Origin of the sequence: Acetobacter lovaniensis (assembly GCF_014207635.1) — a bacterium.
In the GTDB taxonomy this organism is placed as follows: Bacteria; Pseudomonadota; Alphaproteobacteria; order Acetobacterales; family Acetobacteraceae; genus Acetobacter; species Acetobacter lovaniensis.
In genome coordinates this window covers 1-41,139 of the sequence record NZ_JACHIE010000021.1, presented here as the reverse complement: position 1 = coordinate 41,139, position 41,139 = coordinate 1, and the positions used below count along the sequence as shown (strand labels likewise).

Sequence of the window (41,139 nt, the reverse complement as noted above, 5' to 3'; positions counted from 1 at the left end):
CAGACCGGATGCCATCGCAAAAACCGTCAATCAAATCGCCAAAAGCCAGAAATTACCCGCCAAGCACATCAATCAACGGTTCTTCGATCCCTCCACCTTCCGCTTCCCCCTCCAGAGCCGACATGGAGTGAGTCCTCGGCGTGAAATAAGCCCGACTAAGAACGGGCTTATTTTAACCTAATTAGAGGACTCGTTTTAACCCGAATAAGGACATTTTCGCGGGGTTGAACGGCGCGAAAACGGGGATTCTCCTAATTGAGGAATTTCGACAAACAGGTTGAAAAACTGGCGCGCAAGTTATGTCCGACAAGGGAACTTATCGGACATAATAACGGGGGAGGGGGCAGAAAACGGAAAAACAGTTATTTTTGAAGTTAGTGGCCAGTTAAGGTAAATCATAATGCCGTTTCCAAACGGCCCTTGCATCTATTTATAGTAAAATGGTATTTATCGCGATACATACCATTCTGCGAGGTCCACCATGTCAGAGACTGCCAAAATTTTCATGACCGGTCGCAGCCAGGCGGTTCGCCTTCCCGCCGCCTATCGGTTCAATACGGCCGAAGTCAGCATCCGGCGTGATCCACAAACGGGAGATGTCATCCTCTCAGCCCGGCCCACAGATTGGAACGAGGCATTCTCGGCTATCCGGCATAGCCGGGGCGCAGAGTTGTTTCCGGCTGGCCGGGACCAGAATGAGCAGACACGCGATCCTTTTCCCGGGTTTTGAGCGGTGACTCTGTGGATGTTCGATACCAACACGGTCAGCGACATAGTGCGGGGAGACGAGATCGTTCTGCAACATGTTGAGCGCCTTGATCCCCGCCAGTGTTGTGTGTCAGCGGTGACCGCTGGGGAAGTTGCTTACGGGCTGGCCCGGCGCCCTGACGCTACGCGCCTACACCGTTTGACCCAGATCGTTATGGACCGTCTGGAAGTGTTACCTTGGGACTCAGAAACTGCACACCGTTATGGCCGGTTACGCGCCAGTCAGGAACGGCAGGGCCTGTCTCTGGGCCCACTTGATATGATGATCGCAGCTCACGCCCTGACCTGTAGCCTGACACTGATTACCAGTGATCAGGCTTTTACAGCCGTCAGGGGATTGGATGTGCGGAATTTCCGTGGCTCGTAACGAGCCGCAGCGTTCTACGGTCATGGCAGACGAGCAAAGGGTCGGTTTTGACACAAGGCGAGCGACTGCATATCCGTCTTCAGGTGCTCGGAAAGAAGCCGCCCCGGCTCTGGGCGATATAGCCGCTGTATTGACGCGGACAGTTCTGCGATGTGGTCAGCTCGACCAGCAGATATACAGGCATCCCTTGCGTGACGTGATCCTGTTCCGATCGCGTCTGGAGGCTGCCCGTAATTGTGCAGCCGTCGATGGTTATCTGGTCGATCCGTGGCATCTGGCTGCCGTTCTTGAAGGATTGCGTCCCCGGATCCGTGGGCAGAATGTGTTTGAACGGGGTACCGAAATTGATGCCGCCCGTGCGGCATTCACGCAATATCAGTGGCTTGCAAGACCCACAGGACTGCAAAAAGAGGCAATCGCGCAAGCGCGGGCAGTGGCCCAGTCTTTGACGCAAAGCCTAGGACCGTTTGTGGGGAGTGCCATGGCGTTCCGGCAATGGGTAGAGGCTGGAGAGAGCCGCGCTCCGTTTCGGGGCGCCCTGATGGAGGTCTGGCGTGAAGATGGCGTGTTACGCACACCCCTTCCGCTCACGGGAGCCGCGGCCTTTCGGTCAGGAACATCCTGGGGTGTCCGGACCTGGGTTCCGTGCTGGTTGCGGGCCTTAGAAGACGAAGCTGACGCCATTCGTATCATGACCCGAACGCTTGAGGCCTCGTGGCGTAATGCCCGTCTTCAGGCGGGTGGTCAGAGGCGCACCTCCCGTGCGCTCGCCGCGATCGATGTCATAGCGGCCCATCCGGTGATTTCGGCGTCAACACTCGCGGCCCGGCTTTCAATGTCGATCAAGGCGGCCTGCCAGTTACTTGAACGCTTTTTGAAGAAGGGGTTGATTGTGGAAGTCACCCATCGGTCCGCACGGCGGTTGTTTGCGCTGCAGGATATGGCGCCTCTACGGGAAACTGTGCAGCCACGAGCACAAGTGGTGCCAGGACGAAAGCGTGGCAGGCCTCCTGCGAGTGCTGCTGAAGACGATATGAATGTCGCGGATACAGAGTCGGTGCAGGATTTCAGTCCCCTTGAACGGTGGGTACCCGATTACTCCGAACTTGAGGCCGCAATGGCTATGATTGACCGTCTGATGGAGAAAACCTGTCTGTGAATGGCACGGCACAAGTCGATGACGGTAACTGATGCCGTAATCTGTGACGGCACCCGCCTTTGCTTCCGTCGGAATACGCCAGTGCCTTGCGGAACACTTCAAAATTCACAGTCCGGGGAAACGCTTCGAGCTGATCACTGAGCCCGCTCAGCCGGGCAAGCCGCTCTTCAACGTCAAAAAATCCCGCCTGCTTCATATCGCCATTCCCTCAATCAACACAGAAGAAATAGAATCATATAGAAGACCCCAAAACCAGGGGGTTTTTCGAACCCTCCACTTCTATGGCAGAAGCTCAAATCGACCCTATTAAAAAGGAATCATGGAAATAAAAGTGGAATAAACTAATTAATTCTTTTTCATAAGGCGTGAGTAATAAGTTGGCAATCTTCCTATAAAAGGAATATTGCCCGACTTTTAGTTAAACAAAATCATTATGTACTGGTAAAACATTTCGAACCTCCTCTAGTTTCAACGAATTTTATATATTAACTACAATCGTGGATTGCAAATAAAAAACCAACTAATGAAAATTATGCCCAAAAAAGCTACTAAATGAAGAAAATTTCCAGTTGGTTTTTTGTCCTGTCAGTTAGGTGATTCAGGTTTGTCAGTTAGGTCTGCCAGCTCACAATCACTGCTAGTAGTGGTGATGTCACGTTAAGTTTTTTAGTTTGAGTGTGGTTGGTTTTGAGTGGATTTCAGGCTGCGAGAATGGTCGCGGGCTTCCACTGAGCGAAAGCTTGGAGACGATGAATGTGTCGTGTGAGGGCGTTGGCGTCAGTGGCGGGTGGAACGAAGAGATTACGGACGGCAGGCTGGCACCTGATACCGCGATGGTGCCATTGGCCCCGATACGACCATTCGTATTATCAATCTGCTCCCCACTCTTCAGGTTTATGCCCTGCGTGCCGTAAATCAGCCCCGTGTTCACGGCAGAACCAGTCAGAGTTGCATTGGCCTGTTCGGCCGCTACCAATCTGCCTGTATTGAGAAGAGACGCGGCGGTCATCCGGAAATGGAAGACAACAGATGCCGCCGCCCAGTGATGGCGCGCGATTGAGAGAGGGGCTTCTGGATAAAGCCAATACGGCCTCAAGCGTCTGGGCTGATACAGTGTATCGCTCAAAAGCCAATGGTAATCCCCCCATAAAAAGAGTGACTTTTGAATGAGAATTTTCTCAGCGTAAGAATTGAGGAGATTCTGATGAAGAGTGATCGCTTTACTGACGCCCAGATCATGGGTGTGATCCGCCAGGCTGAGGGCGGTGTCCCGGTTTCTGACCTGTGCCGGGAGCATGGGATCAGCAACGCCACGTTTTACCGGTGGCGCGCGAAATATGGCGGTATGGATGCTTCGATGATCAGTCAGATGAAAGCTCTGGAAGAGGAGAACCGTCGGCTGAAGCGCATGTATGCGGATCTGAGCATGCAGACGGATATCCTGAAGGAAGCCCTTGAAAAAAAATGAAGCGGCCAGCCCAGCGCCGGGAACTAGCCGCACAGGCTGTGGCGCATCGTGGGGTCAGCATTGCGCTGGCCTGTCGGATTTTTGGGATATCCGAGACCTGCTTTCGCTATCGTCCGCGACTGGCAGCGGAGAACGACAGGATTGCCGCTCTTCTGGTGGGACTGACCCAGGCTCACAGGAGATGGGGATTTGGTCTGTGTTTCCTGTATCTGCGCAATGTGCAGGGACATATCTGGAATCATAAGCGGGTTTATCGGATCTATCGGGAACTGGAACTCAACCTGCGGATTAAACCCCGCAAGCGTCTGGTTCGCGAAAAGCCTGAAAAGCTGTCGGTTCCGGCCCTTCCCAACAGGGTCTGGTCCATGGATTTTATGGCGGACAGGCTGCTGGATGGACGTGCTTTTCGGCTCCTGAACATTCTCGATGACTTCAATCGTGAAGGACTGGCGATTGAGGTTGATTTTTCCCTGCCGGCCTGTCGGGTTGTCCGCTGTCTGGAACAGATTATGGAGTGGCGTGGCAGGCCAGAAGCCATCAGAATGGATAATGGCCCTGAATATGTCAGTCATACGTTGGTTTCATGGGCCGGAAAACAGAGGATTACCCTGATCTATACGCAACCGGGCAATCCGCAGCAGAACGCCTATATTGAACGCTACAACAGAACTGTCCGGCAGGAATGGCTGGAGCAGTATTTGTTTGAAAGCATTCAGGACGTGCAGGAGGTCGCAACACAATGGCTCTGGACATATAACCATGACAGACCCAACATGGGGAACAGCGGGCTAACCCCCGCCCAGAAACTAAAAACAGCTGCCTGAATTCTCATTCAACGCCCGACTAAAAATGGGGGGATTACCCTATGAGCCAACTCATCGACAGACTTCTCTTTTTCAAAAAATATCAAGGTAAGTTTGCGGGTGGCCATGGCGTCAATACAGATGAAAGCCGGGCATGGGAGGATACCTACCGGTCCCGGTGGGAGAGTGAGAAAATTGTCCGGTCAACGCATGGCGTGAACTGCACCGGCAGTTGCAGTTGGAAGATCTATGTTAAAAGTGGTCTGGTCACGTGGGAAACACAACAGACCGATTACCCGCGCACGCGACCAGATATGCCCAACCACGAACCACGTGGCTGCCCGCGTGGCGCAAGCTACTCATGGTATCTGTATAGCAGTAACCGTATTCGCTACCCGCTGGTGCGCAAACGGCTGGTTGAGTTGTGGCGCGAAAAACGTAAGACGCTGGATGCGGTCTCAGCTTGGGCAGCCATCCAAAACGACCCGGTCGCCCGTCAGAGTTATCAGGCACAGCGTGGGCTGGGGGGCTTTGTTCGGGTGTCTTGGGATGAGGCAAACGAACTGATTGCCGCAGCAAATATCCATACCATCAAAACATGGGGGCCTGACAGGCTTGTGGGCTTTTCGCCCATTCCAGCCATGTCTATGCTGAGTTACGCTGCCGGAACACGCTATTTAAGCCTTCTTGGCGGAACATGCCTGTCTTTTTATGACTGGTATTGTGACCTGCCTCCCGCGTCCCCTCAGACATTTGGTGACCAGACAGACGTGCCAGAAAGTCTTGACTGGTATAATTCGGGCTATCTGCTGGTCTGGGGCTCCAATGTGTCCATGACCCGCACACCCGATGCTCATTTTTATACAGAAGCACGGTATCGGGGCGCAAAAAGTGTAGTCATTGCTCCGGACTATGTTGAAGTCGCTAAATTTGCAGATTTATGGCTGCACCCTCGCCAAGGAACGGACTCTGCACTGGCATTGGCCATGGTGCATGTCATTCTTCGTGAGTTCTATCTTGAACGTCAGGTCCCTTATTTTCAGGACTATGCAACCCGGTACACAGACCTTCCATTTCTGGTGATCCTGGACCCCAGCGATGCAGGTCAGAAACCCGGCAGGCTGCTCCGCGCGGCTGATCTGGCGGATGACCGGTACCACACCACAGAAGCTGACTGGAAGCCTCTGGTTTGGGACCGGGAACAGGCCTGCCCTGCTATGCCGCGCGGGTCTGCCGGTTTTCGGTGGGAAAACGAGGGGAAATGGAACCTTGAACCATTTGATGCCGTAACAGGTGCGCCCTTAACACCGTCTCTTTCTCTGGGTGAGAGTGGAGAGATGGCCACAGTACTGTTTCCATATTTTGGTGGAGACGGGCGCTTTGGTTTGAATGAGGCCGAGCCAGTTCATGCCCGTAAGGTTCCGGTACGAAGCATAGCCTTGAAAACAGGCGAGCATGTCCAGTGCGCCACTGTTTTTGATTTAATGACCGCACATTATGGGCTTTCTGCGGACGCTACCGCGTGGCCGGATTATGAGAGTAATGTGCCCGGTACGCCCGCTTGGCAGGAGGCCATTACCGGTGTGCCGCGTGAAAGATGTATTGCTGTAGCACGCGGCTTTGCCCGAAATGCGGAAGCTACGCAGGGGCGCTCCATGGTTATTCTGGGGGCAGGCCTCAACCATTGGTACAATATGGACATGACGTACCGTGCTATTCTGAACATGCTCATGCTGTGTGGGTGCATAGGGCAGAACGGCGGCGGCTGGGCGCACTATGTGGGGCAGGAAAAGCTACGCCCATCCGCAGGGTGGGGGCCAGTCGCGTTTGCGGGGGACTGGGGCGGCCCGCCACGCCGAATGAACGGCACAAGCTTCTTCTATGCACATACAGACCAGTGGCGTTATGAGCAGTTAACACCAAGGGAGCAGCTTTCACCTCTGGCCTCGCCTGAAAAATGGCCTCAAACCGTGCTTGATTGTAACATTCAGGCTGAACGACGCGGCTGGCTGCCAAGTGCGCCACAACTTGCGGTCAATCCGTTACAGCTCGGTCAAAAAGCCGCTCAAAGTGGGCAGGATCCTGCAACATATGTGAAGGACGCTCTTGTATCCGGTTCCATCAAGCTGGCTTGTGAAGACCCCGATGCACCGGAGAACTGGCCGCGTAACATGTTTGTCTGGCGGTCAAACTTGCTAGGTGCCAGCGGCAAAGGACATGAATATTTCATGAAGCACCTGTTGGGCGCGCCTAACAATGTCATGAACGAGGATAGTGACCAGAGGCCGGATTTTGCAAAATGGCATGATAAGGCTCCAGAAGGAAAACTGGACCTTCTGACAACTATTGATTTCCGCATGAGCACAACAGCAATGTTCAGCGATGTCGTTTTGCCAACCGCAACATGGTATGAAAAATCAGACCTGAATACGTCTGACATGCACACGTTTATTCATCCGCTGCAGGCTGCTGTTGACCCGGCATGGGAAGCCCGCACGGACTGGAGCATTTTCCGTGGTTTGGCTGAGACGTTCCAACGGTTGGCAAAAGGCCAGTTGGAGAGTGAAACAGATGTTGTTCTGTCACCCTTGCAAAAAGACACACCAGCCGAGCTGGCGCAGCCTTATGGTGACGAGATCTGGCGGTCAGAGCACCCGATAGCTGGTGTACCGGGCAAGACAATGCCCCAGATTGCTATTGTGCCAAGACGTTATGATGAGGTCTATGATCGCTACATTACGTTAGGTCCGGGTTTGGAAAAGAAGGGGAACGCAGACCACGGGTTACAGTGGGATACAACAGCAGAGATACAGGAACTTAAGCAGACACATCCGTCAGTCTCAGTGAAATATCCCGAGAGGTCTTCTCTTTTTCAGGATACCGATGCGGTTGAGACGGTACTTATGCTGGCACCGGAAACAAATGGTGCAGTTTCAGCCAGAAGCTGGAAGTCTCTTTCAGACAAAACCGGGCGTGACCTTTCTCACCGTCTGGGCGGAAGAGACGGTGACCGGATTACATTTGCAGATATCATTACACAGCCTCGGCAGGTCATAAACTCGCCGGTATGGAGCGGTGTCTCGTCAACGCAGGAAGCCTACACCGCTAACTGGCTGAATGTGCACGAATATGTACCATGGCGTACATTAACAGGTCGGCTTCAGTTTTATCAGGATCACCCTTGGCTCCGTGACTTTGGGGAAACCTTTGCCACATACAAGCCACCTATTGAAACACACTCAACGCCAGAGGCCTTAGGGGCTGCGCATGATAACGGAAACCCGGTTATCCCGCTGAATTTCCTGACCCCTCATCAAAAGTGGGGCATCCATAGCACCTATGCTGAAAACCTGATTATGTTGACACTTGGTCGTGGTGGCCCGGTTGTCTGGATTAGTGAGGATGACGCAACACGGCTCAAGATTGTCGATAATGACTGGGTAGAAGCTTTTAACTGTAACGGGACATTGGTGGCGCGTGCTGTTGTCAGCCAGCGTATTCCGTCTGGTGCAGCGTTTATGTACCATGCGGCCGAGCGCACCGCCAATGTGCCGGGTAGTGAAATTACTGGCAAGCGTGCCGGTATTCATAATTCAGTGACGCGTGTTGTCATGAAACCCACCCATATGGTGGGTGGGTATGCACATCTTTCATGGTCATTCAATTATTACGGGCCGGTTGGGTCTAATCGTGATGAATTTATTTTCTTACGTAAAATGAACGATGTGAACTGGTTTGACACCACCGAAAAAGGGAAGGGATGAAGATGATTTTGAGTAATTTTCCTGCTTCTCCCTGCATTATAGGTAAGTAACCGTGAAGATACGTGCGCAGATAGGTAAGGTTCTTAATCTCGATAAATGCATCGGGTGTCATACATGCAGTGTGACGTGCAAACAGGTCTGGACCAACCGTGACGGTGTTGAATACGCATGGTTTAACAATGTCGAAAGTAAACCCGGTGTCGGTTTTCCGCAGCAGTGGGAAAATCAGGAACTGTGGCATGGCGGCTGGCAGTTGGGAAAGGGAGAGTCACTCCGCCCTAAAATTGGTGGAAAATGGCGTATTCTTTCGAAAATTTTTGCAAACCCAAACCTGCCCCAACTTGACGATTATTATGAACCATTTGATTTTGATTACGCTGCATTGCAGAACGAAAAAAGCGAGCAGGTTGTTACGTCTGTCCGGCCGTATTCCCGTATTACCGGGCAGGTCATGGATAAAATTGAACGAGGCCCGAACTGGGAAGAGTCTCTGGGCACAGAATTTAAACATCGTTCCAAAGACTATAATTTCCGTGATGTAGAAAAAGAAATATATGGAAAGTTCGAAAATAGCTTTCTGATGTTTCTCCCGCGACTGTGTGAACACTGCCTTAACCCGACTTGTGTTGCATCATGCCCATCAGGTGCTATTTATAAAAGGGAAGAAGACGGCATTGTTCTGGTTGATCAGGAAAAATGTCGTGGGTGGCGCATGTGTGTCAGCGGTTGCCCTTACAAGAAAATTTATTACAATTGGCACACAGGAAAATCAGAAAAATGTGTGTTCTGCTACCCCCGTATAGAAAGTGGCCAGCCTACCGTCTGCTCTGAAACCTGTGTGGGGCGTATCCGCTATCTTGGCGTCATGCTGTATGATGCCGACAAAATTGAAACCGCTGCGGCTACAACAAACCCTGAAGATGCGTATGAGCAGCAGCTCGACCTTTTTCTGGACCCACACGACCCGGCAGTGGTTGAGCAGGCACGTCGGGACGGCATACCTGACGCATGGATTGACGCGGCCCAACGCTCGCCAGTGTACCGTATGATCAAGGAATGGAAAATCGCCTTTCCGCTCCATCCTGAATACCGCACCCTGCCTATGGTTTGGTACATCCCGCCCTTGTCGCCCATTCAGGAAGCAGCTTCTGCTGGTAGTCTGGAAACCCTGAATGGTATTCCAGATATCAACAGCCTACGTATACCGGTCCAATATCTGGCTAATATGCTCACTGCGGGGGATGAAGCGCCCGTCAAAGCGGCTCTTAACCGGCTGCTGGCGCTCCGGGCCTATATGCGCCGTTTCCAGATTGAGAATGTACGTGACGCCTCTCTCTTGCAGGGGGCAGGGCTGTCAGAGCAGCAAATTCAGGACATGTACCGTCTTCTGGCTATTGCGAATTATGAAGATCGCTTCGTTGTGCCAACCGCGCATAAAGAAGATGCAGAAGACCCTTACCATCAGCGCGGCATCGCGGGTTTTCATTTTAATCAGAGCACAACCTCCGGGAAAAGCCGCTTCAGCCTATGGGGGCAGCAGGGTGTAAGACCGGAAATTCGTCGTCATACGGTGAAAGGGGGATAACAATGTCTCAGTCTCTGTCATTCCTCTGTCAGTTAAGCGCTATTTTTCTTCGGTACCCTGATGAACTTATAAAGCAGGAAAGTGTAGAATTAGGCACGCTGATTTCGCTTTCCAGTCTCTCTATAGAACAGAAAAAAGCTTTCGAAGAAATCAGGATTTTTCTTGAAAAAACACCACTTCTGGATGCGCAAAGCCAGTATGTGCAGCTTTTCGATATGTCCCCCTCCTTATCACTCTACCTTTTCCAGCATGTGCATGGGGATTCCCGTATGCGCGGGCAGGCAATGGTGGATCTGTTAGAGGAATATCGTTCTGCCGGTCTGGATTTGCAGGGGAACGAGTTACCAGACTTTCTTCCCGCCTATCTAGAGTATGCGTCTGTGTGTGACCCTCAGAAAACACAGGAGCTTCTGACAGAAATAGTGGATATTCTTGCAGTTCTGAACAGAAGACTTCAAGAAAGGCGGTCTATATATTCTGGTATTTTCCAAATTTTACAGGAAGAATCCAAACGCCTTCCTGACAAAGAAGTCGTGCACGCGCATTTAAGAGACACAGCCGTGATGGATGATCCCGCAACCCTTGATATGCGGTATGAAGAAAAACCTGTCACGTTCGATCATGCCTCCTCACCTGCGGCATGTAGCGCAGCGTGTGCTGGCTATTCAGGCAAGGATCATGGGAAGGCAAGAGCATGAACTGGGTCGAGTACTTTCTGTTCCAAATCTATCCGTATCTATGTTTGTCGGTCTTTGTCATCGGGTGTTGGGCGCGGTTCGATAGAAGCCAGTTTTCATGGCGCGCTGAGTCGAGTGAGTTCCTTGAAAGAAAAACCCTGAAGTGGGCCAGTAATAGCTTCCACGTTGGTGTGCTGGGGTTGATGATGGGCCATGCTGCGGGGCTTCTGACCCCGCCCCAACTGACTGAGATGCTGGGCCTGAGTGCTCACGCCCACCAGTTGCTGGCTGTCGGTGCCGGAAGTGTGTTTGCAGTGTTCGCTGCTGTTGGTGGCGCAGGGCTTATTTACCGCCGTGTCTTTAACAAGCGCGTCAAGGCCACCAGCCGCCCAACTGACCTATTCATTCTTCTGTTTGTCTATGCGCAACTCTGGCTCGGAATTCTTGGGTTGCCACACTCCATGATGCATTCAGATGGGCACACAATGGAAATATTAGGGGAATGGTGCCGGGGTGTTCTGACATTCCGGTCAGGCCTGCCAAATCTGCTCACCACTATCCCGTGGGTTTACAAGCTACATCTGGTAACCGGTATGACGTTGTTTCTGCTAACGCCGTTTACCCGGTTGGTGCATGTTATCTCTGCTCCTATCTGGTACGTTTTTCGGCCGGGGTGGCAGATTGTCCGCCAGAATCACCATGTCGCTAATGATGAGACGTGAGCCCCGAACATGATGAGTTCTCCCAATCAAACCGGTCACACAATTTTTGTAAATGACACCGCTATTTCATTGGAGGATGTTCAGGCAGAAATGCCGCACCACAAAACAGCGTCTCTTCAGGCACAGTGGAATGATGCCGCAAGAGCGCTGGTGGTAAAAACACTCCTGCTTGATGAAGCCCGGAAAAAGCTCGACACTAAGAGCGGAGACAGTTTGACCGATGAAGCGCTCATTCAGGCTTTGCTAGAGCGGGAGGTCGAGGTGCCAACGCCAACGGATGATGAGCTTGAGCGCTGGAGTGCTTCCAATATTGCCCATATGCAGGCTGGTCCCGCCATGCATGTGCGGCATATTTTGGTATATGCAGATAAATCTATGCCGGGTTCAGTGGAAACAGCGCAAAAAAGAGCGCAAGAGTTTCTGGATCACCTGAAAAATAACGCCACAGATTTTGAACAAGTAGCAGCACGTTATTCAGAGTGTCCTTCCTCCAGTAGAGGGGGGGATTTAGGCATAATGCAAGAGCAAGATCTTTTGCCAGAGTTCAGAAAAGCCCTTCAAACTGTCCAAGAAGGTGAATTCTATGATGGTCTGATAGAAACACGATATGGCGTGCATATTGTGCAGCTTTTAAAAAAGTTTCCTGCTGAGCTAAAAGTCGAAGCTTTAAATAAAGAAGAAAAACAGCGCATTCGGATTTTCCTTGAAGATAATAGTTGGAAGCAGGGCGTGCAGAACTACATTGCTATGCTTGCCTCTAAAGCGCGAATTAAAGGGTTTGACTTGTTTTCTGGCACAACAGCGCAGGCATCCAGCACCGGTTGGCCCGATGGAGGAAACTGCACAGGGAAAAAACCTTCCTGACAGTATAACAATACTTTCTATCTTGCGGGCTAAACAATCTGAGGGCTTTTATGATTTTGGAAATAATTTTTAAAACATTTGCCGTTCTGGTCTCTACAGGCGTCATGGGGGCATTAGCGTATTTTACGCATTACCCATTGCTTTTTCCTAGTTTGGGGCCAACTATTTTTATGCATATTGTTACGCCACAACAGGACGCTTCAAGAGTTTGGAACACACTGGCAGGGCATGCAATCGGGATCATTGCTGCGGTGTTCTCTTTGTGGATATTTGACGCTTTGGCAGCCCCCGCTGCTATGAGTATTGACCACATTACTTGGAACCGTATGGCTGCGAGTGTCCTGGCGATATCCCTGACAGTCTTGGGGCAGGGCCTTTGTAAAGCAAATCATCCTCCCGCAGCAGCAACAACATTATTGCTGAGCTTGGGCGGATTTCATTCAGATATAAAAACTATTAGCGTAATATGTATAGGTGTTATTATTTCGACTACCGTTTCTGAAGTTTTTCAAAAATTTATGGCATATAAAAAATAAGAAAAATTTTTACAGCTTAATAGGATTACTTAATTACAGTCAGGGCACCCGGCACAAAAAGCGCCGGGTGTTTTTTGTTTAATTCGCAATTTTGTTTGCGATGACAGGCACGAATGTTTTGTCAGGAACAACAACATGTTGATTTTCACTGAGAACTGACCCGGGTAGGGCGGAAATTTTCATCGAGATTTGACCCATGCCTTCACACTCCCCGGCATCATTTTCTGGGGGGTTTTTGGAGTGATTGACATGGAGCTTCTGAGTGTGATCCGCCGGTGGCATCGCCGGGATCATCTTCCGATCCGCGAGATCGAACGCCGGACGGGACTGTCACGCAATACGATCCGGAAATATCTCCGGGCAGAGAGCATTGAACCGCGGTTCCAGGTTCCCGAACGTCCCAGCCGACTGGACCCGTTTGCTGACAAATTGAGGGGATGGCTGGTTCTGGAAGCCGCCCGATCCCGCAAGAACCGGCGCACGGCGCGACGGTTGTATGAAGACCTTGTGGCACTGGGTTATGATGGATCCTACGGACGGGTGGCTGCTTTCATCCGGCAGTGGAAACACGAACAGCACCAGGCACGCCAGACAACGGGCCGGGGTGTTTTCGTGCCCCTGTGCTTCCAGCCCGGGGAAGCCTTCCAGTTTGACTGGGGCGAGGACTGGGCGGTGATTGCCGACCGTCGCGTCAAGCTGCAGGTTGCCCACACCAAACTGTCCTTCAGCCGGGCCTTCATACTCAGGGCCTATCCCCTACAGACCCACGAGATGCTTTTTGATGCGCTTACCGAGGCCTTCCGCGTGCTCGGTGGCGTGCCGCGGCGGGGTATTTTTGATAACATGAAGACGGCCGTGGACCGGATTGGGTCGGGCAAGGCGCGTCAGGTCAACCTGCGCTTCATGGCCCTGGCCAGCCATTACCTGTTCGAGCCGACCTTCTGCAATCCGGCAGCCGGATGGGAGAAAGGGCAGATCGAGAAGACCGTGCAGGATGCCCGGCGCCAGATCTGGCAGGATTTGCCCGCCTTTCCCGATCTGGGGGCGCTGAATGCCTGGCTGGAAGCCCGCTGCCTGGACCGTTGGGAACGGCTGCGGCATGCTGGATTGCCGTGTAGCGTCTCCGAGGTCCATGCAAGCGAACGTCCCCACCTCATGGTGCCGGGGCGTCCCTTTGACGGGTTTGTCGAACAGACCAAGCGCGTCTCACCAACCTGCCTGATCCAGTTCGAAGGCAACCGCTACAGCGTGCCGGCCTCCTTTGCCAATCGTCCGGTCAGCCTGCGGGTTTATCCTGACAAGCTGCGCATTATCGCCGAAGGGCAGGTTCTGTGCGTGCATGACCGGATCATCACGCGTTCGCATGGTGTGCCAGGCCGCACGGTTTATGACTGGCGGCATTATCTGGCGGTCATCCAGCGCAAACCGGGCGCCCTGCGCAATGGCGCACCGTTTACCGAATTGCCAGCCGCCTTCCGGACCCTGCAGGATCAACTGCTCAGGCGGCCTGGAGGCGACCGGGAAATGGCTGAAATCCTGGCCCTGGTGCTGCAGCATGATGAGCAGGCCGTCCTCTGCGCGGTTGAACTGGCTCTTGAAGATGGCGTGGCGACCAAGACCCATGTTCTCAATACGCTGCATCGCCTGATTGATGCCAAAAGAACCGTGGTTCTCCGGCTTGATGCTCCACAGGCCCTGGTGCTCGAACACGAACCGTGCGCCGATACAGGGCGCTATGATATCCTGCGTGGGGACAGTCGCCATGCGTCATGATCCTGCCGCCGCCTCACTTGTCGTCATGCTCCGTGGACTGCGGATGTATGGCATGGCCCAGGCCACGGCTGACCTCATTGAGCAGGGCGCGCCCGCCTTCGGGGCGGCCATCCCCATTCTCTCGCAGCTTCTGAAGGCGGAACTGGCCGAACGCGAAGTGCGCTCCATCGCCTACCAGACAAAGATAGCCCGGTTCCCCGCCTACAAGGACCTGTCTGGGTTCTCCTTTGCCGACACCCAGGTCAACGAGCCCATGGTCCGCCAGCTTCATGGCGGGGACTTCATCGAGCGTGCCGAAAATGTCGTGCTGATCGGCGGCCCGGGAACCGGGAAAACCCACCTGGCGACCGCCCTGGCCATCCAGGCGATTACCCATCACCGCAAGAAGGCGCGCTTCTGGTCAACGGTCGACCTGGTCAATGCTCTTGAACAGGAGAAGACTGCCAATCGGGCCGGGCAGATTGCCGACAGGCTGCTCCGCCTGGATCTCGTGATCCTTGATGAACTCGGTTATCTCCCCTTCAGCGCGTCTGGGGGCGCCCTGCTGTTCCATCTGCTCAGCCGCCTCTATGAGCGCACCAGTGTCATCATCACAACCAATCTGAGCTTCAGTGAATGGGGAGACGTCTTTGGTGACCCGAAGATGACGACGGCGCTCCTCGATCGGCTGACCCATCACTGTCATATCCTCGAGACAGGAAATGACAGCTACAGGTTCCGCGCCAGCACCGCCGCGTCAAAAAACAGGAAGGATAAATCCTCTTCTTGACCGCCCGCCCGACTATGCCTGAAATAGCATCTGGCTGGGTCAATTCCTGATGAAAAACCCGGGTCAGTTCTCGGTTCTTCCGTACTTTTCGTGATGGGTATCTTGTACTGAGGTTCCGGAACTGGGAAATCCAGAAAGTCGTTCACTTTCATGGATATTCCCCAGTGTCACGCCTTCGGTCTCTTGATCTTCCCCGTTCCCTCGTCGTTCGTCGTGTTGTTGCACTGGATAACAGAGTGGAGATCGAAGTCGGTCTGCGAAAACGGAGTGCAGTGTGTCCGGACTGTCAGTGCCCGACACAACGCATTCACAGTTTCTATCAGAGAAAACTCGCGGATCTTCCATGGCAGGGCCGTCCAGCCACGCTGATCGTTTCTGTGCCGCGCTTTTTCTGCCAGACGATGCTTTGTCCACGTCGGACGTTTGTCATGCCCCTTGAGGGGATAACCGTGCGTCATGGCAGACAGACCACACGTCTTGCCGATCTTCATTATTATATCGCCCACACCCTGGGCGGTTCCGCTGGAGCACGAATGACCGTGCGCCTGTGTTGCCCCATCAGCGCGGATACTCTTGTCCGCCGTCTTCTCTCACGTGTGCAGAACACCACAAAAGGCACGGCCCTTACACGTGTGGTGGGGGTGGATGACTGGGCATGGCGGCGGGGACATCACTATGGAACGATTGTGGTCGATCTTGAGAAAAATGATGTCATGGACCTCCTGCCAGATCGGGACGCTGATACCCTTGCCCGATGGCTGCAGGTCCACCCCGGTATTGAAATCATTGCCAGAGACCGTGCCGGTACTTATGCAGACGGATGCCGCAGAGGCGCACCATCCGCTCTTCAGGTGACAGACCGCTGGCATCTGCTGAAGAACCTGTCAGACGCTTTTGTCAGCATTCTGGACCGTTTTACGACGACTGTCAGGACCCTGACACGACAGATGAACGTATCAACGGTCGTAAGCAAAATATCTGAAACAATCAGAGCGCATCCAGAAGAGGCGCAGGCGGTCGTCAGGTCAGCCTCTGGGGAACGGCGTGACATTCTTTTCAAGGAAGCTCTTGCCCTGAAAGCAGCGGGACACAGCATTCAGGCTATCGCCACAACGATCGGGGTAGAGAGAAAAACCGTGCGGCGCTGGTTTCAGCGGGGCCATGCACCACCATGGAAAAGAACGGTTCCGTCACGCAGCATACTCGTGCCTTACACAGCCCACCTGGAAAAGAGATGGTCCGAAGGATGTCGCAATAGTCGTCAACTATGGCGGGAACTCCTGGAGCAGGGCTTTGCAGGACAATATGGCACCGTCTGGAAATGGGTGGCGACGCGACAGGGATGTTCCGCGAAACCCGTTCCTTCCGCGCATGTCGTTGCACCTCGGGGACGCAGACTTGCGCGGCTTCTCCTCGCAGAGGATCCGTTATCTGCCGGACAGGAGGGACTGCTGGTTCCTGCCCTTCTGGAAGCTGAACCGCACCTTGCCGTCACACTCTGCTGGCTCAGGAAAATGCAGACCCTGCTCTGTAAAAGGGGTGACACCTGCACGGGAGGCGATCTGAAGGCTCTGCTGGAAGAAGGAAAGACGACGCTGCTGTCACGTCTGATTCCCGCGCTTGAACGGGATGCGGCTGCCATTGAAGCGTCTCTTGTCACACCTTGGACAACCAGCCCGGTTGAAGGACAGATCAGCCGACTGAAAATGATCAAGCGAACCATGTTCGGAAGAGCAGGCTTCGAACTCCTCAGGGCGCGTGTCCTTCAGCCCGCATAATCAAAAAACATCATCACGAAAAGTACGGAAGAACCCAGTTCTCAGTGAAAATCAACAGCCTGCTGGAATGCTGCCCGATTTTTTGCGTTCCCAAGAGCTGCCGCTATCAGCCCCCATGTCTCCACCGGCTCCACGTTCCCGTCGCCATCAGCCTCAGGGTCACCTGCCTGCCTTGAATTGGCGATGAGGTCACTGATCGTCCTGAAATACGCCATCTCGTCATGGCGGCCATTGGCCTCCTTGAGCGGTAATTCCTTGCTGACGTTTTCGACCGCCCTGTTGTTGGAGGACGCGACAACGATTTCATGCCCCTTTAATGAGTCATGAAGCCGGTAAAAGTGGAGAAAGCTATTCGAACCGAACGCCTGTTTCTCACCCGTTGTGGAAAACGCATCCTGCGGGTCCTTAAAGCCAGCCATGGCTGTTACCCGGTCAAGAACGCAGCTGACAACGACATCCCGAAGCAAGGTGGTCTTGCCGGTCCCAGGCGGACCATTGATCCCCATAATACCCGCCCCGCCACCCAGTTCGGCCCGAGCTGTATTCACGGCCGCCTGCTGCAGCAGAACCAGAGGATGCCCACCAGAAGATGGCCAGCGGGCCTGAGGCATCAGCGCTGGCGCGACCACGGGCTCGATACGCGCAACCGGCGAGAGCACATCCACTTTGTCGGCCGGGCGCGAGCACCCAAGATAACGGAGAAGCCCTGACCCTGCCCCATTATCAGCAATGAGTCGTGCAGCTTTCGTCAGGTCTTCAAGGTAGAAGGAATTGAGTAAAGACGGCTCGGGCGCATTCTTTGCCTTGAAATGATGAAAAATCTTCACCGCGAAGGTCGGCGGCTCGACCAGATGCTCCGGGATACCAAATTGCACCACAAGCCAGCGAAAGGCCTTGTTCAGAAGCTCAAGGTCGACAGGAACCGGGTTACCTTCAGGATCACGACGTCTAACAATCTTTTCAAGACGATCACAGATCCGCTGCTCAATGCTCGGCCATACACCCAAGCCGCCGAGTTTCAGTTCCAGTGCCGGCCTTAACGCCCATGCAAAGCTCGAAACCGCAACACCATTCTGCTCAAGAACAAAACCATCATTATCAATCAGGATGGAGCCAATGGCTACGCGCGTCCCCTCTGGTCGCGACGTCTCTTCATCTGCACCGAAAACATTTACAAGGGCCTCTGTTGCCTTGTCGAGCAGAATAGCACCCAGAACGACCTCGAAATACAGCCGTGTGTTGGGCTTACTGCGCGCGCCAGTCCTCCACGGAACACCCCGCTGAAACAACGCAACGCGCGATCTGTCACCAGATGCCATATCCTCAGGCCTCTTGTAACTTTGGGGCGAAAGGGCTTCCAGAGCGGTCCATGCAGCGAGGATCGCCTGATGCGCATTCTTCTTGCCGGTGTGCTCAAAAACCGGAAGGGGGCCAAGGTCAAGAAACCCATCTGAAGGATCATCCTGTCCAGACGACACGCTCTGCACGTTGGAGGACATTCTGGACATCGTTCTACTCGTATGGAAGGAGGGCGACGTGCGCATCTCCGCGAGGCCCGCGGTTTCTACGACTGTATGGCCAGTCAGGTTTGCCACCGCTTCCTTTACCCTGGTCTCCAGCGCCCGCGCCTTCGCGGTATTACGGAACTGCATTTCATAAGACAGTCGCGCAAGTTCACCCATATCCGTAATCGACTGCTCAAGGAGCGTGCCAAGTTCAACAATCGTTTTTTGTGAATACGGTCTTTCCCGCATAGCCCTTAACACCTTATCCTGCCGCTGAATTTTTCTACTGTGCCTGGATCAATCAGGCAAACGGCGTGTAACCTGCCGGGCTTTCTGGCCGTTCACACGATCGGGAGGATTGAAAAATATTGATGGGTCGCCACTTTTTGTATATTCGTAAGGGATATACAAACATGGAGCGTGCCATGCTCACCCGTACGACACTGTTTCTCTGCAACCGTTCTCAGGCCGTTCGTCTACCTAAAGCTGTCGCCTTCGACAGCACCCTCAAGGACGTAGTGATCATCCCTGACGGTGCACGCAGAATTATCGCCCCCGCCAACGCCGCATGGGATGATTTTTTTGCAACGTCAGGCACTGACCTGCCCACGCGGAGCCAACCCCCCATGCAGGAGCGCGAAAGCTTCTGATGCTGCGTTACCTGCTGGATACAGACTTCTGCATCCGCGTTCTGCGTGATCGTCCTCAAAGGCTACGTGAGCGCTTCAATGATAACGCTGAGGCACACTGCATCTCAGATGTTGTATTATACGAACTCCTCTATGGCGCTGAGAAAGCCCGGAACCCGACCCAAACCCGTCGTGAAGTCGAACTCTTTGCCGCGCGCCTGAGTGTCCTTCCGTTCGATAACAACGCTGCCGCCCACACCGCCGAGATAAGGGCCGATCTCGAGCAGCGTGGCTGCACAATCGGTCCCTATGATCTCATGATTGCCGGCCATGCGCGGAGCAAAGGACTGATTGTCGTGACCGGGAACCTGCGGGAGTTTACCAGAGTGAACGGCCTGCGCTGTGAAGACTGGACGGCCGATTAGGGAGGGAGGCGGAATGTCGGCTATAGGGAAGAAACAACCGAAAGCAGACAGTCGCCGCACTCACGCTTATGATGACCTTGCATTCTCGCTCCGCCATAAGCAGCGTATGCGCTTGGCCCATTGACCAATGGTGAGCCCGCACATTGTCGCTCAGATTATAGCCACTGAACGTTTGCCCGATGGGAATTGGAGGATCGTAATCGATCATCTTGGCTAGGTCGCGACCCAAGAAGCAGGCCTGTTACGCGGTCGAGGTATCACATCGATGCTGTGCGTTGATTGAAAAAGTAGAAATGATTAAATTAATATCATGGCGGATGTGGCACCAATTACTGATATTAACCGGAGGTTGAAGCGCGAAGATCCCGCTACGCGCTCGTCGATCATCATCGATCAGGCAGCGATTCTTGATCTTGATGGTCCCGTCATCATGCTTGGTGATCCGGGCCTAGGCAAGAGCATGCTGGCGCAGAAAATCGGGCAAAAGGCCGGCTTCTTCTATGTCCGCGCATCAAGTTTTGTGAGGAATACTCAGCCTGAACGTTTGGTCCCCAACGGCGAATGTCTTGTCATTGACGGTCTGGATGAGATCGCGTCCGCGACCGCGGGCGGCGGCGTTGATGCCATCCTCGGCCAGCTGTCGAAGCTGGGCTATCCCCGCTTCATTCTGTCAAGCCGTGAAGTCGACTGGCGCGGGGCGGCCGATCGAATCAAGATTGAGGATGACTATGGGCGCGCCCCGACCATCCTTCATTTGCTGGCGTTCGACCACAATGACGCGACGCTCTTCCTTCACCGTAGTTTTCCGTCTGTAGATGCCGAGAGCGTTCTTACACATCTCGCGGACCGTGGCCTTGATGAGATTTACAAGAATCCATTGACGTTGCGGCTGATCGGAGAGGTAGCAGCGAGTGCTGAGGTGCTGCCGACCAGCCGTGCGCAATTGCTGGATCGCGCCTGCCTACTGCTCGTGAAGGAAGATAATCCCCGCCATCAGGAAGCCGCTCATGCGCATGTTACACCCGAGAAGCTGCTTCTCGCCGCCGGTGCCTACGCCGCCACCCAATTACTGTGTGACATTGCGGGACTGTTCAATGGCCCAGTAGGCAAGACTCCCAATGACTGCGTCCACGTTGGAAACATTGCCGTACACCTGCATGCCGAAGCAATCGAAGCCGCGCTCCACACTAGGCTGTTCGAAGCAGAAAGCAGCCAACGTTTTCATCTCCTGCATCGGGTCATCGCCGAGTATCTCGGCGCGAAGTGGCTCGCGCACTGTTTCCAGTCCGGCGTGTCGAAACGGCGGCTTTTCTCGTTGTTCGGCCAAGGCTACGGTGTGCCGACATCGTTACGTGGGTTGCACGCCTGGATGGCCCATTTCGATGATACGCTAGCAGAGGTCTGTGTCACCGCAGATCCTTATGCGGTGCTACGTTATGGAGATGCCGAGACGGTGCCCGTTCATATCGCGCGCCGATTACTCCGTGCCCTAGCTTCACTATCTGATCGTGACCCGTTTTTCCGCGCGGAGGATTGGGGGCGGCATCCGGTAAGCGGTCTCATGCGTGTCGAACTTAAGGACGATATCCTGACTCTGATCGGAACACCCGAGCAACACAAGCAGCTCACGCTTCTGCTTGTCGAGGCGATGGCGGGAAGCAAGCTCACTGCGACGCTGGAGCCGGAATTGCGCGCGATGATGCTCGACAAGGCGCGTCCCTATAGCACGCGCCGCTGCGCCGCCGACGCGCTACGCATAATGCGCCGGATCAACAATCCCGCCGAGGCAATCGAACATCTACTGGCGCAAGGGGGCGAAGATGATCAGCGGCTGGCCTGGGATTTGTTGTATGATCTTGGGCTAGAGACTGTCGCGAGGGATATGGCCGTCCGTACGTTCTATGCGCATCTCGACGTCACGGTCAGCAATGCTGCTCAGAGTGACGACAAACATGTACGTCTGAACGAGAGATCAGTCGAGGCATTGACGAGCACTCAACTAGAAGAGCTTCTTGACGTAGTTCAGAATTATGGTGAGCGAATGATCACTGCAAGTGGTCATCACTATAATTGGCAAGCTGTCGATCTAGTACATCGCGCCGGGCTTTGCGCATTGACGGTGAATCCCGGGATGGCCGCGGCTGATATCTGGCGACGGCTGTCTTGGGTTGGTAATAACTCGTGCGGTAAACTTGAGTCGACCAAGGCGCTTACAAAATGGTTCGGCGTACACCCGGCGGTTCGGCGCGCGGTTCAGAGCCACGTCGTTTTCGACGCCGGCTACGAGCATTTCTACCGCGATGCTACTGCCCTCCACTTTTGCGGTCTGGACCTCGAGCCAAATGCGAATGAGGTCATTGCGCTGATCGAGGAGTTTGGTCGTCGCCGAGGAAACACAGGAACGGACCTGAAAATTCTAGAAGAACTTGTCCAGCTCGTACCACGCGGAAACGTTAATGCCGCGACTGTAAGGCAGGCTGCAGCCAAGATAGGAAACGGCTCGCCCAAATTTATGGCGAGGCTCGATGAGTGGTCGAAGCCGCCTGTCCATAAAGGACAAACTGAACGCGAGGCGGGCGATCAGGAACGCGAAGCACAGCGGACTGCAAACCGGCAAACGTTACGCGACACACTTGCCAAGGATCTTTCATCGGTCGACTTGGGCACACCGAACCTGTTGCATGATGCGGCCTGCATTTATCTGGGCAAACGCACGGACCTTTGTTCGGGCTTAAGCTTTGGAGCACGGCCAGAAACGCGCTTAACGAATGTGTTAGGGGCAGAACTCAGCGAGCGGGTGATGCAGGGCTTTATGGCCATCTGCGACCGTAATGACACGCCGTCCGCGAGCGATATTGTCGAGATGCACCTCGACCGTAAGACCTCTTCTGCCGCACTTGTCTTCGTGTGCGGGGTGGCCGAGCGGCTGCGACACGGCCTTGGTGTTGATCATCTGACGGTCGAAGCGCGCGAGTCAGCGTTCATGGCATTGCGGTGGATGGGTGGATTAAATGCTTTCATTGGTATCGACTTGAGGCCGCTTGAAAATGCGGTGCTGTGCGATGATTTTGCGATCGAACGCTTCTTTCGTACGTCAATCGAGCCGCAACTCCGACGCAAGGTAATCCACGTCAAGGATCTCTCTTTTCTTGACAGGGATCCGCGCTGGCGGCCCTTAGCGGGGCGGCTGGCGGTGGAGTGGTTGCACCTTTTCCCATCTCTTCCGACAACGGTCTTGGAGGAACTACTCGACCAAGCGACCCGGCATGCCAAGCCGGCTGAACTGCAATCTCTGGCGCGTAAATTCCGCAACCGCCGGTATTTCCGCAGAACGAAGTTGGCATGGCTCGCACTCGATTTTCTGGTCGATTTCGGTGCAGCCTACGACATGCTAGTGAAAGTTGCTGCGGAGAATCCCGATTTCCTCTGGTGTATTAGAGACCGCGTTTCCTGCAGATGGGGCGATGCCGATCAACGGCTTTCGGTCGCCCATTACCAGTTTATCGTCGAGCGTTTCAGCCATGCCTGGCCGCAAACCTCGCATCCGAAGTTCGGCTCGAACGGAGATACCAATCCTTGGGACGCAACAGCGATAATCGAGAACTGCGGCTACGCTATTGGCGGCGATCCATCGCGCGACGCGACCACCGCGCTCGAACATCTGATCGCCGTTGCCGATCCGAGCTATGTCGATCCACTGCGGCACGCCTTGGCGCTTCAGCAGCGTACTCGGCGTGATTCGGAGTTCACGCCAGTGTCGGTTGAGGGTCTAACTGCCGTCGTTAACGGCGGGCTGCCCTCGACGATCGACGATATGCGGGCGTTTTTTGGCGACCGCATTATAGCCCTTGATGACCAGATGCATTCGACAGCAACCGACATGTGGGAAGCCTATTGGAACGGTGCGGAACCACGCGAGGAGAATTTCTGCCGCAACCGCCTGATCGAACATATCTCCGGCCAGTTGCCTGACGCAATCCGCTTCGTGCCGGAAATGCATATGCCGCAGCAGAAGCGCGCGGACATTGCCGTGATCCTCGGTGACATTAGTTTGCCGGTCGAGATTAAGCGGCAGTGCCACCGCGAGCTCTGGACCGCACCGGTCGAGCAGCTTGCCGCACGTTATCTGTGTGATTGGCATGCCAAAGGCCGTGGCGCCTATATCGTCCTGTGGTTCGGCAATGTGCCGGGAAAGAATCTGCCAGCCCATCCTGACGGACTGCAACAGCCAGTGACCCCAGACGACTTAAGCGCGATGCTTATCGATCGTCTGCCTGAAGCTCTACGTGATGTGATCGACGTCTATGTCGTCGATGTCTCGTCGCCCGCTAAGAAAGTATCTTCAAGCGCCTAATCAATCCCGACTTGTCAGAGCGCAGCCATGGAGATTTGAGCGGCCCACGATCATGTCGGCTTTCGGGAGGCTCGGCTTAGCGTTTTTACGTCCGGGTTGAGGGCGGCTACTGTCTGTCTGCTCTGTTTCCGTTGAGCAGACAGACGGTTTTGGGGGGGAAGCGGAATATCCGTTGTTTTTCGCGTAGTTTTGCTGATTGCAAACCATCCATTAGAAATATTCAGAAGAAAAAATATCAACCGAGATTAAAGGAAGAAAAAATATTTTTAAGCTCTGGGGAATAGCATGAACACTCAGAGAGAAGTGACACATAGTGAGGTGATACATCTATGCGACTATTGTCTATTAAATTTAGTTCTTGATTGAGCCTAGAAAGAAGTAATAAAGGATAACAAATTATAGCATGATCTGGGTCGAAGCTGTATAATAATTTATCTGATCCAACATAAGCCTGCAAATGTGTGCGAAGTTGATTATAAGGCTTCTCGAATTCTTGAGGGGGGACCGGATCGCGAAATGGCGCAGTCCTATAAGGGGTCGGTACATAGAACGGGCACAGATATACGCTAAGGTCGGATGCTGAGGGTATATGACGGAAAACAGGTGTTTTCCGTCATTTTTTTCTTGCCGGGAAAAGATAGCCGCCAAGGTAGCAAAAACTGCACGACAAACCATGTCGCTTTGCATTACTGTGCGGAAACTATTCTGATGAGGTTTGTCGTACATGCTGGTCGGTTATATGCGAGTGTCCTCAGCCGACGAACGCCAGTCAGTGGATCTCCAGCGCGATGCGCTGATCGCGGCTGGCGTCGATGCACGCCACATTCATTCCGACAAGGCCTCTGGTGCCCGCGACGATCGCCCTGGCCTCAAGACGTGCCTCGCTTGGCTCAAGGAAGGGGATACGCTGGTGGTCTGGAAACTCGACCGTCTGGGCCGTTCTCTATCGCATCTTCTCGATATTATCGGAGATTTTCGGGAGCGTGGCATCGCTTTCCGATCCTTGACCGAACATATGGATACGGCAACCGCGCAAGGCGAGTTGCTGTTCTCGATGTTCGGCGCACTCGCCCAATACGAACGCGCCTTGACGCGCGAACGGGTCATGGCGGGGCTGGCAGCCGCCAGGCGCCGGGGTCGGCGCGGCGGTAGGCCGCCCGCGATCCACGCGGAGAAGATCGCGGCGATTACCGTCGCCCTCGAAGGCGGCGCCAGCAAAGCGGCTATATGCCGCAACTTCGGTGTACCGCGCTCGACGCTGATCGACACGCTGGCGCGGATTGGCTGGACGCCTCCCGGCAGAACCTGACAGATGCCGCGCCGTTCCGTTCTGACCGAGGCGCAGCGCCTGTTGCTGCTTGCCCTGCCCGAAAACGAGGCCGACCTGGTGCGCTACTGGACGCTCACTCCCGATGACCTGCGTGTCATTGTCAGTCGGAGAAGGGCGCACAATCGGTTGGGCTTTGCTATCCAGCTTTGCGCGCTGCGCTACCCGGGGCGGCTGCTCCGGCCGGGGGAGCTGATCCCTCAGATCCCGCTCGCCTTCATAGGGGATCAACTCGGGATCGAGCCGGACGCGCTCGCCGACTATGCCGTGCGTGGGCCGACCCGCTACGAACAGCTCGATACGCTGCGTGGAACATTCGGATTCCAGCAGTTCTGTCGGCCGCTCCAGATCGAGCTTCAGGCCTGGCTTCTGCCTGCGGCCCTGACGTCCAGCAGCGGAATCGTTCTCGCACGGATGCTGCTGGGCGAATTTCGCCGGCGATGCATCGTCGTGCCTGGTATCACCCAGATCGAACGCATGGTGGGCAAGGCGCTGCTCGATGCCGAGCGGTATGTCTGCGAGCTGCTGACGCGGCATCTCACCGCCGACCAGCGCGATCGGCTCGACGCCCTCCTCCAGCCGCATAGCGGCAGCCATATCAGCAGCCTCACCTGGGTGCGTCAGCCTCCTGGCCAGCCCGGGAGGCGTGCCTTCGCCGCGATCCTCGACCGGTTGTCGCTCCTGCGTGCGATCGACCTGGATTCCGGCCTCGTGGACACCATTCACCCGGAGCGGCTTCGCCGATTGTGCCAGGAAGGCGCGCGCCTCACGGCGCAACATCTTACCTCGTTGAACCCGGCACGGCGGCGCGCGGTGCTGGTCGCCACAGTCATCGAGACGCAGATGACGCTGACAGACGACGCGGTGCTCATGTTCGAGCGTCTGTTCGGTCAGTTGTTCCGCCGGGCGGAACGGCGCGAGGAAGCCGCATTGAAACGCGACCGTCGGACCATCAACGCCAAAATCCGCCTTCTGGCCGAGATCGGCGATGCGGTGTTGAGCGCCCGCGCTGACGACGCCGATCCATACGCGGCGATCGAGGGCGTCATCGGCTGGGACGTGCTGACACGGGAAGTCGCGGAAGCCCGTCGTCTCGTTCGTCCTGATCCGCTCGATCCCGTGGCGCTCTCCCGAGAGAACGCACCGATCCTGCGCCAGATCGGTCCTGCGTTCGTCGCCGCCTTCACTTTCGGGGCTGTTCCCGCCTGCGCACCTCTTGCCCAAGCTGTCGAGACCCTGCGCGGACTCGCCGACGGCCGGCACAGGCTTCCGGCCGGCGTGCCGCTCGGCTTTGTCCGGACGAGCTGGCGGAAGCGGATCGACCGTGCTGATCTCGACCGCCGCATCTTCGCGTTCTGTGTCCTGGCGGAACTGCGCGACCGGCTGCGCGCGGGGGATATGTGGGTCGAGGGAAGCCGACGCTATCGCGCCGTCGAGCACCAGCTTATTCCAAAGCCGATTTTTTCCGCGATGCGCGAGGCCGGCCCCCTGCCGATCGCCGTCGCTGATACCGCAGCGGCCTGGCTGGCGGAACGCAAGGCGCTGCTCACGCGTCGGATCGCCGAGATAGAGGCGAAAGCGTCCACCGATACGCTCGAAGACGTGCGGATCGCCGAGGGGCGGCTGCGCATCTCGCCTTTGCGCGCGATCACTCCAGACGAGGCAGAGGACGCCCTGGCGCCCCTCTACGCACGCCTGCCGGCCATCCGGATCACCGATCTGCTGGCCGACGTGGATCGCTGGACGGGACTTGCCGGCTGCTTCACGCATTTGACTACCGGCCGGGCACACGACGATCCCCGCGCGATCCTTACCGCCGTTCTTGCCGATGCGACCAATCTCGGCCACGCCCGCATGGCCGAGGCCTGTGGGTTGGTAACTCGGCGTCAGCTCGGCTGGCTCTCGGCCTGGCACCTGCGCGAGGATAGCTACGGAGCGGCGCTGGCGAGGCTGATCGAGGCGCAGCATCGGCTGCCCCTTGCCGCGTTGTTCGGCGACGGCACCGCGTCCAGCTCGGACGGGCAGCACTTCCCGCTCGATCGGCGTGCACAGGCAACCGGCGCCGTCAATCCGCACAAGGGCAGCGAACCCGCCATCTCCTTCTACACCCATGTCTCCGATCGCTACGCGCCGTTCCATTCCACAGTCATCTCCGCCGGTGCCAGCGAGGCCGCGCATGTACTCGACGGCCTGCTCCATCATGGCGCCGACCTTGCGATCGAGCGTCACCATACCGATGGCGGGGGCGTTTCGGATCATGTGTTCGCCCTATGCCATCTCCTCGGTTTCCGTTTCGCCCCGCGCATCCCCAACATCGGTAACAGACGCCTGCATCTGTTCGGCGACATGAAGCCTGGGTCGACTGTCGCCCCATTGATGGCCCAGCCGATCGACGAACGCCTGATCTCCGAGCACTGGGACGACGTGATCCGGCTCGCCACCTCAATCCGTACCGGCGTCACCAGCGCGTCGCTGATGCTGGAACGGCTCGGTTCTTATCCTCGCGCGAACGGTCTCGCCCTTGCCCTGCGAGAGATGGGCCGCGTCGAGCGTACGCTGTTCACGCTCGACTGGATCGAGCTCCCCGAAGAACGCCGCCGCGCCACCCGCGAGTTGAACAAGGGAGAGGCCCAGAATGCCCTCAAGCGCGCCATCTTTTTCCATCGCACCGGCCGGATCCGCGATCACGGACTGCAAGCCCAGGGACATCGGGCGAGCGCGCTCAATCTCGTCGCCAGCGCCATCGTATTGTGGAACACCACCTATCTCGGAGCCGCAATGCGGCATCTCGAACGTCAAGGACGATCCGTTGCGCCTGATCTGCTCCAGCATCTCTCTCCGCTGGGGTGGCAGCATATCAACCTGACCGGGGATTACCTCTGGACCGACGCCGGCATCCCGGAAGGGAAACTCCGCCCGCTCCGGCAAGCCATCACAATCACCGATAATCCTTAGCGTATATCTGTGCCCGTTTTATGTACCGACCCCTATAAGATGCTGTATTCCTTAAATTTTCTAACCATGTAAGTGGATCGCTCTCTGCCACAGTTTGCGACAATAGCTGATCTGCCGAAAAGCGGCTGCGAAATTCAGCAAGGACGACTGAGTGTGTATTGCCAGATTTTCGGACTACTGATTCGCCCGCCTGTGCAATCAAAGAATGCGGACTTCGCCCAATGTAGAATACAGAAAATGAACGGAGCATAAGCAAAGCCCGACACGTGTAAAATGAACAATAATATAGCTGCACCGTAGACCATGTAAATCGCCCCTTACTTACACCGTTTATCCCCTCAAAAAAGGTAGCTAAAGAGGCATGAGCGATTGCTTTTGCGTCATCAGATAGCGCTTGACTAAGTCTAGCTGCATCAACATGGCTAATCGGCTTATAAGCAGTCGAAATTAATTTAGAGCTTTGCGCAATCGTCTGCGCCAGACGGTCTGAATGAAGCATTAAAAAGCGTACTCGTCTGCACTTTCTCCCTTATCGAACAACTCATCTAGACGAACAAAGACATATTTCTGTGCTTCAGAACCAGATTTCCCTGTTAATTCCTTTTGATAAATTAGGTTTTCGCGCGTCATATTGATCGCATGCCTCATGGTCTCGCTCTTGAATGACTTCATTCCTACACAATAAGGAATCATTCTCGCTGTAAGGAAATCGACTGCTCCAGAGAACCCAGCAGCAAACATAAATGCGTTCTGACGTTCAAACCACGCCTCTCCATAAATTTCCTCAAGACAGCGAAAGAAATTTATAATTGCTAGACTTTGATTTTCTAAAGTTGATAAAGAAACTTGATCAAAAGGGCCATTTTTTTCAATGAGTGGCTTTATAGTTGTCACAATTGTCGAAAGTGCCACTCCGCCTTTTCGAGGAGGTTCTCCGGGAAACTTTATCATTCCATGATAAGGAGCACCGTCCTCACTGAGCTCAATCGCAATATCTCTAGCTCTAGCGGCCGCAGGATCAATAATTTGGTCATCCGCAATCGCATATAGATCAAATACTAAGCTCCTGTGAACGGGTTTCTGTTCGGTATTGATCGAGAGAAATATATCTGCACATTCTTTTGTCGTAAGACCAACGTAAATGGCTACGGGTAAGTTGATATCTTTCAAGCCATCGGTGCTATTTATTGCTTCCGCTAAGCCTGCAACTCGATGCTGCCCGTCAATTAGTTGTGCGGAATATTCATGTGGAGTTATCGATAATATTTTCCTGCTTTGATCAATTTCTATACTCTCAGAGCGAACCCAATTCATAACTATAGAATTTGGAAAAAAGCCTCCAGATAAAGCAAAATCTCGGATACTTGCAATACGCCTAGTATTCAAAACTCTTTGGACCGCTCCTTGCTCTTCATCTCTTCCTCTAACCGCAGCATAAGAAACTTTGGTAATGATAGATGCGGGCATGTTCACGAGAAAAAATGATGTTCCGTGTTGATTGATCTCTAAAAAAGGCAGTTCGACGCAGGTCATTTTGCTCTCGTGTATTTGTATATTTATTACGTAATAGCAGGTAGAAGATTACCGTACAATGATAAAAAATTATATACCTCGTTTCGCTTCCCATCACTCGTAAGTATGCATACTACGTCCACTATGAGGGCGGAAGCTGACTAAAGCCGTCTCTCAGAAACCAGTTAACAGTAGATCAATAGCCTGAGTGATTTCATCCTGATAAAGAGATAATGACGTCACGACTTTTTTCAGATCACGGTCAGATACAGCAGCCATAAACTGTGTCATCATAACGAACGACTGGTCATCGACTACAAAAACCGGATTCAGTCTCTTTGCCGGTTTGGGTGCCACTTTCTGTGACAAAAGCGGCACCACGATGCGGGTGCCCAACTCGTCCAGCAGGTCTGCCTGCACATCTAAAACGAAACGCGCTTCACCTCGTCCGGCCAAACAATACACATCAAAACGGGCCATTCAGAAGTTCCGATAATCCGCCAGAGGAAGACCATTCTTTTCGACATACTGTCGGGATGCTTCAAGGGAGGAGCGATTTTCTACAAGCCATTGTTGAGCACGGACCGAAGCGATCGCTGATTTCAACCCCTGTTCGCAGGCCTGCGATATGTTGAGATCAAGCGATTTGGCTTCTTCGAGTAACTGAGCAGGTAACGTCACATTAGTGGGACGACGCAACGGACTGGTGGAGTGCACACGAACCATGGCTTTGATCCTATTTACATGAGAACTGAAACATAGCACATGTTTATGCGCATTTCCATGCGCATATTATCATCTTGATATATGCCTGCTTTCAGAAAACTCCAGCAATTCCTGTTACGTCTGACATGAGGCAGACGCCGAAGCAGAAGCTCCACTTCCCCCTAACCCGCCATCCAATCCTCGGAACGCAACCCATCTACCCTCGTAAATTCTCGTAGATTTCCGGTCACAACGACAAGCCCCCTGCTTCGAGCGTGTCCGGCAATCATCAAATCGTACGGGCCGATGACACAGCCACGCGTTTCCAGCTCTGCCCTGATTTCCGCTGTATGGGCTGCGGCGTCATCATCAAACGGTAAAACAGACAGACGCGCGGCAAAATGTTCGACCTCACGCCGCGTCTTTACCGGATCGTGTGACTTTTCGGCTCCATAAAGAAGCTCGTAGAGTACGACGTCCGAGATGCAGAGCACCTCGGCGTTATCATTGAAACGCTCACGCAAGCCTTGCGGACGATCGCGCAGGACGCGGATACAAAAATTTGTATCCAGAAGATAACGAAGCATCAGAAGCTTTCGCGTTCCTGCATCCTCGGCTGATCGCGCTCAGGCAGTGGAGTGCCCGGAGCGGCAAAGAAATCGTCCCATGCAGCATTCGCGGGCACGATTATACGACGCGCACCGTCCGGGATGATCACGACGTCTTTCACGCTGGCGTCAAACGCAACCGCTTTGGGAAGACGCACGGCCTGAGAGCGATTGGACAGAAAGAGCGTCGTGCGGGTCAGCATCGTAACCTCCACTTTGGATATGCCGATAGTATATCCAAACTCTTGCCGGGTAGCAATGGAATTCGCTCGCCATACTGGCCAGACCATTTTCCCCCAAGCCTGATCTCAGGGCACGGCGATCAATGACCAGAATCCCAGTTTGCGCTTATGTGCGGTTTTCAGCCGGGTCATGAACATTTCATGGGATTCCATGCCTTCAGCCATGGTCAACATGGGTGCAAGTCGCAGACAGGACGCAAGATCCTTTGCGGCATAGGCGTAGTAACGGGAAAGCGCCCTGTCCAGCACGGCCTCGACCAGCAGGCGGTAAAGCAGTGTCGCTTCGTTGGGATAAGATTCAGATATACGTTCCGCTGCCGGACGCAGCGTCCCGTAATCCCGTCCGTCCAGTTCCGCTGTGTGATCCCGCACGAGACGGGCAGCATCGTCGAGCGCTGGCCATTCCAGAAGAGTAGACAGGGCCGCGCTTCTATTCGGAAAATTCCGGATGTGATCGAGCGCCTGCTCTTCGGCGTCGATCGCATCATAATCGCTGAGATGACGCTGATAGGCTTTCCAGTGCGGCAGGCTCAGGCGTTCCCGAAAAACGTTCCATCGCAGAGCCTGAGCTTTGTCTCGGTCTCCAACGGCCTCGTATGCTTCAATCCGCAGATCGTCGTTTTCCTTGTAAAAGCGAGAGTTCTCTTCAGTTTCCCGGTCGAGCCAGTCAAGTGCCTCCCGGGCGCGCCCCTTGTCCAGCAAGCGGCGTGCGACGTCGCCGGTATAGGCATACTGGCGGTCACTCAGGCTGACAGCTTCACTATACGCATCAACGTCACCCATGGCATCCGCAAGATCCCGCAGGTGCCTGATCACCTGCATACGCGCGATGTCGGTATGATAATCGCTATTCCCCTTTGACGCAGGAAGGTCGCGCAGTCGTGCCAGAAGCATAGTTCTGAGCATGGCTGCGCCCGTTTCGCCTAATGCCGTGCCGCACGCGGCGAGCAGACGATCACAGGTGCCATACCCGTCATCATCGAGAAGCGTAAGAAGGTCTGTGACAACGATGGCGGGATCCCGGTTGGCCTGTCGTCCCCAGAGAACGCCAAGATCAGAAGCGGCCTCCCGGAAGACGTCCGACAGGTATCCGGAACTGTCGTCCGAGCGCTCGTAGACGGATGGGGCAATCTCCACAAGCAGCCTCATGGCTGAAATGGCCTGCCCGACATCGGCAGAGGCAACGTCACCCAGGATGGATTGCCGCAAGGTATCAAGTTCAGCAGCCAGAGGACGGATCCGGTCCCAGGGCAGAAACCCACGGGAACGCTGGATCGTGCGCAGTCTCTTTTCGATCTCCTTGCCGAGTTTATCCTTCGCGTGAACCGCTGTCAGCGCCATGCGAAGCCTGCGGGTCAGTGCGGTGTCCTGCCCTGCCAGTTCGATGAGCAGGTCCGCAAGTCGGTCCGCACCAAGCGCCTTCAGATTATCCTTCGTGACAGTCGTGCCGACTTTCGCTGAGGCACGGGACTTGGGCTTTTCAGAGGGATTTCGAGTCATGGAAGCAGGTTATGGCTCTCCCTCAGAAAGCGCAATCGCCCAGTGTTGGTCCGGCGTGTCAGGGCCTTCCTTTCATCGGATACGCCCATCCAAGCCGGACGGACGTATCCGATGTCAGCTATTCACCCCCTGGTTTTCACCCAGAAGCGCCCGGTGGCGGTCCTTCGTGACTCCCATCCTGCATTTTTGAGCATAACAAGCAGCTCTTTTTCTGGCGGCACGTCGATCACGTTTTGCATGATTTCTGCCAAGGTTGTTCTTTCTCGCGCAGCCAGGAACGCGGCCAGAGTCACCGCGACCAGCGCTGGCGGCGACAGAGATGGCACAGGAACTGCCTCAATCCGAAGCCCTTCCCGTTCGAGATGATCGACGATGCGATGGAGCCCAAGAAATTGCACCCCGGCCAGACGATCATCAGCGTAAACGCCGCTTCCAGCCGCGTCACAGATCATGTCCCAGAGTCGATCTATCACGGTTGGTGGCAGATGCTGAGACATTGTCCTGCGGTCTATGGTCTCCCAGCGCAGAAGTTCATCATCTTCACCCACCATGACTTCGATCTGGTCCGTAGTCACATTGTAGCGGATCCGTCCTTTTAGTCTGGCACGGATTTCAACACGCATTTCGTTATCTTCGTACACGATCTTTCACCTTCAATTGTATGGAAGATTGGAAGGCGAGCGATCACGGTGGTCCGGTAGACCAAGGCACGAAGCGGGTACTAAACGCAGGAAAATCGTTGTGGTCCAGTGGGATGTTGATTTTCACTGAGAACTGGGTTCTTCCGTACTTTTCGTGATGGGTATCTTGTACTGAGGTTCCGGAACTGGGAAATCCAGAAAGTCGTTCACTTTCATGGATATTCCCCAGTGTCACGCCTTCGGTCTCTTGATCTTCCCCGTTCCCTCGTCGTTCGTCGTGTTGTTGCACTGGATAACAGAGTGGAGATCGAAGTCGGTCTGCGAAAACGGAGTGCAGTGTGTCCGGACTGTCAGTGCCCGACACAACGCATTCACAGTTTCTATCAGAGAAAACTCGCGGATCTTCCATGGCAGGGCCGTCCAGCCACGCTGATCGTTTCTGTGCCGCGCTTTTTCTGCCAGACGATGCTTTGTCCACGTCGGACGTTTGTCATGCCCCTTGAGGGGATAACCGTGCGTCATGGCAGACAGACCACACGTCTTGCCGATCTTCATTATTATATCGCCCACACCCTGGGCGGTTCCGCTGGAGCACGAATGACCGTGCGCCTGTGTTGCCCCATCAGCGCGGATACTCTTGTCCGCCGTCTTCTCTCACGTGTGCAGAACACCACAAAAGGCACGGCCCTTACACGTGTGGTGGGGGTGGATGACTGGGCATGGCGGCGGGGACATCACTATGGAACGATTGTGGTCGATCTTGAGAAAAATGATGTCATGGACCTCCTGCCAGATCGGGACGCTGATACCCTTGCCCGATGGCTGCAGGTCCACCCCGGTATTGAAATCATTGCCAGAGACCGTGCCGGTACTTATGCAGACGGATGCCGCAGAGGCGCACCATCCGCTCTTCAGGTGACAGACCGCTGGCATCTGCTGAAGAACCTGTCAGACGCTTTTGTCAGCATTCTGGACCGTTTTACGACGACTGTCAGGACCCTGACACGACAGATGAACGTATCAACGGTCGTAAGCAAAATATCTGAAACAATCAGAGCGCATCCAGAAGAGGCGCAGGCGGTCGTCAGGTCAGCCTCTGGGGAACGGCGTGACATTCTTTTCAAGGAAGCTCTTGCCCTGAAAGCAGCGGGACACAGCATTCAGGCTATCGCCACAACGATCGGGGTAGAGAGAAAAACCGTGCGGCGCTGGTTTCAGCGGGGCCATGCACCACCATGGAAAAGAACGGTTCCGTCACGCAGCATACTCGTGCCTTACACAGCCCACCTGGAAAAGAGATGGTCCGAAGGATGTCGCAATAGTCGTCAACTATGGCGGGAACTCCTGGAGCAGGGCTTTGCAGGACAATATGGCACCGTCTGGAAATGGGTGGCGACGCGACAGGGATGTTCCGCGAAACCCGTTCCTTCCGCGCATGTCGTTGCACCTCGGGGACGCAGACTTGCGCGGCTTCTCCTCGCAGAGGATCCGTTATCTGCCGGACAGGAGGGACTGCTGGTTCCTGCCCTTCTGGAAGCTGAACCGCACCTTGCCGTCACACTCTGCTGGCTCAGGAAAATGCAGACCCTGCTCTGTAAAAGGGGTGACACCTGCACGGGAGGCGATCTGAAGGCTCTGCTGGAAGAAGGAAAGACGACGCTGCTGTCACGTCTGATTCCCGCGCTTGAACGGGATGCGGCTGCCATTGAAGCGTCTCTTGTCACACCTTGGACAACCAGCCCGGTTGAAGGACAGATCAGCCGACTGAAAATGATCAAGCGAACCATGTTCGGAAGAGCAGGCTTCGAACTCCTCAGGGCGCGTGTCCTTCAGCCCGCATAATCAAAAAACATCATCACGAAAAGTACGGAAGAACCCAGTTCTCAGTGAAAATCAACACGTAGGTGATTTGCTCGGGGCGGTAGCCCTGCAGCAGGATCAATCCCCCGGGTTTTGTGGCTTGCTGCATGCCCGTAAATATTCTTGTCCGAAAGTCGGGATCAGCGAACTGTATGAAAATGGCGATGACTGCATCGAAACAGTCCGTCGGCCATGTCCATGAGGCAAGATCGATCTGTTGCAGGTCAATGTCCACGCCATATTCTTCCGCCAGCCTGCGCGCTTTGGCGAGTCCAGTCTCGGCAATGTCGACAGCCGTGACATGATGGCCTTGTGTGGCAAGCCAGACACCATTTCGGCCTTCGCCATCAGCCACGCTGAGGATGTTGCTGCCTGTGGGGAGGAGGTGGACCTGCTGTGTCAGAAAAAGATTTGGTGTTTTGCCGAAAACATAATCATCAGAGGCAAAACGGACATTCCACCGATGCGCGTCGCTCATGATGTCTCCATGGGCCGATTGGCCATATGCCAGCCAAGGGCATCAATTTTGTCAACGATGCTGCGTGACAGAGGGGAGTCCGGAACAGTTTCACTCCAGGCCTTATGAAAACAGAGCAGCCAGCCTTCGATCTCTGCCTTGCCAATGGGGGCAATAAGATGGCGGTGGCGTAGTCGTGGATGACCATATTTGTCAGTATAGAGAGGTGGTCCGCCCAGCCATCCGGTAAGATATTCGAACAGCTTTTCTTCGGCACGGGTCAGTGAAGGAGGATGAACGGCACGGCAAGCCGCAGCTTCCGGCAGAGTATCCATCAGAGTGTAGAAGCGCGCACATAGCTGACGCACCATTGTTTCCCCACCCAGTGCTTCATAGGGGGATATGTCTGTCATTTCTTTGTCCTGTAGATGATTTTTACTTTTCTGTTGCCGGATCCAGTCTGAAATTTGTGGCTGTCCTCCCGTCATGAAGGTCGCGGGTGTGAGATTATTTTTTCAATTTCAACGTTCGGAGCGTCGGATGTAGGTTTTTCCGGAATTTCCAGTCATTTTATATATTAGCATTGCATAATATTTAACTTCACGACTCCGGGATTTCCTCTCCCTGTGAAAACAGGAAAGAAGAAATCATGGAAATCGCAGCGCAGGGGTATGCAATCTGATCGGCTGTTGGACTGACTGTTGTGGCTGCGCTTAGCGGTTCCATGGAGCGTGAGCTACGACCCGTGCCAGGCCGCAAAAACCTGTCAGTCCAGCAACGGTAAGGCCCGCGCCAAAAAAGCCGGTCAGCAGGAAATACCATGGGCTTACAAAAAAGCCGAGAAGGCTGCCTGTGAGAACAAGTAATCCGATGATGAGTTGCACCTGACGGTCGAGGGGCAGGACTTTCCGGCCGCTTCTTTGTAATGGCAGGCCTTCCTTCATCCAGGACTCGATGCCTCCTTCAAGATTATAGAGAGTGAGGCTGGGGTCTTCGGCCAATAGTTTCTTGCAGGCAGAAGCACCACGACCACCCTTGCGACAATAAATGACCAGATTTTTGTCAGCATGAGGCGGCAGAATGGCCTTTTTGATTGAGCCCAGTGGCAGAAGGGTCGCGCCGGAAATGGACTCGGATGCAAATTCCGAGGGCTCTCGCACATCGACCAGGGCGACTTTCTTCTGCTCCAGCCAATCGTTCAGGGTTTTTGCATCCACGGACTGCATTGTCATTTTACATGAACTTCCTAATCAAGAGTGTTCGCGACAGAAGATCAGCTGAAGCACGGCAAGTACTGCCTGTGCTTCAGCGCTGCAAAGTCGATAATAGATCATCAGGCCGCGTCGTTCTGAAGTAATCAGACCAGCATCTTTAAGTCGCGCCAGATGTTGAGACAGGGCCGACTGCGATAATCCAACGGCTTCAGCGATATCTCCGACATTTTTTTCACCGGAGACAAGGTGGCACAGCACCATCAGTCGGTTGGCATTGGCGAGTTCCTTGAGAAACCTCTCTGCTTCCGAGGCATGACGCTGCATGGCTTCATGGGAAAGGGATAGGTTTCGTTTTTCCACGTTGATACCTTATTGCAGAATTCTATTTTAGCAATATCTAAAATACTTAATCCAAATCGTAAAGTGTCTTTCCGTATGGATGCCGGTATATGCCTCGTGAAATATGCCAGATAATGATTTCTGTAATTTCGTCTATGTTTTCAAATATTTTTTGAAAAAACATGACATTCCGCATCCTTTTCATGCGAATTGCAGAATGTCATCAGTTAGACGCCGGAAGCGAATAAGGATTGCAGTTTCCAGTGGTCTGCACTGAGTGTTTTTCCGGCTTTGGAAGCGGCAGAAAAACACTCGGCATAATTTTCTTAACGAACAATGGGGGGAGTATGCCCCTTTATTTGTCCGTTTTCGCTGAAAACCAGGGAATCATGCGGGCAATAGCTTCTTCAATCCTGTCGGTTGAAACCGCGAAGCTGAAGCGCATGAATTTGTGGCCATTGACCGGGTCGAAATCAATTCCGGGCGCAGTTGCAACACCTGTATCGCGCAGCAGTTCTTCGCAAAATATCAGACTGTTGTCAGTCAGATGTCCGATATCGGCATAAACATAAAACGCGCCATCAGGGGGGGCTATATTGTTCAAGCCCATCTGTGGGAGAGCTTGCAGGAGAAGATCGCGGTTCTTGCGATAGGTCACAAGATGCCCTTCCAGCTCCTCGCTGCAATCAAAGGCGACCAGCCCGGCGTGCTGGCTCAGGGAAGAAGGTGTCAGGAACAGATTGCCCATGCGGGCACGCGCCTTGTCGATCATGTCTTCGGGAATGATCAGCCATCCCAGACGCCAGGGTGCCATGCTGAAATATTTGGAAAAGCTGTTCACGATCAGCGCTTCCGGTTCATATTCCAGAGCGCTGTGCGCTGGTTCACCATAGCTCAGACCGTGGTAAATTTCGTCGGAGATGATCCGGATATTGCGCTCGCGGCAGACGCGGACGATGGCGCGGAATTCCTGTTCCGGCAGGATGGTCCCCGTAGGGTTGGCGGGACTGGCGATAATCAGGGCGTCCGGTGCGGGCACAAGCGCTTCGATGGCGCGCGCTGTCAGTTGGAAGCGTTCTTTCTCGCCACACGGGATTTCAACCGGGACCATGTGAAGGCTTTTCAGCGTGTTGCGATAGGCAACGTAACCCGGCCGGGCCAGAGCAACGCGCATGCCGGGTGTGAGGCTGGACAGCAGCGCCAGAACCAGAGCCGGTGACGCGCCACAGGTCAGAATGACCTGCTGCGGGCGGATGCTGACGCCATATGTGTCGTGATAATGCCGGGCGATCCGTTCACGAAGGGCCTGACTTTCCCAATATCCCATCGGATCTGTGGCCAGAACATGTTGTGCGCGTTCGATGGCCTTGGTCGGCGCCCCGGTGGAGGGCTGGCCAAATTCCATGTGAATGATGTCCTGTCCCTCGGCTGCGAGACGGTGGGCCAGAGCGCTGAGTTCAATGGCGTGGAACGGTGCGATTTCGGGAACGGACATGCATGACCCATGGGGTTGTCTGAAACTTTGGCCCTGATAGCAGAGATGGAATGAAAGAGGAAAAAGACCAGCACAAAGACGCTTAATCTTCTGCTGCGAACCGGGCTAAAAAGCACGAATGATATGTTCCGAGATTTTCAAGACAGAGCTTGCTTGGCGCCCGCCCGAGGATTTTCTCGAATTTGCTTCCGGAGCATCGTCCTGCGTCATGCTGGACAGCGGTGGAGAGTCGCCTGAGGGGCGCTGGTCATGGCTCTGTCCACGACCAGTCTCCACACTCGTGTTGCGACAGGGGGTTCTGAAGCGTGACGGTGTGGAAATCGCGCAGGGGACGGATGTCTGGTCTTGTATCCGTGCGATGTTGCGTCCACGCAGTGCGGAAGATCTGCCTTTTCCCGGAGGCGTGATCGGTTTGGCGTCTTATGAAGCGGGCATGCGGCTGGAGCGGATTGCGTCACGGCACATGAGCGATGAACCCGAACTCATTGCCATGCTGTGTGATGATTTTTTCGCTTTTGACCGGCTGGAAAAGCGCCTTTGGTGGGTCAGTCATTCGGCTGCGCCTGTGCCGGAAATTCCGGTCGTTCTGGACGCGGAAATCTCACAGAAGGGTTGTACATCGGGTTAGATTATGAAAAAGTCTGTTTTGCACAAAAGAATTTTTCATAAGCAATAAACGAACCCGATGCAGACAGAGTGTAGCGCAGGCGCGTATGAGTTTCCAGCCTCCTGTGGACGGCGTGTTGTGGCCCGTTTTGACGGGGGTCGCATGAGTTCGGATGGGGGCGTCATTCTGGTGAAGCAGGCTGATGACATTCTGGGGCTCAGCCGCCGCTTTGCTGCCTGTTTTCGCGATAAGCGGCATCCCGGCTTTGTGGAATACCGGGTTGAAGACCTTGTCCGTCAGCGGATCATGGGCCTGGCACTGGGCTATGAAGATCTCAATGATCACGATGCCCTGCGGCATGACCTGATCTTTGGTCTGGCCTCGGGCCGTCTGTCAGGAGGCCGGGCAAACTGCGCAGCATTGGCTGGCAAATCTACACTGAACCGGTTGGAGCGCAGTGGGCACAAGGCAGATCGTTACTGTCGGATCATTGCTGATCATGAGGCCCTGGCTACCCTGTTCGTCACGCTCTTCCTTGACCAGCATGAGCACGCACCCGCCCGGATCGTTCTGGATGTGGATGCCACCGATGACCGTATCCATGGCCATCAGGAAGGCCGCGCCTTTCATGGATATTACGGCCATAACTGCTATCTTCCCCTGTATGTCTTCTGCGGGGACCATCTCCTCAGCGCTACCCTGCGCACGGCAGACAGGGACCCGGGGAAGGAAGCACTGGCAGACATCCGCCGGATCGTGGAGCGGATCAGGAGCCGTTGGCCCCGGGTGCGTATCCTGGTGCGTGGGGACAGCGGTTTCGCCCGGGACCCTCTGATGACATGGTGCGAAGACAACCACGTTGACTTCCTGTTCGGGCTTGCAGGCAACACCCGCCTGTATGACCGGATTGCCTCTTTGTCCGCTGAGGTTCGTGACGAAGCCGCCACGACAGGCAGAGCTGCGCGCGGTTTCGCCTCCTTTGACTGGATCACAAAGGACAGCTGGACGCGCCGCAGGCGGGTCGTGGCCAAGGCCGAATGGCGCCACGGCAACCGCTATCATCGCTTCATTGTCACCACGCTACCGCAGGGAATGTCCGACCCCCGCCATCTCTACGAACAGATTTACTGCGCACGCGGGGATATGGAAAACCGCATCAAGGAATGCCAGATGGATCTGTTCTCAGACAGGACCTCGTCCCACACCATCCGGGCCAACCAGCTCCGGCTGTGGTTCTCGGCCGCAGCCTATGTCCTGCTGACCGCTCTGCAAAGACTGGCCCTTGGCCAGACCAGCCTGGAGACGGCGACCTGTGGCACCATACGCGCACGACTGCTCAAAATCGCGACACGTGTAACGCTCAGCGTCCGTCGGATTGTCCTGTCCATGCCGGACATGTTCCCCTGTCAGCATGAATTCGCCCTCGCTCATGCACGATTGCGAAGGCTCCGGCAGGCCATCTGAAGAAACAGACAGTGCACAGACCACATAGCTTCCACCAACACTGCCTTCTCAGGCCGTGACACCCTCACTGCGTTCAGAACCCGCCGCCAGAAGCAGAATATCGTCAATATTCCAGATCGGGCTCCTGTGGGATGACTGAATTCTACAAAATGACCCAAAATTACCTCAAGTGTGAGATGGGGTGGTTGCCGTCCTCCCCGCACGGCATCGCAATGTGCCAGAATGGTCGTTGGAAGAAACGACTGCGCGAAAGGACGGCAGATGAAG

The 41,139-nt window shown here is 54.6% G+C and carries 36 protein-coding genes and 2 pseudogenes; 23 read left to right on the top strand and 15 right to left on the bottom strand.

What is annotated here, in order from left to right; genetic code table 11:
- The 4 genes from HNR55_RS16810 to HNR55_RS15145 all read left to right on the top strand — a co-directional run.
- A partial coding sequence (locus HNR55_RS16810; RefSeq protein WP_221441743.1) for a hypothetical protein occupies nt 1–181 on the top strand: 181 nt, incomplete at its 5' end.
- A gap of 324 nt (nt 182–505) precedes the next feature.
- Nucleotides 506–730 (top strand): antitoxin, encoded by a 225-nt coding sequence (locus HNR55_RS15155; RefSeq protein ID WP_231111048.1) that lies wholly within the window; start codon nt 506–508, stop codon nt 728–730.
- Between the two features lie 15 nt (nt 731–745).
- A complete protein-coding gene (locus HNR55_RS15150) occupies nt 746–1,135 on the top strand; it encodes a type II toxin-antitoxin system VapC family toxin (RefSeq protein WP_166116746.1) in 390 nt (129 codons plus the stop codon).
- 130 nt (nt 1,136–1,265) lie between these two features.
- A complete protein-coding gene (locus tag HNR55_RS15145) occupies nt 1,266–2,294 on the top strand; it encodes a hypothetical protein (RefSeq protein ID WP_242005634.1) in 1,029 nt (342 codons plus the stop codon).
- A gap of 52 nt (nt 2,295–2,346) precedes the next feature.
- On the opposite strand, the pseudogene HNR55_RS15140 reads toward HNR55_RS15145, so the two are convergent.
- Nucleotides 2,347–2,490: pseudogene (locus tag HNR55_RS15140) on the bottom strand (IS5/IS1182 family transposase); the annotation flags it as partial.
- A 456-nt stretch (nt 2,491–2,946) separates the two neighbouring features.
- A complete protein-coding gene (locus tag HNR55_RS17325; RefSeq protein WP_373318159.1) occupies nt 2,947–3,270 on the bottom strand; it encodes a hypothetical protein in 324 nt (107 codons plus the stop codon).
- A 15-nt stretch (nt 3,271–3,285) separates the two neighbouring features.
- Here HNR55_RS17325 and HNR55_RS15135 point away from each other — a divergent pair.
- From HNR55_RS15135 to HNR55_RS15085, 11 genes and pseudogenes are all read left to right on the top strand, one after another.
- Nucleotides 3,286–3,428 (top strand): annotated as a pseudogene (locus HNR55_RS15135) (IS5/IS1182 family transposase); the annotation flags it as partial.
- 70 nt (nt 3,429–3,498) lie between these two features.
- Nucleotides 3,499–4,586, top strand: a protein-coding gene (locus tag HNR55_RS15130) for an IS3 family transposase (RefSeq protein ID WP_166116744.1) whose coding sequence is annotated in 2 segments (ribosomal slippage) — nt 3,499–3,751 and nt 3,751–4,586 — 1,089 coding nt in all. Because the reading frame shifts where the segments join, the coding sequence is not laid out codon by codon here.
- 41 nt (nt 4,587–4,627) lie between these two features.
- On the top strand, nt 4,628–8,329 hold the full coding sequence (locus tag HNR55_RS15125) for a nitrate reductase subunit alpha (RefSeq protein WP_165993181.1): 3,702 nt from the start codon (nt 4,628–4,630) through the stop codon (nt 8,327–8,329).
- Nucleotides 8,330–8,381: 52 nt separating this feature from the next.
- Nucleotides 8,382–9,914, top strand: coding sequence for a nitrate reductase subunit beta (gene narH, locus HNR55_RS15120; protein ID WP_035366585.1), 1,533 nt, complete (start codon nt 8,382–8,384; stop codon nt 9,912–9,914).
- A 2-nt stretch (nt 9,915–9,916) separates the two neighbouring features.
- On the top strand, nt 9,917–10,612 hold the full coding sequence (gene narJ, locus HNR55_RS15115; protein WP_003631022.1) for a nitrate reductase molybdenum cofactor assembly chaperone: 696 nt from the start codon (nt 9,917–9,919) through the stop codon (nt 10,610–10,612).
- Nucleotides 10,609–11,313 (top strand): respiratory nitrate reductase subunit gamma, encoded by a 705-nt coding sequence (narI, locus tag HNR55_RS15110; RefSeq protein WP_035366587.1) that lies wholly within the window; start codon nt 10,609–10,611, stop codon nt 11,311–11,313. The genes narJ and narI overlap by 4 nt, the downstream gene beginning before the upstream one ends.
- Nucleotides 11,314–11,322: 9 nt before the next feature.
- A complete protein-coding gene (locus HNR55_RS15105; protein ID WP_080587132.1) occupies nt 11,323–12,177 on the top strand; it encodes a peptidylprolyl isomerase in 855 nt (284 codons plus the stop codon).
- A 50-nt stretch (nt 12,178–12,227) separates the two neighbouring features.
- Complete coding sequence (locus tag HNR55_RS15100; RefSeq protein WP_050923578.1) at nt 12,228–12,713, top strand: HPP family protein; 486 nt, start codon at nt 12,228–12,230, stop codon at nt 12,711–12,713.
- 249 nt (nt 12,714–12,962) lie between these two features.
- Complete coding sequence (gene istA / locus HNR55_RS15095) at nt 12,963–14,486, top strand: IS21 family transposase (RefSeq protein WP_035366403.1); 1,524 nt, start codon at nt 12,963–12,965, stop codon at nt 14,484–14,486.
- A complete protein-coding gene (gene istB / locus HNR55_RS15090) occupies nt 14,476–15,255 on the top strand; it encodes an IS21-like element helper ATPase IstB (RefSeq protein WP_166116742.1) in 780 nt (259 codons plus the stop codon). The genes istA and istB overlap by 11 nt, the downstream gene beginning before the upstream one ends.
- Nucleotides 15,256–15,419: 164 nt before the next feature.
- Nucleotides 15,420–17,033 carry an ISL3 family transposase gene (locus tag HNR55_RS15085; RefSeq protein WP_166116721.1) on the top strand — a complete coding sequence of 538 codons (1,614 nt, stop codon included), beginning with the start codon at nt 15,420–15,422 and terminating at the stop codon, nt 17,031–17,033.
- A gap of 41 nt (nt 17,034–17,074) precedes the next feature.
- On the opposite strand, the gene HNR55_RS15080 is transcribed toward HNR55_RS15085, so the two are convergent.
- Complete coding sequence (locus tag HNR55_RS15080) at nt 17,075–18,715, bottom strand: hypothetical protein (protein WP_166116740.1); 1,641 nt, start codon at nt 18,713–18,715, stop codon at nt 17,075–17,077.
- Between the two features lie 248 nt (nt 18,716–18,963).
- Between HNR55_RS15080 and vapB (HNR55_RS15075) the strand changes: the two genes are divergently transcribed.
- The 5 genes from vapB (HNR55_RS15075) to HNR55_RS15055 all read left to right on the top strand — a co-directional run bounded on the left by vapB (HNR55_RS15075) (nt 18,964) and on the right by HNR55_RS15055 (nt 28,228).
- A complete protein-coding gene (gene vapB / locus HNR55_RS15075; RefSeq protein WP_166116738.1) occupies nt 18,964–19,188 on the top strand; it encodes a type II toxin-antitoxin system VapB family antitoxin in 225 nt (74 codons plus the stop codon).
- On the top strand, nt 19,188–19,592 hold the full coding sequence (gene vapC, locus HNR55_RS15070; RefSeq protein ID WP_166116737.1) for a type II toxin-antitoxin system tRNA(fMet)-specific endonuclease VapC: 405 nt from the start codon (nt 19,188–19,190) through the stop codon (nt 19,590–19,592). Before vapB (HNR55_RS15075) ends, vapC (HNR55_RS15070) begins: the two co-directional genes overlap by 1 nt.
- A gap of 310 nt (nt 19,593–19,902) precedes the next feature.
- Nucleotides 19,903–23,946, top strand: coding sequence for an NACHT domain-containing protein (locus tag HNR55_RS15065; RefSeq protein ID WP_166116735.1), 4,044 nt, complete (start codon nt 19,903–19,905; stop codon nt 23,944–23,946).
- A gap of 724 nt (nt 23,947–24,670) precedes the next feature.
- Complete coding sequence (locus tag HNR55_RS15060; protein ID WP_062247439.1) at nt 24,671–25,255, top strand: recombinase family protein; 585 nt, start codon at nt 24,671–24,673, stop codon at nt 25,253–25,255.
- 3 nt (nt 25,256–25,258) lie between these two features.
- A complete protein-coding gene (locus tag HNR55_RS15055) occupies nt 25,259–28,228 on the top strand; it encodes a Tn3 family transposase (RefSeq protein ID WP_166116733.1) in 2,970 nt (989 codons plus the stop codon).
- A gap of 498 nt (nt 28,229–28,726) precedes the next feature.
- Here the strand turns inward: HNR55_RS15055 and HNR55_RS15050 are convergent, their stop codons facing one another.
- From HNR55_RS15050 to HNR55_RS15020, 7 genes are all read right to left on the bottom strand, one after another.
- Nucleotides 28,727–29,761, bottom strand: coding sequence for a DGQHR domain-containing protein (locus HNR55_RS15050; RefSeq protein WP_166116731.1), 1,035 nt, complete (start codon nt 29,759–29,761; stop codon nt 28,727–28,729).
- A gap of 153 nt (nt 29,762–29,914) precedes the next feature.
- Nucleotides 29,915–30,220, bottom strand: a complete 306-nt coding sequence (locus HNR55_RS15045) for a CcdB family protein (RefSeq protein ID WP_045543259.1) — start codon at nt 30,218–30,220, stop codon at nt 29,915–29,917.
- Entirely contained in the window at nt 30,221–30,466 is a 246-nt protein-coding gene (locus tag HNR55_RS15040; RefSeq protein ID WP_166116729.1) for a type II toxin-antitoxin system CcdA family antitoxin, read from the bottom strand.
- Nucleotides 30,467–30,627: 161 nt separating this feature from the next.
- Nucleotides 30,628–31,032 (bottom strand): type II toxin-antitoxin system tRNA(fMet)-specific endonuclease VapC, encoded by a 405-nt coding sequence (gene vapC, locus HNR55_RS15035; protein WP_166116727.1) that lies wholly within the window; start codon nt 31,030–31,032, stop codon nt 30,628–30,630.
- On the bottom strand, nt 31,032–31,256 hold the full coding sequence (gene vapB, locus HNR55_RS15030) for a type II toxin-antitoxin system VapB family antitoxin (protein WP_166116725.1): 225 nt from the start codon (nt 31,254–31,256) through the stop codon (nt 31,032–31,034). Before vapB (HNR55_RS15030) ends, vapC (HNR55_RS15035) begins: the two co-directional genes overlap by 1 nt.
- 105 nt (nt 31,257–31,361) lie before the next feature.
- Nucleotides 31,362–32,795 carry a DUF6880 family protein gene (locus HNR55_RS15025; RefSeq protein ID WP_166116723.1) on the bottom strand — a complete coding sequence of 478 codons (1,434 nt, stop codon included), beginning with the start codon at nt 32,793–32,795 and terminating at the stop codon, nt 31,362–31,364.
- A gap of 122 nt (nt 32,796–32,917) precedes the next feature.
- Nucleotides 32,918–33,436, bottom strand: a complete 519-nt coding sequence (locus HNR55_RS15020) for a hypothetical protein (RefSeq protein ID WP_246860445.1) — start codon at nt 33,434–33,436, stop codon at nt 32,918–32,920.
- Between the two features lie 228 nt (nt 33,437–33,664).
- Here HNR55_RS15020 and HNR55_RS15015 point away from each other — a divergent pair, with 228 nt between their 5' ends.
- Complete coding sequence (locus tag HNR55_RS15015; protein WP_166116721.1) at nt 33,665–35,278, top strand: ISL3 family transposase; 1,614 nt, start codon at nt 33,665–33,667, stop codon at nt 35,276–35,278.
- Between the two features lie 13 nt (nt 35,279–35,291).
- Here HNR55_RS15015 and HNR55_RS15010 read toward each other — a convergent pair whose 3' ends face one another.
- The 5 genes from HNR55_RS15010 to HNR55_RS14990 form a co-directional block, all read right to left on the bottom strand.
- Complete coding sequence (locus HNR55_RS15010) at nt 35,292–35,774, bottom strand: class I SAM-dependent methyltransferase (RefSeq protein ID WP_166116719.1); 483 nt, start codon at nt 35,772–35,774, stop codon at nt 35,292–35,294.
- Nucleotides 35,771–36,166, bottom strand: coding sequence for a group II truncated hemoglobin (locus HNR55_RS15005; protein WP_166116717.1), 396 nt, complete (start codon nt 36,164–36,166; stop codon nt 35,771–35,773). Before HNR55_RS15005 ends, HNR55_RS15010 begins: the two co-directional genes overlap by 4 nt.
- A gap of 300 nt (nt 36,167–36,466) precedes the next feature.
- Nucleotides 36,467–36,979 carry a rhodanese-like domain-containing protein gene (locus HNR55_RS15000; RefSeq protein ID WP_019087402.1) on the bottom strand — a complete coding sequence of 171 codons (513 nt, stop codon included), beginning with the start codon at nt 36,977–36,979 and terminating at the stop codon, nt 36,467–36,469.
- Nucleotides 36,980–37,003: 24 nt separating this feature from the next.
- Nucleotides 37,004–37,327, bottom strand: coding sequence for an ArsR/SmtB family transcription factor (locus HNR55_RS14995; protein WP_264813880.1), 324 nt, complete (start codon nt 37,325–37,327; stop codon nt 37,004–37,006).
- 334 nt (nt 37,328–37,661) lie between these two features.
- Nucleotides 37,662–38,801 (bottom strand): pyridoxal phosphate-dependent aminotransferase, encoded by a 1,140-nt coding sequence (locus HNR55_RS14990; protein WP_026019424.1) that lies wholly within the window; start codon nt 38,799–38,801, stop codon nt 37,662–37,664.
- 118 nt (nt 38,802–38,919) lie between these two features.
- Here HNR55_RS14990 and HNR55_RS14985 point away from each other — a divergent pair, with 118 nt between their 5' ends.
- Complete coding sequence (locus HNR55_RS14985; protein WP_221441742.1) at nt 38,920–39,429, top strand: hypothetical protein; 510 nt, start codon at nt 38,920–38,922, stop codon at nt 39,427–39,429.
- Between the two features lie 57 nt (nt 39,430–39,486).
- Entirely contained in the window at nt 39,487–40,872 is a 1,386-nt protein-coding gene (locus tag HNR55_RS14980) for an IS1380-like element IS1380A family transposase (RefSeq protein ID WP_166116712.1), read from the top strand.
- Nucleotides 40,873–41,139 lie beyond the last annotated feature (267 nt).

Bases quoted from the DNA above. Each gene is read 5' to 3' on its own strand.
- HNR55_RS15000 (WP_019087402.1), bottom strand. From the start codon at position 36,979: ATGCAGTCCGTGGATGCAAAAACCCTGAACGATTGGCTGGAGCAGAAG.
- HNR55_RS15080 (WP_166116740.1), bottom strand. From the start codon at position 18,715: ATGGGTGAACTTGCGCGACTGTCTTATGAAATGCAGTTCCGTAATACC.
- HNR55_RS15150 (WP_166116746.1), top strand. From the start codon at position 746: ATGTTCGATACCAACACGGTCAGCGACATAGTGCGGGGAGACGAGATC.
- HNR55_RS15155 (WP_231111048.1), top strand. From the start codon at position 506: ATGACCGGTCGCAGCCAGGCGGTTCGCCTTCCCGCCGCCTATCGGTTC.
- vapC (WP_166116727.1), bottom strand. From the start codon at position 31,032: ATGCTTCGTTATCTTCTGGATACAAATTTTTGTATCCGCGTCCTGCGC.
- HNR55_RS15050 (WP_166116731.1), bottom strand. From the start codon at position 29,761: ATGACCTGCGTCGAACTGCCTTTTTTAGAGATCAATCAACACGGAACA.
- HNR55_RS15045 (WP_045543259.1), bottom strand. From the start codon at position 30,220: ATGGCCCGTTTTGATGTGTATTGTTTGGCCGGACGAGGTGAAGCGCGT.
- HNR55_RS15105 (WP_080587132.1), top strand. From the start codon at position 11,323: ATGATGAGTTCTCCCAATCAAACCGGTCACACAATTTTTGTAAATGAC.
- HNR55_RS15010 (WP_166116719.1), bottom strand. From the start codon at position 35,774: ATGAGCGACGCGCATCGGTGGAATGTCCGTTTTGCCTCTGATGATTAT.
- narI (WP_035366587.1), top strand. From the start codon at position 10,609: ATGAACTGGGTCGAGTACTTTCTGTTCCAAATCTATCCGTATCTATGT.
- istB (WP_166116742.1), top strand. From the start codon at position 14,476: ATGCGTCATGATCCTGCCGCCGCCTCACTTGTCGTCATGCTCCGTGGA.
- vapB (WP_166116725.1), bottom strand. From the start codon at position 31,256: ATGCTGACCCGCACGACGCTCTTTCTGTCCAATCGCTCTCAGGCCGTG.
- HNR55_RS15040 (WP_166116729.1), bottom strand. From the start codon at position 30,466: ATGGTTCGTGTGCACTCCACCAGTCCGTTGCGTCGTCCCACTAATGTG.
- HNR55_RS15125 (WP_165993181.1), top strand. From the start codon at position 4,628: ATGAGCCAACTCATCGACAGACTTCTCTTTTTCAAAAAATATCAAGGT.
- HNR55_RS15005 (WP_166116717.1), bottom strand. From the start codon at position 36,166: ATGACAGACATATCCCCCTATGAAGCACTGGGTGGGGAAACAATGGTG.
- HNR55_RS15060 (WP_062247439.1), top strand. From the start codon at position 24,671: ATGCTGGTCGGTTATATGCGAGTGTCCTCAGCCGACGAACGCCAGTCA.
- HNR55_RS15100 (WP_050923578.1), top strand. From the start codon at position 12,228: ATGATTTTGGAAATAATTTTTAAAACATTTGCCGTTCTGGTCTCTACA.
- HNR55_RS14990 (WP_026019424.1), bottom strand. From the start codon at position 38,801: ATGTCCGTTCCCGAAATCGCACCGTTCCACGCCATTGAACTCAGCGCT.
- HNR55_RS15025 (WP_166116723.1), bottom strand. From the start codon at position 32,795: ATGACTCGAAATCCCTCTGAAAAGCCCAAGTCCCGTGCCTCAGCGAAA.
- HNR55_RS15055 (WP_166116733.1), top strand. From the start codon at position 25,259: ATGCCGCGCCGTTCCGTTCTGACCGAGGCGCAGCGCCTGTTGCTGCTT.
- HNR55_RS14985 (WP_221441742.1), top strand. From the start codon at position 38,920: ATGATATGTTCCGAGATTTTCAAGACAGAGCTTGCTTGGCGCCCGCCC.
- HNR55_RS14980 (WP_166116712.1), top strand. From the start codon at position 39,487: ATGCAGACAGAGTGTAGCGCAGGCGCGTATGAGTTTCCAGCCTCCTGT.
- vapC (WP_166116737.1), top strand. From the start codon at position 19,188: ATGCTGCGTTACCTGCTGGATACAGACTTCTGCATCCGCGTTCTGCGT.
- vapB (WP_166116738.1), top strand. From the start codon at position 18,964: ATGCTCACCCGTACGACACTGTTTCTCTGCAACCGTTCTCAGGCCGTT.
- narJ (WP_003631022.1), top strand. From the start codon at position 9,917: ATGTCTCAGTCTCTGTCATTCCTCTGTCAGTTAAGCGCTATTTTTCTT.
- HNR55_RS15065 (WP_166116735.1), top strand. From the start codon at position 19,903: ATGGCGGATGTGGCACCAATTACTGATATTAACCGGAGGTTGAAGCGC.
- istA (WP_035366403.1), top strand. From the start codon at position 12,963: ATGGAGCTTCTGAGTGTGATCCGCCGGTGGCATCGCCGGGATCATCTT.